This is a genomic window from Haloarcula amylolytica (assembly GCF_049705545.1).
Lineage (GTDB): Archaea > Halobacteriota > Halobacteria > Halobacteriales > Haloarculaceae > Haloarcula > Haloarcula amylolytica_B.
This window is the reverse complement of sequence record NZ_JBNAMU010000001.1, coordinates 3,090,228-3,144,573: the sequence shown is the minus strand read 5'-3', so window position 1 is coordinate 3,144,573 and position 54,346 is coordinate 3,090,228. Positions and strand designations below refer to the sequence as shown.

The 54,346-nt window shown below is 64.6% G+C and carries 59 protein-coding genes (2 of these 59 only partly in view); 35 read left to right on the top strand and 24 right to left on the bottom strand.

What is annotated here, in order from left to right:
* On the top strand, window positions 1-1,009 hold the 3' portion of the coding sequence (locus ACOZ4H_RS16465; RefSeq protein ID WP_424330291.1) for a DUF7094 domain-containing protein. Its footprint begins 224 nt before the window's first position; only the last 1,009 of its 1,233 coding nucleotides appear in the window; the start codon falls outside the window, past its left edge; it ends in the stop codon at window positions 1,007-1,009.
* 32 nt (window positions 1,010-1,041) lie between these two features.
* Here the strand turns inward: ACOZ4H_RS16465 and ACOZ4H_RS16460 are convergent, their stop codons facing one another.
* Window positions 1,042-1,662 carry a methyltransferase domain-containing protein gene (locus ACOZ4H_RS16460; protein WP_424330290.1) on the bottom strand — a complete coding sequence of 207 codons (621 nt, stop codon included), beginning with the start codon at window positions 1,660-1,662 and terminating at the stop codon, window positions 1,042-1,044.
* 115 nt (window positions 1,663-1,777) lie between these two features.
* Here ACOZ4H_RS16460 and ahaH point away from each other — a divergent pair, with 115 nt between their 5' ends.
* The 11 genes from ahaH (at window position 1,778) to ACOZ4H_RS16405 (ending at window position 12,091) form a co-directional block, all read left to right on the top strand.
* Window positions 1,778-2,110 (top strand): ATP synthase archaeal subunit H, encoded by a 333-nt coding sequence (gene ahaH / locus ACOZ4H_RS16455; protein ID WP_424330289.1) that lies wholly within the window; start codon window positions 1,778-1,780, stop codon window positions 2,108-2,110.
* On the top strand, window positions 2,097-4,349 hold the full coding sequence (locus ACOZ4H_RS16450; RefSeq protein ID WP_424330288.1) for a V-type ATP synthase subunit I: 2,253 nt from the start codon (window positions 2,097-2,099) through the stop codon (window positions 4,347-4,349). The genes ahaH and ACOZ4H_RS16450 overlap by 14 nt, the downstream gene beginning before the upstream one ends.
* A 219-nt stretch (window positions 4,350-4,568) precedes the next feature.
* On the top strand, window positions 4,569-4,829 hold the full coding sequence (locus tag ACOZ4H_RS16445) for a F0F1 ATP synthase subunit C (protein WP_004518385.1): 261 nt from the start codon (window positions 4,569-4,571) through the stop codon (window positions 4,827-4,829).
* Between the two features lie 22 nt (window positions 4,830-4,851).
* Complete coding sequence (locus ACOZ4H_RS16440; RefSeq protein WP_424330287.1) at window positions 4,852-5,436, top strand: V-type ATP synthase subunit E; 585 nt, start codon at window positions 4,852-4,854, stop codon at window positions 5,434-5,436.
* Window positions 5,433-6,506, top strand: a complete 1,074-nt coding sequence (locus ACOZ4H_RS16435; protein WP_424330286.1) for a V-type ATP synthase subunit C — start codon at window positions 5,433-5,435, stop codon at window positions 6,504-6,506. Before ACOZ4H_RS16440 ends, ACOZ4H_RS16435 begins: the two co-directional genes overlap by 4 nt.
* Complete coding sequence (locus tag ACOZ4H_RS16430) at window positions 6,503-6,826, top strand: V-type ATP synthase subunit F (protein ID WP_336337582.1); 324 nt, start codon at window positions 6,503-6,505, stop codon at window positions 6,824-6,826. Before ACOZ4H_RS16435 ends, ACOZ4H_RS16430 begins: the two co-directional genes overlap by 4 nt.
* A gap of 2 nt (window positions 6,827-6,828) precedes the next feature.
* Window positions 6,829-8,589: an ATP synthase subunit A gene (locus tag ACOZ4H_RS16425; protein WP_424330285.1), complete on the top strand. Its 1,761-nt coding sequence runs from the start codon at window positions 6,829-6,831 to the stop codon at window positions 8,587-8,589.
* A gap of 2 nt (window positions 8,590-8,591) precedes the next feature.
* Window positions 8,592-10,004 carry an ATP synthase subunit B gene (locus ACOZ4H_RS16420; protein WP_424330284.1) on the top strand — a complete coding sequence of 471 codons (1,413 nt, stop codon included), beginning with the start codon at window positions 8,592-8,594 and terminating at the stop codon, window positions 10,002-10,004.
* A 94-nt stretch (window positions 10,005-10,098) separates the two neighbouring features.
* On the top strand, window positions 10,099-10,851 hold the full coding sequence (locus ACOZ4H_RS16415; protein ID WP_424330283.1) for a bacteriorhodopsin: 753 nt from the start codon (window positions 10,099-10,101) through the stop codon (window positions 10,849-10,851).
* Between the two features lie 98 nt (window positions 10,852-10,949).
* The gene (locus tag ACOZ4H_RS16410) at window positions 10,950-11,642 is read left to right on the top strand and encodes a V-type ATP synthase subunit D (protein ID WP_424330282.1); all 693 of its coding nucleotides are present in this window, start codon (window positions 10,950-10,952) and stop codon (window positions 11,640-11,642) included.
* Between the two features lie 56 nt (window positions 11,643-11,698).
* On the top strand, window positions 11,699-12,091 hold the full coding sequence (locus ACOZ4H_RS16405; protein ID WP_424330281.1) for a DUF6276 family protein: 393 nt from the start codon (window positions 11,699-11,701) through the stop codon (window positions 12,089-12,091).
* 125 nt (window positions 12,092-12,216) lie between these two features.
* Here the strand turns inward: ACOZ4H_RS16405 and prf1 are convergent, their stop codons facing one another.
* Complete coding sequence (prf1, locus tag ACOZ4H_RS16400; RefSeq protein WP_424330280.1) at window positions 12,217-13,473, bottom strand: peptide chain release factor aRF-1; 1,257 nt, start codon at window positions 13,471-13,473, stop codon at window positions 12,217-12,219.
* Between the two features lie 421 nt (window positions 13,474-13,894).
* On the opposite strand from prf1, the gene ACOZ4H_RS16395 reads away from it, so the two are divergent.
* A complete protein-coding gene (locus tag ACOZ4H_RS16395; protein ID WP_424330279.1) occupies window positions 13,895-14,713 on the top strand; it encodes a MinD/ParA family ATP-binding protein in 819 nt (272 codons plus the stop codon).
* Between the two features lie 57 nt (window positions 14,714-14,770).
* On the opposite strand, the gene ACOZ4H_RS16390 is transcribed toward ACOZ4H_RS16395, so the two are convergent.
* Window positions 14,771-15,457, bottom strand: a complete 687-nt coding sequence (locus ACOZ4H_RS16390) for a helix-turn-helix domain-containing protein (RefSeq protein ID WP_424330278.1) — start codon at window positions 15,455-15,457, stop codon at window positions 14,771-14,773.
* Window positions 15,458-15,598: 141 nt separating this feature from the next.
* On the opposite strand from ACOZ4H_RS16390, the gene ACOZ4H_RS16385 reads away from it, so the two are divergent.
* Window positions 15,599-16,390, top strand: coding sequence for an alpha/beta fold hydrolase (locus ACOZ4H_RS16385; protein WP_424330277.1), 792 nt, complete (start codon window positions 15,599-15,601; stop codon window positions 16,388-16,390).
* Between the two features lie 63 nt (window positions 16,391-16,453).
* Here ACOZ4H_RS16385 and argS read toward each other — a convergent pair whose 3' ends face one another.
* Window positions 16,454-18,193 carry an arginine--tRNA ligase gene (gene argS / locus ACOZ4H_RS16380; RefSeq protein WP_424330276.1) on the bottom strand — a complete coding sequence of 580 codons (1,740 nt, stop codon included), beginning with the start codon at window positions 18,191-18,193 and terminating at the stop codon, window positions 16,454-16,456.
* A gap of 134 nt (window positions 18,194-18,327) precedes the next feature.
* Window positions 18,328-20,094, bottom strand: coding sequence for a site-2 protease family protein (locus tag ACOZ4H_RS16375; protein ID WP_424330275.1), 1,767 nt, complete (start codon window positions 20,092-20,094; stop codon window positions 18,328-18,330).
* Between the two features lie 103 nt (window positions 20,095-20,197).
* On the opposite strand from ACOZ4H_RS16375, the gene ACOZ4H_RS16370 reads away from it, so the two are divergent.
* Together ACOZ4H_RS16370 and ACOZ4H_RS16365 are read left to right on the top strand one after the other, a co-directional pair.
* Entirely contained in the window at window positions 20,198-21,088 is an 891-nt protein-coding gene (locus ACOZ4H_RS16370) for a universal stress protein (protein WP_424330274.1), read from the top strand.
* Window positions 21,089-21,155: 67 nt separating this feature from the next.
* Complete coding sequence (locus ACOZ4H_RS16365; protein ID WP_008311078.1) at window positions 21,156-21,332, top strand: hypothetical protein; 177 nt, start codon at window positions 21,156-21,158, stop codon at window positions 21,330-21,332.
* 53 nt (window positions 21,333-21,385) lie between these two features.
* Here ACOZ4H_RS16365 and lysS read toward each other — a convergent pair whose 3' ends face one another.
* The gene (gene lysS, locus ACOZ4H_RS16360) at window positions 21,386-23,023 is read right to left on the bottom strand and encodes a lysine--tRNA ligase (RefSeq protein WP_424330273.1); all 1,638 of its coding nucleotides are present in this window, start codon (window positions 23,021-23,023) and stop codon (window positions 21,386-21,388) included.
* Window positions 23,024-23,710 carry a UMP kinase gene (gene pyrH / locus ACOZ4H_RS16355; RefSeq protein WP_424330272.1) on the bottom strand — a complete coding sequence of 229 codons (687 nt, stop codon included), beginning with the start codon at window positions 23,708-23,710 and terminating at the stop codon, window positions 23,024-23,026.
* 418 nt (window positions 23,711-24,128) lie between these two features.
* Here pyrH and ACOZ4H_RS16350 point away from each other — a divergent pair, with 418 nt between their 5' ends.
* Complete coding sequence (locus tag ACOZ4H_RS16350) at window positions 24,129-24,377, top strand: DUF7123 family protein (protein ID WP_004518404.1); 249 nt, start codon at window positions 24,129-24,131, stop codon at window positions 24,375-24,377.
* Window positions 24,378-24,473: 96 nt separating this feature from the next.
* Complete coding sequence (locus ACOZ4H_RS16345) at window positions 24,474-25,724, top strand: site-2 protease family protein (protein WP_424330271.1); 1,251 nt, start codon at window positions 24,474-24,476, stop codon at window positions 25,722-25,724.
* Between the two features lie 30 nt (window positions 25,725-25,754).
* Here the strand turns inward: ACOZ4H_RS16345 and thiL are convergent, their stop codons facing one another.
* Window positions 25,755-26,621 (bottom strand): thiamine-phosphate kinase, encoded by an 867-nt coding sequence (gene thiL / locus ACOZ4H_RS16340; RefSeq protein ID WP_424330270.1) that lies wholly within the window; start codon window positions 26,619-26,621, stop codon window positions 25,755-25,757.
* A 96-nt stretch (window positions 26,622-26,717) separates the two neighbouring features.
* Between thiL and ACOZ4H_RS16335 the strand changes: the two genes are divergently transcribed.
* The 4 genes from ACOZ4H_RS16335 (at window position 26,718) to ACOZ4H_RS16320 (ending at window position 29,381) form a co-directional block, all read left to right on the top strand.
* On the top strand, window positions 26,718-27,752 hold the full coding sequence (locus ACOZ4H_RS16335) for a lysylphosphatidylglycerol synthase transmembrane domain-containing protein (protein WP_424330269.1): 1,035 nt from the start codon (window positions 26,718-26,720) through the stop codon (window positions 27,750-27,752).
* A 117-nt stretch (window positions 27,753-27,869) separates the two neighbouring features.
* On the top strand, window positions 27,870-28,331 hold the full coding sequence (locus ACOZ4H_RS16330; protein ID WP_424330268.1) for a 30S ribosomal protein S19e: 462 nt from the start codon (window positions 27,870-27,872) through the stop codon (window positions 28,329-28,331).
* Window positions 28,332-28,418: 87 nt separating this feature from the next.
* Complete coding sequence (locus tag ACOZ4H_RS16325) at window positions 28,419-28,763, top strand: DNA-binding protein (protein ID WP_050037501.1); 345 nt, start codon at window positions 28,419-28,421, stop codon at window positions 28,761-28,763.
* Window positions 28,764-29,381 (top strand): DUF7411 family protein, encoded by a 618-nt coding sequence (locus ACOZ4H_RS16320; protein WP_424330267.1) that lies wholly within the window; start codon window positions 28,764-28,766, stop codon window positions 29,379-29,381.
* Window positions 29,382-29,419: 38 nt separating this feature from the next.
* Here ACOZ4H_RS16320 and ACOZ4H_RS16315 read toward each other — a convergent pair whose 3' ends face one another.
* The gene (locus tag ACOZ4H_RS16315; protein ID WP_424330266.1) at window positions 29,420-30,085 is read right to left on the bottom strand and encodes an RAD55 family ATPase; all 666 of its coding nucleotides are present in this window, start codon (window positions 30,083-30,085) and stop codon (window positions 29,420-29,422) included.
* Window positions 30,086-30,341: 256 nt separating this feature from the next.
* Between ACOZ4H_RS16315 and hisS the strand changes: the two genes are divergently transcribed.
* Both hisS and ACOZ4H_RS16305 read left to right on the top strand, forming a co-directional pair.
* A complete protein-coding gene (hisS, locus tag ACOZ4H_RS16310; RefSeq protein ID WP_424330265.1) occupies window positions 30,342-31,649 on the top strand; it encodes a histidine--tRNA ligase in 1,308 nt (435 codons plus the stop codon).
* Between the two features lie 61 nt (window positions 31,650-31,710).
* A complete protein-coding gene (locus tag ACOZ4H_RS16305; RefSeq protein WP_424330264.1) occupies window positions 31,711-32,133 on the top strand; it encodes an SHOCT domain-containing protein in 423 nt (140 codons plus the stop codon).
* A 58-nt stretch (window positions 32,134-32,191) separates the two neighbouring features.
* On the opposite strand, the gene ACOZ4H_RS16300 is transcribed toward ACOZ4H_RS16305, so the two are convergent.
* Both ACOZ4H_RS16300 and ACOZ4H_RS16295 read right to left on the bottom strand, forming a co-directional pair.
* On the bottom strand, window positions 32,192-32,461 hold the full coding sequence (locus ACOZ4H_RS16300; protein ID WP_424330263.1) for a hypothetical protein: 270 nt from the start codon (window positions 32,459-32,461) through the stop codon (window positions 32,192-32,194).
* A gap of 59 nt (window positions 32,462-32,520) precedes the next feature.
* Window positions 32,521-33,027: an N-acetyltransferase family protein gene (locus ACOZ4H_RS16295; protein WP_424330262.1), complete on the bottom strand. Its 507-nt coding sequence runs from the start codon at window positions 33,025-33,027 to the stop codon at window positions 32,521-32,523.
* 95 nt (window positions 33,028-33,122) lie between these two features.
* Here ACOZ4H_RS16295 and truA point away from each other — a divergent pair, with 95 nt between their 5' ends.
* The 5 genes from truA to pan2 all read left to right on the top strand — a co-directional run bounded on the left by truA (window position 33,123) and on the right by pan2 (window position 39,389).
* Window positions 33,123-33,938: a tRNA pseudouridine(38-40) synthase TruA gene (gene truA / locus ACOZ4H_RS16290; protein WP_424330261.1), complete on the top strand. Its 816-nt coding sequence runs from the start codon at window positions 33,123-33,125 to the stop codon at window positions 33,936-33,938.
* 60 nt (window positions 33,939-33,998) lie between these two features.
* Entirely contained in the window at window positions 33,999-34,973 is a 975-nt protein-coding gene (locus tag ACOZ4H_RS16285) for a quinone oxidoreductase family protein (RefSeq protein ID WP_424330260.1), read from the top strand.
* Window positions 34,974-35,045: 72 nt separating this feature from the next.
* Window positions 35,046-36,191, top strand: a complete 1,146-nt coding sequence (locus tag ACOZ4H_RS16280; protein ID WP_424330259.1) for a thiolase C-terminal domain-containing protein — start codon at window positions 35,046-35,048, stop codon at window positions 36,189-36,191.
* Window positions 36,192-36,229: 38 nt separating this feature from the next.
* Entirely contained in the window at window positions 36,230-38,020 is a 1,791-nt protein-coding gene (pepF, locus tag ACOZ4H_RS16275; protein ID WP_424330258.1) for an oligoendopeptidase F, read from the top strand.
* 148 nt (window positions 38,021-38,168) lie between these two features.
* On the top strand, window positions 38,169-39,389 hold the full coding sequence (pan2, locus tag ACOZ4H_RS16270; RefSeq protein WP_424330257.1) for a proteasome-activating nucleotidase Pan2: 1,221 nt from the start codon (window positions 38,169-38,171) through the stop codon (window positions 39,387-39,389).
* Window positions 39,390-39,426: 37 nt separating this feature from the next.
* On the opposite strand, the gene glpR is transcribed toward pan2, so the two are convergent.
* From glpR to ACOZ4H_RS16240, 6 genes are all read right to left on the bottom strand, one after another.
* Complete coding sequence (gene glpR / locus ACOZ4H_RS16265; RefSeq protein WP_424330256.1) at window positions 39,427-40,200, bottom strand: HTH-type transcriptional regulator GlpR; 774 nt, start codon at window positions 40,198-40,200, stop codon at window positions 39,427-39,429.
* A 201-nt stretch (window positions 40,201-40,401) separates the two neighbouring features.
* Window positions 40,402-40,551: a hypothetical protein gene (locus ACOZ4H_RS16260; RefSeq protein WP_424330255.1), complete on the bottom strand. Its 150-nt coding sequence runs from the start codon at window positions 40,549-40,551 to the stop codon at window positions 40,402-40,404.
* Between the two features lie 26 nt (window positions 40,552-40,577).
* Window positions 40,578-41,708, bottom strand: a complete 1,131-nt coding sequence (locus ACOZ4H_RS16255; RefSeq protein ID WP_424330254.1) for an ABC transporter ATP-binding protein — start codon at window positions 41,706-41,708, stop codon at window positions 40,578-40,580.
* A 6-nt stretch (window positions 41,709-41,714) separates the two neighbouring features.
* Entirely contained in the window at window positions 41,715-42,635 is a 921-nt protein-coding gene (locus ACOZ4H_RS16250; RefSeq protein WP_424330253.1) for a carbohydrate ABC transporter permease, read from the bottom strand.
* Window positions 42,632-43,570 (bottom strand): carbohydrate ABC transporter permease, encoded by a 939-nt coding sequence (locus ACOZ4H_RS16245; protein ID WP_424330252.1) that lies wholly within the window; start codon window positions 43,568-43,570, stop codon window positions 42,632-42,634. The genes ACOZ4H_RS16250 and ACOZ4H_RS16245 overlap by 4 nt, the downstream gene beginning before the upstream one ends.
* Before the next feature lie 26 nt (window positions 43,571-43,596).
* Window positions 43,597-44,937: an extracellular solute-binding protein gene (locus ACOZ4H_RS16240; RefSeq protein ID WP_424330251.1), complete on the bottom strand. Its 1,341-nt coding sequence runs from the start codon at window positions 44,935-44,937 to the stop codon at window positions 43,597-43,599.
* Window positions 44,938-45,300: 363 nt separating this feature from the next.
* On the opposite strand from ACOZ4H_RS16240, the gene ACOZ4H_RS16235 reads away from it, so the two are divergent.
* The 3 genes from ACOZ4H_RS16235 to ACOZ4H_RS16225 all read left to right on the top strand — a co-directional run bounded on the left by ACOZ4H_RS16235 (window position 45,301) and on the right by ACOZ4H_RS16225 (window position 47,465).
* Window positions 45,301-46,515 carry a PQQ-binding-like beta-propeller repeat protein gene (locus ACOZ4H_RS16235; protein WP_424330250.1) on the top strand — a complete coding sequence of 405 codons (1,215 nt, stop codon included), beginning with the start codon at window positions 45,301-45,303 and terminating at the stop codon, window positions 46,513-46,515.
* 42 nt (window positions 46,516-46,557) lie between these two features.
* Window positions 46,558-47,028 carry a pyruvoyl-dependent arginine decarboxylase gene (locus tag ACOZ4H_RS16230; protein ID WP_424330249.1) on the top strand — a complete coding sequence of 157 codons (471 nt, stop codon included), beginning with the start codon at window positions 46,558-46,560 and terminating at the stop codon, window positions 47,026-47,028.
* 83 nt (window positions 47,029-47,111) lie between these two features.
* Window positions 47,112-47,465, top strand: a complete 354-nt coding sequence (locus tag ACOZ4H_RS16225; RefSeq protein WP_004518427.1) for a DUF5811 family protein — start codon at window positions 47,112-47,114, stop codon at window positions 47,463-47,465.
* 52 nt (window positions 47,466-47,517) lie between these two features.
* On the opposite strand, the gene ACOZ4H_RS16220 is transcribed toward ACOZ4H_RS16225, so the two are convergent.
* The 4 genes from ACOZ4H_RS16220 to ACOZ4H_RS16205 form a co-directional block, all read right to left on the bottom strand.
* On the bottom strand, window positions 47,518-47,712 hold the full coding sequence (locus tag ACOZ4H_RS16220; RefSeq protein ID WP_424330248.1) for a hypothetical protein: 195 nt from the start codon (window positions 47,710-47,712) through the stop codon (window positions 47,518-47,520).
* Window positions 47,713-47,773: 61 nt separating this feature from the next.
* On the bottom strand, window positions 47,774-47,953 hold the full coding sequence (locus ACOZ4H_RS16215) for a hypothetical protein (protein ID WP_424330247.1): 180 nt from the start codon (window positions 47,951-47,953) through the stop codon (window positions 47,774-47,776).
* Window positions 47,954-48,002: 49 nt separating this feature from the next.
* Complete coding sequence (infB, locus tag ACOZ4H_RS16210) at window positions 48,003-49,808, bottom strand: translation initiation factor IF-2 (RefSeq protein WP_424330246.1); 1,806 nt, start codon at window positions 49,806-49,808, stop codon at window positions 48,003-48,005.
* A gap of 94 nt (window positions 49,809-49,902) precedes the next feature.
* Window positions 49,903-50,454: a plastocyanin/azurin family copper-binding protein gene (locus ACOZ4H_RS16205; RefSeq protein ID WP_424330245.1), complete on the bottom strand. Its 552-nt coding sequence runs from the start codon at window positions 50,452-50,454 to the stop codon at window positions 49,903-49,905.
* A 194-nt stretch (window positions 50,455-50,648) separates the two neighbouring features.
* On the opposite strand from ACOZ4H_RS16205, the gene ACOZ4H_RS16200 reads away from it, so the two are divergent.
* Both ACOZ4H_RS16200 and ACOZ4H_RS16195 read left to right on the top strand, forming a co-directional pair.
* Complete coding sequence (locus ACOZ4H_RS16200; protein WP_424330244.1) at window positions 50,649-50,888, top strand: PRC-barrel domain-containing protein; 240 nt, start codon at window positions 50,649-50,651, stop codon at window positions 50,886-50,888.
* Window positions 50,889-51,347 (top strand): NOB1 family endonuclease, encoded by a 459-nt coding sequence (locus ACOZ4H_RS16195; RefSeq protein WP_014039441.1) that lies wholly within the window; start codon window positions 50,889-50,891, stop codon window positions 51,345-51,347.
* Here ACOZ4H_RS16195 and ACOZ4H_RS16190 read toward each other — a convergent pair.
* Genes ACOZ4H_RS16190 through ACOZ4H_RS16180 form a run of 3 tightly spaced genes read right to left on the bottom strand, consistent with a single transcriptional unit; the run spans window position 51,344 to window position 54,023 of the window.
* Window positions 51,344-51,490 (bottom strand): CopG family transcriptional regulator, encoded by a 147-nt coding sequence (locus ACOZ4H_RS16190; protein WP_050007795.1) that lies wholly within the window; start codon window positions 51,488-51,490, stop codon window positions 51,344-51,346. The two genes, ACOZ4H_RS16195 and ACOZ4H_RS16190, sit on opposite strands and share 4 nt — an antisense overlap.
* A 56-nt stretch (window positions 51,491-51,546) precedes the next feature.
* Entirely contained in the window at window positions 51,547-52,689 is a 1,143-nt protein-coding gene (locus tag ACOZ4H_RS16185) for a lysostaphin resistance A-like protein (RefSeq protein WP_424330243.1), read from the bottom strand.
* Between the two features lie 23 nt (window positions 52,690-52,712).
* On the bottom strand, window positions 52,713-54,023 hold the full coding sequence (locus ACOZ4H_RS16180; protein WP_424330242.1) for a glucose-6-phosphate isomerase: 1,311 nt from the start codon (window positions 54,021-54,023) through the stop codon (window positions 52,713-52,715).
* Window positions 54,024-54,149: 126 nt separating this feature from the next.
* On the opposite strand from ACOZ4H_RS16180, the gene ACOZ4H_RS16175 reads away from it, so the two are divergent.
* Window positions 54,150-54,346, top strand: partial view of a hypothetical protein gene (locus ACOZ4H_RS16175; protein WP_424330241.1) — the start only. The gene runs 352 nt beyond the window's last position; only the first 197 of its 549 coding nucleotides appear in the window; the start codon lies at window positions 54,150-54,152; the stop codon falls past the right edge of the window.

The following is a 54,346-nucleotide window of genomic DNA, read 5'->3' as shown; positions in this document are numbered from 1 at the left end:
CGGGTCCCGCGACCTTCGGAGCGACTACGCGACGACGAACTTCGAACGGCAGTTCTTCCAGCAGGACAGCGAGACCGCCCGCGACCGTCTCGTCGACGAGACGTTGACCGATATCGAAAGCCAGCGAACGAGCCTGGAACAACGGAATCAGATCGCAATCCAGCGGTACGCCAGCGATGCGATACCAGCCACGGAGTTCCTGCGACAGCGGGCGCTGATCGACGCCGAGTCCCGCCAGTTGGCCGACCGACTCGAACGGGTTCGGACGGCTGCCGGCACCGCACCGGGCTACTCGCTGTCACCGGACCAGCGCTTCCGGCTGGAAAACAACCGGGGCGTGCTCAAGACGTACCGCGGTCCGATAAGCCAGCGAATCAGTGCTGAAACCGCCGGTGGAACCGAGCCGAACGCGGTGTACGTTGAGGCGTCATCGGAGGGATACATGCTGTCGACGGTCTCCGATGGCCGGTACTCGCGTGAGACATACCTCGGCCAGGACCGCGACCCGACGGCGACGGACCAGTTCGGCCAGACCGATGACCCCCTCGGTGCGGTCAACACGCGGGCGGAGAACCTCTACCCGTGGCTCTACAGCGAGCAGTACCCGTCCGTCCAGGCGTACGGACGGAGCGCCATCTACCAGATCCAGGCTGACCACCCGAACGGACAGCTGACTGCCTATCTCGACGGCGGCACGACAAACGTCTTCTACGAAACCCAGCACCTCGAACTGACGACGGTCGACCGGTCGGAAGTGGCGACGGGGGTGAACCAGTCAGTTCGCGTTCGCGTCCAGCAGTCCTTCGAGTCCGGACCGCTGCTCGTCACGGCCACTGACAACAGCACGGGCTCCACGGCGGATGCGACCGTCAGGATAAACGGTAAGCGGATCGGGACGACCGGCGGGGACGGCGCCCTCTGGACGGTCGAACCCCGGGGCGAGTACACGGTTACCGCCACCACACAGGACGGCGACCGAGTACGGATTCCCGTCAGTGGATCGGCGTAGCAACGCGAAAAGGGGCGGCTCTGTAGTCCCCGTTACTCGGGGACGGTCGCAACCGTCGTAATCGCGCGCGGACTACCTGGTCGGGACTGCTGAATGTGGTGCTCGAACTCCTCGAACCCGGCCTCAGTGAACATCCGGTCGGCCTCTTCCTCGTCGTAAAACAGCATGATGGCGTCGGCCATCTTCTGGAAGACAGTCGAGTTCGGGTAGTCGGGACCGACGATAAGGACCTTGCCGCCGGGTTTGGTCAGTCGTCGGCATTCAGCAAGGGCGTCGACGGGGTTTGGCCAGTACTCGATGGACCCGGAGGACCACACTGCGTCGAAGGTGTCGTCTTTGAACGGGAGTCGCTCGGCGTCGCCGAGATGGTAGTGCACGTCGCCGAACTTGCCGAACTTCTCGAAGGCTTTCGAGAGCTGGTGGGGGCTCTGGTCGAGCCCGTACACCGTATCGACGTGTTCGAGCAGTCCTTCGGTGGCGAAGCCGGTGCCACAGCCGACATCGAGGACCATGTCGTCGGGCGAGAGGTCGAGCATCGCGATCGCCTCGTCGCGCATCCGTTCGTCCCAGATGAAGGGGTTGATCTGGTCGTACACCTTCGAGAGATACTTGTAGAACGTCCGCGCGCGGGCTTTGTTCTCGAGGACTCCCATTACTGCCAGCTTAGGACTTGGCGGTCATAATTCCCCGGATTTTGCCCTGTCTGTCACACGGGGAAACTTCGCAACTACCAAATAGCCGCTCTGGCAACGCTCACGTGATTAGAGAATGCCACGGCCAGAAGTTCTCGACAGGATACAGGAGGCCGAGCAGGAGGCCGACGAGATCGTCGCAGAGGCCGAACAAGACCGCGAGGACCGCATCGCGGAGGCTCGCGAGGAGGCCGAGGAAATCCGCGAATCTGCGCGGGAAGAGGCCGAGGCGGCCGCCGAGGACCGTCTTGAGACGGCTCGCGAAGAGATCGAGGCCGAGCGCGAGCAGATCATCGAAGAGGGTGAGAGCGCTCGCGACGACCTCGAACAGCAGGCCAGTGAACAGATCGACGGGGTAGTCGAATACGTCACAGACCTGTTTGAGGAGGCGGTGCATGCTCAGACCTGAGAAGATGTGCCGCGTCTCGGTGACGGGGTCGAAACGCGCGATGGAGCAGACTATCGAGGGCGTCCACGACCTCGATATGCTCCACGTCACCGAGTATGACGGCTCCTGGGACGGCTTCGAACCCGGGAACTCACTCGACGGAACCAACGAGGTATCGGACAAGCTCGTCACGGTTCGTTCGCTGCAGTCCATTCTGGACGTCAGCGAGGAAGACGCCGGTCCGACTCGCGTCGTCACTGACGAGGCAATCGAAGAGCAACTCGACGAAGTTCGCAGGGCGGTCAACGAACTCGACGACCGGCGCGACGATGTACGCGATGACCTCCGGGCCGTCGAGGACCGGATCAACACGATGGCGCCGTTCGTCACGCTGGGCATCGATCTCGACCTGCTCCGTGGCTACGACTCGCTGTCCGTCGTCGTCGGCGAGGGTGACAGCGACGAGATCGAATCCGTCCTCGAAGACAGTGGCATCGGGACGTTCGAGCTGTTCACCGAGGACGGCGTCGTCGCCGTGTTCGCACAGGCCGAGGAAGACGCCCTGCAGGACGCGCTCGTCGGGGCGACGTTCTCCCGGCTCGAAGTCCCGGAGGGCGACGGCGACCCGACGGCGTATCTCGAAGAGCTGGAACACGAGAAACAACAGCTCGAATCGAAGCTCTCGACCGTTGAGGACGAACTCAACGAGCTTCGCCTCGACCACGCTGGGTTCCTGCTCGCGGCCGAGGAGAAACTGGCTATCGAGGCCCAGAAGGGCGAAGCGCCGCTCACCTTCGCAACGACGGAGAACGCCTTCATCGCCGAGGGCTGGATTCCGAACGAGCGGTACGAGGAGTTCGAGCGGGCCCTCTCGAGTGCTGTCGGCGATGCTGTCGACATCGACAGGATCGAAATCGCCGAGTACGACAGCGATGGGCACGCGGAGTCTCACGAAGAAGTCGAGCGCGAAGGCGGCAACGGCGGCGAATCGGTCGGCAGTTCCGTCGACGCGCCCGAACCGGAGAGCGAGCGCCAACCGCAGGAGACCGTCGCTGACGGCGGCGTCATCACCATGGGTGACGACGCGCCGCCCGTCATTCAGGACAACCCGAGCGGCGTCCGTCCCTTCGAGGACCTCGTCGAGGTCGTCAACCGGCCGAAGTACGGCGAGTTCGACCCGACGGTCGCCTTTTTCCTGACGTTCCCGGCCTTCTTCGGGTTCATGATCGGTGACCTCGGGTACGGGCTGCTGTACCTGGCGCTGGGCTATGGACTGTACTCGAAAGTCGACAGCGACGTGATCAAAAGCCTCGGCGGCGTCGCCATGTGGGCCGGTGGGTTCACCGCGCTGTTCGGTGTGCTGTACGGCGAAGTCTTTGGACTGCACCAACTCGGGGAAATCGTCTGGGGCGGCCATCCGCCGATGCACAAGGGGCTCCAGCCGGCCTACTCCGACTACGCGCTGGCCTGGCTGACGATAAGCCTGCTCGCCGGAACGGCTCACCTCGCCGCGGGCTGGATATTCGACTTCGTCGAGAACCTGAGCCACAGCCTCTGGGACGCAATCACCGAGAGCGGGTCCTGGCTGCTGATGATGTTCGGTCTGTGGGCGTGGGTGTTCTCCGGTGCGAACGGCGCGGCACCTGACTTCCTCTACACCGCTGAGGCAGGCGTCTTCGCCGGGAACCCGTACGCGTGGGGTTTCGCGGGACTGCCAGCCATCAACCTCTTCACGATTCCGGGACTGGGTGCGCCGTTCTCGGCGTGGCTCGTCCTGTTCTTCGCCGGTCTCGTGTTGTTGGCACTCGCCGACCCAATCGAAGTCGTCGAGTTCCTCAACGTGCTGGTGAACGTCCTGTCGTACACGCGACTGGCCGCCGTGCTGCTGGCCAAGGCAGGAATGGCCTTCGTGGTTAACCTGCTGTTCTTCGGGGCCTACGTCGACAGCAAGGGCGGTTGGCACTTCGGTATCGGTGGCATGCCGACGATACCCGAAGGCACGGACTCGGTGATGTACCACGGCTACGAGGTCACTAGCGTAACGTTCCCCGGCCTCGTCCACTCCGGCATCGCCGCTGCGCTGGTCGGCGTCCTCATCCTGGTCATCGGCCACCTGCTCGTGCTGGTGCTGGGTATCACCAGCGCCGGCCTCCAGGCCGTTCGTCTCGAGTACGTGGAGTTCTTCGGGAAGTTCTTCGAGGGCGGCGGGAAGCAGTACAACCCGTTCGGCTACGAGCGCAACTACACGACCGAAGACTGAGCGCGCGCTTCCGTTCTCCCCGGACTGATACTGGTTCTTTTCCGCCGGTTCCGACCACTTCGACGAGCCTGGCGACTGCTACACGGTCACATCCGACATCATCTGAGCCCCCTAAACCGCCCGAACAGCACGCTGACGAACCGTTTTGGGAAGCTTTATGAACTACGTGGATTCACATACGCCTGTTCGGACACGAGCAATTCCAGAGACTACACATCCATGATCGAAACCATCGCACTCCTTGTCAACGCAGTACTGCAGGAAGGTACCGCCAGTGCTCCAGCTATTCCGGCTTCAGCCGGCGCAGCGCTCGCAGTCGGACTCGCCGCGCTCGGCTCGGGGTATGCGGAACGTGGGATCGGGGCCGCCGCAGTCGGCGCAATCGCAGAGGACGAGAGCATGTTCGGCCGCGGGCTCATCCTGACAGTCCTGCCGGAAACGCTCGTCATTCTCGCGCTTGTCGTCGTCTTCGTCGTCTAACAACACTCCGTCTTTTCCAATAATGAGCCTTCAAACAGTCGTAGAGGATATCCGCGACGAGGCCCGCGCGCGTGCTCAGGAGATTAGCGACGAGGCCGACGAACGTGCCGAGGAGATTATCGCCGACGCCGAGGCCGACGCCGAGCAGATCCACGAGGAACGTGAGGCCGAGGTCGAGCGGACCATCGAGCAGGAGCGGGAGCAGCGACTCTCCTCCGCGAAGCTCGAGGCCAAACAGGCTCGACTCAACGCCCGGCGTGACATCCTCGAAGACGTTCGCGGCGACGTCGAGGACGCGCTTGCGGCCCTCGAAGGGGACAGACGAGAGGAACTGACACGCGCACTGCTTGATGCCGCTGTCGATGAATTCGAAGACAGCGACGAGCTGTCGGTATACGGCCGTGCGTCGGACCAGTCGCTTCTCGAGGATGTACTCGATGACTACGACAGCGCGACGTACGCCGGTGAGCGGGACTGCCTCGGCGGCGTCGTTGTCGAGAGCAGCGAGTCACGAGTCCGTGTGAACAACACGTTCGATTCCATCCTGGAGGACGTCTGGGAGGACAACCTGAAAGCAATCAGCGACCGCCTGTTCGAAGACCAATGAGTTCGCGAACGGGAACGAGCGGCCAGGGAAGCAACTACGAGTACGTCATCGCACGAGTACGGGCCCGTAGCGCGGCGCTGTTCGACGATGACGACTACCGGAAGCTGGTCCGCATGGGGACGGGCGAAATCGCCCGCTTCATGGAGGAAACGGAGTACGAGACCGAAATGAACGCGCTCGGCTCCCGGTACGACGGCGTCGACCTCGTCGAGTACGCGCTGAACCGCAACCTCGCGAAACACTTCGACGACCTGCTTCGCTGGTCCGAGGGGGCGCTGTACGACTACATTGCTCGCTACCTGCGGAAGTTCGACGTGTGGAACGTCAAGACCGTTATCCGCGGGCTTTACTCGGATGCAGAGCGGACCGAGGTCGAGGACGACCTCATCCGCGCCGGCGAGTTCAGCGACCGACGTATCGAGGACCTGCTGAACGCCGGCTCTATCGAGGAGGTCGTCGAGCAGCTCGACGACACTATCTTCGGTGACACGATGGCCGAAGCGTTCGACGTGTACGAGGAAAGCGGCGTCCTCGTGCCACTGGAGAACGCGCTCGACCACGCCTTCTACGATACGCTGCTGTCGGGGCTCCCGGACAATCCGGAGGTCGACAGCCCGACCGGGCTGTACGTCGAGTTCCTGGAGACGGAAGTCGACTTCCGTAACCTCCGGAACGCGCTCCGGCTGGCCCACAGTGGCGCGGACATCGACCCCTCGGAGTACTTCATAGAGGGCGGAAAGCTGTTCGACGCACAGGAAGTCGCACAGCTGTCGACGAACCTCGACCAGCTGGTCAGCGCCGTCCGCGAGAGCAAGTACGGCGACGACCTCGACCAGGCGCTGTCGGCGCTTGAAGAGGCCGACAACCTCATCGACTTCGAGCGGGCGCTGGACGCGGCGCTGCTCGAATACGCCGACCGGCTCTCGAACCGCTATCCGCTGTCGGTCTGTCCGGTGTTGTCCTACGTCCTCGCCAAGGAGCGCGAGGTCGACAACATCCGGGCCATCGCCCGCGGTCGCGAGGCCGGACTCGGCCCCGACGAAATCGAACAGGAGCTGGTGATACTATGAGCCAGGAAATCGCTGTCATCGGGAGTCCGGAGTTCACGACGGGCTTTCGGCTGGCGGGCGTCCGCAAGTTCGCGGACGTACCTGCCGAGGAGAAAGACGAGCAGCTCGACGACGCCGTCGAGGAGATGCTCAACGACGACGACGTCGGCATCGTCGTGATGCACGACGACGACCTGTCGCATCTCTCACGCGGTGTCAGGCAGGACGCGGAGACCAGTGTCGAACCGGTGATGGTCACGCTCGGCGGTGGCACTGGGAGTGGCGGACTGCGTGAACAGATCAAGCGAGCCATCGGTATCGACCTGATGGACGAGGACTAACCATGAGTCAAGCAACAGACACAGACGTCCGCGAGGACGGCATTATCGAAAGCGTCTCGGGACCGGTCGTAACGGCTCGGGACCTCGACGCCCGGATGAACGACGTCGTCTACGTCGGTTCGGAAGGGCTGATGGGCGAGGTCATCGAGATCGAAGGAAACATCACCACGATTCAGGTGTACGAGGAGACCTCCGGTGTCTCCCCCGGCGAACCCGTCGAAGGGACGGGTTCGCCCCTCTCCGTGGACCTCGGGCCGGGTATGCTCGACGCCATCTACGACGGTGTCCAGCGCCCGCTCGACGTGCTCGAAGAGAAGATGGGGTCGGCGTTCCTCGACCGCGGTGTCGACGCGCCGGGTATCGACCTGGAGAAGACCTGGGAGTTCACTCCTGAAGTCGAGGAAGGCGACGAGGTCGAGGCCGGCGACATCGTCGGCACCGTCCCCGAGACGCCGAGTATCGACCACAAGGTGATGGTCCCGCCCGACTCCGAGGGTGGCGAGGTCGTCGCCATCGAATCGGGCAACTTCAACGTCGAAGAGACGGTCGTCGAACTGGACAGCGGCGAGGAGATCCAGATGCACCAGGAGTGGCCGGTGCGCCAGCAGCGACCGACCGTCGACAAGGAGACCCCGACGGAACCGCTCATCTCCGGCCAGCGCGTGCTCGACGGCCTGTTCCCGATTGCGAAGGGCGGAACGGCCGCCATTCCCGGTCCGTTCGGGTCCGGGAAGACGGTCACCCAGCATCAGCTCGCCAAGTGGGCCGACGCGGATATCGTCGTCTACGTCGGCTGTGGCGAGCGTGGCAACGAGATGACCGAGGTCATCGAGGACTTCCCGGAGCTGGAGGACCCGACCACCGGCAACGCGCTGATGGACCGGACCTGCCTCATCGCCAACACGTCGAACATGCCCGTCGCGGCACGCGAATCCTGCGTGTACACGGGGATCACCATCGCGGAGTACTTCCGCGACATGGGGTACGACGTGGCGCTGATGGCCGATTCCACCTCCCGGTGGGCCGAGGCCATGCGCGAAATCTCCTCCCGACTAGAGGAGATGCCGGGCGAGGAGGGGTACCCCGCGTACCTCTCCGCCCGCCTGAGCGAGTTCTACGAGCGTGCCGGGTACTTCGAGAACATCAACGGCACCGAGGGCTCCGTCTCAGTTATCGGGGCCGTCTCGCCACCTGGCGGGGACTTCTCCGAGCCGGTCACCCAGAACACGCTGCGTATCGTCAAGACGTTCTGGGCGCTGGACGCGGACCTGGCCGAACGCCGGCACTTCCCGTCGATCAACTGGAACGAGTCGTACTCGCTGTATCGCGACCAGCTCGACCCGTGGTTCGAGGAGAACGTCCGGGCCGACTGGCCGGAGACGCGCCAGTGGGCTATCGACACGCTGGACGAAGAAGCGGAACTGCAGGAGATTGTCCAGCTCGTCGGCAAGGACGCACTGCCCGAGGACCAGCAGCTGACGCTCGAGATCGCCCGCTATCTGCGCGAGGCGTGGCTCCAGCAGAACGCGTTCCACGACGTCGACACGTTCTGTGAACCCGAGAAGACCTACCGCATCATGGACGCCGCCAAGACGTACAACGATGCGGCCTTCGAGGCGCTCGATGCCGGTGTCCCCGTCGAGGAGATCACCGACATCGACGCCGCACCGCGGCTCAACCGCATCGGCGTGCAGGAAGATTGGGACGAGTACATCGACGAACTCGAAGACGACATCGAGTCACAGCTCAGGGAGCTGTACTAACAATGAAAGAGTATCAGACAATCACGGAGATCAGCGGACCGCTGGTGTTCGTCGAGACCGACGAACCGGTCGGCTACGACGACATCGTCGAAATCGAGCTCAGCGACGGCGAGACCCGCCGTGGCCAGGTGCTCGAATCCGCGAGCGACTACGTCGCCATCCAGGTGTTCGAGGGGACCGAGGGTATCGACCGCGACGCCTCGGTTCGCTTCCTCGGCGAGACGATGAAGATGCCCGTTACCGAGGACCTCCTCGGGCGGGTCATGGACGGGACCGGCCAGCCCATCGACGGCGGGCCCGAGATCGTTCCCGACGAGCGTCGCGACATCGTCGGCGAGGCGATCAACCCCTACTCCCGGGAGTACCCCGAGGAGTTCATCCAGACTGGCGTCTCGGCCATCGACGGCATGAACACGCTCGTCCGCGGCCAGAAGCTGCCGATCTTCTCCGCCTCCGGGCTGCCACACAACGACCTGGCGCTCCAGATCGCGCGACAGGCGACAGTGCCGGAAGAGGAGGAAGGCGAGGACGACGAGGGGTCCGAGTTCGCCGTCATCTTCGGCGCGATGGGTATCACGGCCGAAGAGGCGAACGAGTTCATGGACGACTTCGAGCGCACCGGCGCGCTGGAGCGCTCCGTCGTCTTCATGAACCTCGCGGACGACCCGGCCGTCGAGCGGACGATTACGCCGCGGCTGGCGCTGACCACTGCCGAGTACCTCGCCTTCGAGAAGGACTACCACGTCCTGGTCATCCTGACGGACATGACCAACTACTGCGAGGCGCTGCGCGAAATCGGTGCCGCGCGTGAGGAGGTCCCGGGCCGACGTGGCTACCCCGGATACATGTACACCGACCTGGCGCAACTGTACGAACGCGCCGGTCGAATTCAGGGCCGCGACGGCTCCGTGACTCAGATCCCGATCCTGACGATGCCGGGCGACGACGACACACACCCGATTCCTGACCTGACCGGGTACATTACCGAAGGCCAGATCTACATCGACCGCGACCTCAACAGCCAGGGCATCACGCCGCCGATCAACGTCCTGCCCAGCCTGTCACGGCTGATGGACGACGGTATCGGCGAGGGGCTGACCCGCGCTGACCACGCTGACGTGAAAGACCAGATCTTCGCCGCCTACGCGGAAGGTGAGGACCTGCGCGACCTCGTCAACATCGTCGGTCGCGAGGCGCTGTCGGAACTGGACAACAAGTACCTGGACTTCGCCGACCGCTTCGAGGAGGAGTTCGTCGATCAGGGGACCGACACGTCCCGCAGTATCGACGAGACGCTCGAACTCGGCTGGGACCTGCTCTCGATGCTCCCGAAGGATGCGCTGAACCGCATCGACGAGGACCTCATCGAGGAGCACTACCGCGAGGACGAGACCGCCGAAGCCGTCGAAGCCTGACGACACGGCTTACATTCTCCGGCGACCCGCTGTCTATACCATATATTTTGGGTACGCGACTGTTTAGCGTTGACCACCTACACTAGAATGCACTATGCCAGCACCAGGGAGCGAAGGAATATGGTTGTGGTTAGGTACAGCGGGCATGTTCCTCGGCATGCTATACTTCATCGCGCGCGGCTGGGGTGAAACCGACAGCCGGCGTCAGAAGTTCTACATCGCGACAATACTGATCACGGCAATCGCGTTCGTGAATTACCTCGCGATGGCGCTTGGATTCGGGTTGACAATCGTCGAGTTCGGCGGGTCGGAACACCCGATCTACTGGGCGCGATACACTGACTGGCTGTTCACGACGCCGTTGCTGTTGTACGACCTCGGACTGCTTGCCGGGGCAGACCGCAACACCATCGCCTCGCTCGTCAGCCTCGACGTGCTGATGATCGGTACCGGTGTGGTCGCGACGCTGAGCGCAGGGAGCGGCGTGCTGTCGGCCGGCGCGGAACGGCTGGTCTGGTGGGGTATCAGTACCGCCTTCCTGCTGGTCCTGCTGTACTTCCTGTTCAGTTCGCTGTCCGGTCGGGTCGCAGACCTGCCCAGTGACACGCGTAGCACCTTCAAGACGTTGCGGAACCTCGTGACCGTCGTGTGGTTGGTGTACCCGGTGTGGTGGCTCATCGGGACTGAGGGTCTCGGCCTCGTCGGTATCGGGATCGAGACGGCCGGCTTCATGGTCATCGACCTGACCGCCAAGGTCGGCTTCGGTATCATCCTGCTCCGGAGCCACGGCGTGCTCGACGGCGCGGCCGAGACGACCGGAACTGGCGCAACGCCTGCAGACGACTAACCGCTGCCGTTCGCCGACTTCGTTTTTTGGGTGTCAGTCCAGAAGCGGACCGAAATAACTGGAAACCGTTAACTGCCTACGTCGAAAAAGGACCCGTAATGGCTAAGGACGTCAAACCCACGCGCAAGAATCTGATGCAGATCGAGGACCGCATCGAGCTGTCCGAGCGTGGGCACGACACGCTGGAGAAGAAGCGTGACGGCCTCATCATGGAGTTCATGGACATTCTGGACCAGGCCCAGGACGTCCGTGAAGACCTCGACGATTCCTACGAGCGGGCCCAGCGCGCGATCAACATGGCCCGGGCGATGGAGGGCGACGTGGCCGTCCGTGGAGCCGCCGCAGCACTGAAAGAACACCCGGAACTGACGACCCAATCCAAGAACATCATGGGCGTCGTCGTCCCGCAGATCGAGTCCAGCAAGGTCCGGAAGTCCCTGGACGAACGCGGCTACGGCGTCATGGGGACCTCGGCCCGCATCGACGAGGCCGCCGAGGCATACGAGGAACTGCTCGAGAACATCATCCTCGCCGCTGAGGTCGAGACGGCGATGAAGAAGATGCTCGAAGAGATCGAGACGACGAAACGTCGTGTCAACGCCCTCGAATTCAAACTCCTGCCCGACCTCTACGACAACCAGGAGTACATCGAGCAGAAGCTCGAAGAGCAGGAGCGCGAGGAGATCTTCCGCATGAAGAAGATCAAAGCCAAGAAGGAAGAGGAAGAGGAGGCGCTCGCGGCCGAAGAAGAATCGGAAGAAGAGCCCGAAGCGGTCACTGCTGACGACTGAACAGGGAGCCCGTCCTGACCGGTATCGTTTTTGCGCTTTCCCGTTCGTGGTTGAGTATGTCCTGTCCCGACTGCGGCGGTGACCTCGTTTCGTTCCCAGTCCCAGACGATCTCCAGCAGCTTCTCCCCGGGAACGCACCGGGGGCCAGCGTCTGTCAGTCCTGTTTAGCTCTCCAACCGGAACCGGAGCCTCCCTCGGCTATTCCGGACTTCAAGGATCTCGACGACGCGATTCCGGATGACAAGGGAGCAGCGGTCCCACTGGTGTTGCTCGTCGGGCTGCTCGATTCGCTCGCGATGCACCGGGCGGAGATCACCGCGCTGCTGGAGCGAATCGAGCGCGAGGGCGTCGACCCGCTACTGGTGTTGGACCGCCTGGACGCCAGCTACGGGGAGGCGGCCCACATCGACCTCGGTCGTCGCCGTCGGCAACTCGAACAGCTGTTGTGAGTGGGCAGCCCGACCGTTCCCCGAGCCGTGACAGACGGGTCTACCGTAGCTCGTTTCGGTGGAACTGGTCGTTACGCTGTTTTCGTCAGAGAAGTACATAGAGACAAGAGAACGACCGACGCCCGTTAGACACCAGTCGAGTAGCGCAGCAGGCCGGCGACGCCGCCGAAAGCGGTCAGCAGCTGTTCGCCCTTCTCGAAGTCTGTCGAAATGAACACCGTCTCGGTGCCGCGCTGGTCGGCCAGTTCCATCAGATGGTCGATAGCGTCTTCGCGCTCGCCGTCCTCGGCGTCGACGGTGGCCCCACAGCGGGAGCACTCGTGGTCGTCAGTCCCGGCGTTGCTGTTGATGAGTTCGTACTCGTCGTGGCCGTTCTCGCAGGTGTAGGCGACCACGTCTTTCCGGAGGTCCTCGGAGATAAGCAGCTGTTCGACCGCACCCATGTTGAGGTTCTGACGTGTCTGGTCGAACCCGTAGGTGGCCTTGTCCCCGTTGTGGAGCTGCTTGAAGAAGTCCTCCATGAGCTCCTTGTCCCGGAGCATCTCGTGTTCGGCCAGCACCTCGTCGGCCGCGTCCACGAGGTCGTACAGCCCTGACTCGTCAGTGTACGCCACGTCGAACTTCCCGAGCACCATGTCCTGCAGTTCGTGGTGGAGGTAGTCGCCGTCGAGGAACTCGTCTTTCGTCGGTGAGGGGCCGCCGACGAGAATCCCGTCTATCTCGTGTCTGTCGGCGACGAACAGGTCGTTGGCCATGCCGGCGACCTCCTGATAGAAGTTGTCGATGGCTTCCAACCGAAGGCGGGCGAAACGCTGGGCGGACTGACCACCTTTGCGCTGCTTGCCCGGCACCAGCGAGGAGGCGGACTTGACGGGTTCGACTCGTTTACCCTTCAGCCAGCCGACGTTGGCCTCGCGCCGGTCGAGCACGATGAGGCCGAACAGCCCTTTGTCGGCCAGCATGTGCTCCAGCGGCTCGGTGAGGAACTCCGAGTCACAGTGGTAGCGGAACGACTCGATGGGGTCCGGCGGGGATTCGAGTACTTTGGTCACCATATCGGTCCGGCCGCCCCCAGTGTCGAACGCTCCTGAGAACACGACAAGTCCGTTTTCCGGCGGTCGCACGTCGTAGTATCGGAGTCGGTCCTTGATCGAAGTGAGCGCGTCCTGCACCGCCGTCCGGGTGTCCTTCGATTTGATGTTCGAAGCTTCGGAGTGCTCCTGGGTGACGTGGGCGACGACGTCGCTGATCAGCTTGTCCTCGGGGACGTAGATAGAGACGAGTTGGGTTCCCGAGCCCTGGTACCCCTTGAGTTCCTCTATGACCTTCCGGAACTCGTATTTCTGCTTGTCAGATTGTTCCTGTTCCTGCTGCTCGCTCATTACTCTATGTTGGCCGAGGTGGCGTAAGAACCTGTTGACAGCCGTGCGATTCGAGCGAAGCGAGAATCGCAGGAGGAGTGAGCGGCGAATGAAATGAGCCGCGAGCAGCGAAAGCCTGAGTGAAACGAAGGGTTTCGGATCAATCGAGCGGCGAAGCCGCGAGAAGCGAAGGGCGCGCGAAGCGCGACCTTCGGATGAGCGAGCGGGGAGGGACGACCCGCGAACAGCGAGGGGCGCGAACGAAGTGAGCGGTCCTCGTGCCGGAACTGCGAAAGCGTGACATCGATCCGGCTGGTGTGACAAGCGCTCGATTTGATTGGCCGTGGAACTGACTATTCTGGGCGTAGCCTGGCCCTTCGCGGTCTGACAAATGACAGTCGGGTTTATATGACTGCCTGCATTGTACCCAAGCAATCAGACTATGGCGGGGTATGTGTGTACGATTGCGGGCGGCAAAGGCGGCGTCGGAAAGACGACGACCGCGGTAAACCTCGGGGCCGTCCTTCAGGAGATGGACTACGACGTCGCCGTCGTCGACGCAGATCTGGGCATGGCGAACCTCGGTTCGATGCTCTCTGTGGAGCCGGAAAAGAGCCTCCACGAGATTCTGGCTGGCGAGGCTGCCGTGAGTGAGGCCCTGACTGACGCGCCGGGCGGCCTCACGGTGATCCCGGGCGAACAGTCGCTGGAGGCGTTCGCCGACGCTGACCCCGCAAAGCTCAGGAAAGTCATCAAGACGCTCCGAAACGCCTACGACGTGGTGCTGATCGACACCGGGGCTGGACTGAGCCACGAGGTCGCCGTGCCGCTGGGGCTGGCCGACGGTATCGTCCTCGTCACGACCCCCGATGACGTTGCGGTGGGCGATACAGTCAAAACAGCCCAGCTAGCGGACCGAATCGACGGGGCCGTTCTCGGCGCGATCATCAACCGTGCGACCCGCCACACTGATGTCGCGTCCATCGCCGAGCAGATGGAGTTCCCGCTGCTTGCGGTCATCCCGGACGACCCGCAGGCGACGACCGAGGAGCCGCTCGTGCTCAACGCCCCCCAGAGTACGGCTGCTGACGCCTATCAGCGACTGTCCGAGGCGCTGGAAGGCGTGTTCTTCCACGGCGAAAGCCCCGAAGCGGATATCGAGACGATACTCGACGACGAGTGGTTCCTCGACGAGACCGAGGGCACCTCCGATGTCGACGACGACGAGGACTCCGGCGGTGTCTTCGGTCTGTTTAACTGATTTTCACTCCCGTCGCCGGTTCGCTCGGTCACACTGTCTCGGTCTCATCGTGCCAACTCATTCCGGGAGCGGTGGCCACAGGGTCGCGACCGTTTCCTGAATGAGCTGGGTCTGTGCCCGGCGCAGTCGCTCGGAGAGCGACGACGCAGAGATGTCCAGTTCTTGCGCCACGGCGTCCAGCGATGTGCGCCGCGGAATCTCGAAATACCCCAACTCGTACGCCGTCCGCAGCGCTTCCAGTTGCCTGTCAGTGAGTCCGTTACCGGGCGACTTCGGCTCCGCATCCCGAGTCAGCCGCTCCAGTCTGAACTCCGCGTTCCGCTGCCAGAACGAGGAAAACTCGGTGAACGCCGCTCGGTCGGCGAACCAGCCCATTTGCTCCCACCCGTCTGTGGTCACGGTTATCCGTTCGATGATGGCGTCTGCCGCGGCGAGTGCTTCGAGCCCGTCGAGGTCGTCGATTTGGCCACCGAGTTGCTCCTCGAAGCTCAGCGCCGGCACTGCCTGATACCGTTGGGAGTCGCCGGCCGTCCCGATTCGCGTCCACTCCTGTATGTCGTAGGCATCAGTGAATGCCCGCTCGATGGCCTGCTCGGACCCGCCCGTCACGGTAGCGAGGAACCGCGGGCGGCGGCCATGGTTGTACTGCAGGGAGAGGGTAATCGACGCTTCGGGGACCGCATCCGCGACCGACACGAGCGGCAGCGCTTCACAGCCGATCTGAAATTCTGCGACGAGCCCCATACGGCATCGCTCTCTGCCGACGCTGAAGCGCCTGTCGAAACAGAGCGTCGGCGTGGCTGCCGTCCTCGTTTCGCCCCTTACTTAAACGGCCCAACCACTGAGAGAACGGCTTAGCCCGACTGCGCTCGACCGTACTGTTGTATGCAGCCGACACAGTCCGTAGATGAGATTGAATTCGAGTTCGAGCGCTACGGCGACGGCCAGCCACTTCTCCTCCTACACGGCGGGATGGCTCCCACGGAGTACTGGAACCCAGTCATCGCACAGTTCGAGGAATACGGCGCTGTCGTCCCGCAGCGCCCGGGGTTCGGGACCTGTCTCGACTCCCCGGCGGAAACAAACGCCGACGAGGTGCTGGATCGTGAGGTCCGATATGTCCGGGCGCTTGCCGACGCTGTCGACGGCGACCCGATCCTGTTCGGGCACTCGTACGGCGCGCTAACCGCCATCGAGGCTGCGACGGATACACCGGTCGAGGCGGTCATCGCGTACGAACCGGCGGTGCTTCCCGCCGAGTATCGGGCGGACGCTGACCTCGCCGACCGCATGGCGTCGCTCATACGGGACGGGGAGCGCGAGGAAGCGGTGAAACGCTACGTCGAACAGGTCCTCCACCCCGACGGTATCGACGACCTCGACGCCTGGCTGGCGGAGTGGCCCGTCTGGCCCGACTGCGTGGACCTCGCCGAGGAGGTCGTCCGGATGAACCGATCCGTCGAACAGTACCGGCTCCCCGACCGGCTCGATGTCGACGCACCGACTCTCGTTCTGTCCGGCACCGGCGGGCCGGACTTCCTCCGACAGAGTGCCCGGGACGTTCACGACGCACTCCCCCACAGCCGATTCGTCGAGTTTGATGGCGTCAGCCACAGCGGCCCCGCCGAGGCACCTCGCCTGGTCGCAGCGGAAGTCGACGCGTTCCTGCAGAAATAGGCCGGCTCGACGGATTTTTCCCAGCAATCGCCCCTCTAACCGGATTCCCGACGCGGACCGCGTCTACATCGAGGTCGGCGCTTCGATGCCCAGCGCGTCGAGGGCGTTCGCAATCGTGGTCCGGGTCCCGTCGACGAGGGCCAGCCGTGCGGCGCGGGTCTCGTCGTCGGCGTCGAGAACCGGACACTCCCGGTAGAAAGCGTTGAACGTTTCGGCGAGGTCGCGGGTGTAGGTGGCGACGGTGTGAGGCGTCAGGTCGTCCGCGGCCGCCTCGATGACGGCGGGGAACCGGGCCAGTTCGCGGAGCAGGTCCCGCTCTTCCGGTTCCGACAGCGGGTCGAGGTCGGGTTCGGCTGGGATGTCGGCCTCCACGTCGCCGAGGATGCCACAGCAGCGCGCGTGGACGTACTGGACGTAGGGGGCGGACTGTGCCTCGAAGTCCAGCGCGCGGTCCCACTCGAAGGTGATGCCCTTCGTCGGCTGCTTCGAGACGATGTCGTAGCGCACCGCGCCGATACCGACCTGTCGGGCGATGCGGTCGATGTCGTCCTCGTCGAGGTCGCCGCGGGTCCGGTCGTCCAGTCGGGACTCGACCTCTTCGCGCGCGCGGTCGAGAGCCTCATCCAGCAGGTCGTCCAGGTCGATGCCGGTCCCTTCGCGCGTGCTCATCCCGCCTTCGGGGAGGTTCACCCAGGAGTAAAACACCTGCCGGAGCTGGTCGGTGTCGTTGTCGAGCAGTTCCAGCGCCGCCGAGAGCTGGTCGGCCTGCAGCTTGTGGTCTTCGCCCAGCACCGTGACGGCGCGGTCGTAGGTGTCGAACTTCCACTCGTGGTGGGCCAGATCCCGTGTGGTGTACAGCGAGGTGCCGTCGGAGCGCAGGAACACGAGGTTCTTTTCGAAGTCGGGCAGGTCGAGCTGCCAGGCGTCCTCCTCGTAGACGGCGCAGTCGAGGTCCTTCAGCCGGTCGACCAGGTCGTCCGTGTCGCCGTTGCGCATGAACCGCGTCTCCTTGACGAACTCGTCGAACTCGGCCGGAAGGCGGCCGAGCGTGCTCTGCATCCCGCCCAGCACGGTGTCGACGACTTCGGCGACGCGCTCGTAGGTCTCCTCGTCGCCGTCTTCGAGGCCCTGCAGAATCGACTGGACCTCGGCCTCCGCCGCTTCGACCTCCTCCGGGTCGCCCTCTTCGAGGACGGTATTGCCTTTGCGGTAGTACCGGACCATCTCGTACTCCGGGGACTCCCGTTCGGGTTCGGGGAGGTCATCCTCGTCGAAGGTCTCGTAGGCCCAGGTGAACACGGCGATCTGGCGGCCCGCGTCGTTGACGTAGTAGTGGCGGTCGACGTCGTAGCCGGCGTAATCGAGCACGCGGGCGACGGCGTCGCCGATGATAGGGTTGCGCGCTCGTCCGACGTGGACCGGGCCGGTCGGGTTCGCGGAGGTGTGCTCGACAACGACGCTGGTGTCGCGGTCGGGGAGCCGCCCGAACGAGCCGTCTGTGACGGATTCGAGCGTCTCGGCGAAGTACGCCTCGCTCGGGAGGAAGTTGACGTACGGCCCCTGTGTCGTCACGTCGCTGACGTAGGTGAGGTCGTCGGCGTGGATCGCCCCGGCGATGTCACCGGCGACGTTCGGCGGCGCGGTACCGACCTCGCCGGCCAGCCGGAAGGCGACGCTCGACGCTAACACGGCGTCGACGTCCTCCGGCGGCTCCTCGATACCGAGGTCCTCGGCCGGCAGGTCGAGGGCTGTGAGTGCGTCGGCGAGGGCGTCCTCGACCTCCGCACGGAGCTGCAGGAACATACGCTCGGCTTTCGCGGCGGGGAGTAAATGGGTAACGAAACCCCGACCATGTTAGACGGACTCCTGTACGTCAGATTCACATCGACCGCCGCTAGTCGGGCGGTCGCCGAGAGAAACAGGGACAGCAGTCCGTATCAGGTCAGCAGCCGCGGCCCGAACACCATCAACAGGAGGCCGCTGATCATTGACACCGTAATCGCGATTGAGACGGCCGTCGTCACCCGCCGCCCGTCCGAGACGGGGAGCCGCGAAACGAACGACTCGGTCGCGGCCCGGAGGATGTGGCCGCCGTCGAGCGGGAACGTCGGGATGAGGTTGAACTGGCCAATGACGAGGTTGATCCAGCCGGCCCAGAACAGGACGTTCGCGAGCAGGAACACCGGCGTCGTTCCGAGCGCCCCGAGCGGGCCCTGGACGGTGTAGAAGTTCGTCGCGATGCCGGTGAAGCCGGCGAAGTTGTAGCCGAACCCGCCGGCGACGCCGATGAAGGGGAGCAAGAGGGTGCTAAAAATCCGCTGGGCGAACGAGAACTCGGAGACTGACGTGGGTTCGTCCGGGGACCCGCCGATGAATTCGAGGAACGCAGCCGCGGGGTAGGCGTCGATACCGAAGTCGCTGACCTGGATGCCGCTGATACCCTGCTGGATGCTGACGCCGATGATTCCGTTGTCGACCTGCTCGCTCTCGGCCATCGTCACCTCGTAGGTTTCGCGTGCACCGTCGACATAGCCGGTGATCGACACCCGGTCACCGGGTTCGCCGCCCTCAAGCGCCTGCATCAGCGCCGTCCCGCTGTGCGTTCGCTCCCCGTTGACCTCGGTGATTATCATGCCTTCGCCGCTCGGTGCCCCTTCCCCGGCGAGCGGGCCGTCCTCGGCGACCAGGACGTATGCGCCGAGCGGGGTCGTGACCGTCTCCCCGGACTCAGTTTCGACTGTCGCAACGGGATGGTTTCGAGCCGCCTGTTCGAACTCACTGCTGGTAGCCACGGCAGTCCCGTTGACAGAGACAATCGTCTCACCGGTTCCAAGCGGCGCGCTCTGGAGGGCCGCCGAGACGACGACGGACCGCTCGACGGTGACTGTTTCGGCATCCTTACGGGCCACTTCGACAGTCTGTGCGTCGCTTTCGGCGAGCACCGATTCGAGTTCCTGCTGGTTCTCGACCGACTGGCCGTTGACCGCCGTAATAACATCGCCTGACTCGATACCCGCATCAGCGGCGGGGGTTCCGTTGATCGGGCTCCCGACTGGCACGCCGTCGACGACGGCGATAGCGCCGGCGACCGGCCCGAACAGCAACAGGAGCGTGATGATCGCGAGCGCGAAGTTGTTGGTCACGCCGGCCGTGTACATTCGGGCCTGTGCGCCGCGATCAGAGCGCAGGAGTTCGTTTTCGTCGGGTTCGACGAACGCGCCGATGGGGATGATCGCCAGCAAGGCCAGCCCCATCGACTCGATGTCGATGTCCTCGACGCGACAGAAGAGCCCGTGGCCGCCCTCGTGGACGACGAGGCCGAGCAACAACCCGAGCACGATCTCGGGTGCGACCGACAGCGGGAGGAAGTCGTTAACGCCGGGGATCGCCAGCGCGTTCCGCGGTTCGTTCAGTGCGGAGGGCTGTGGGTTGACGAGTGCCTGGTAGGCCCCGAGCGCGACGAGGAGGAAGGAGCCGACCATCACCACGAGTCCGAACCCGACGCCGAGGTTCCCCCAGGCCCGCCAGAACCGCTTTGGCCGTGCGAGCCAGTCGAGCACGGCCTTGCCCTTCTGCGTGTGGATCGTCGTAATCGGGCCGCTAAAACGGATATAATCGGGGACAACGCCGCGGGTCCGTAGCGCCATCGCGAGGAGGGTGTAAGCGACAAGGCCCGCAAGGACCCACGTCAGCGTACTCACCATTTACCCGAAACTAGGTTTAGCCAAGCAAGAGGGTTTGGTTTGGGACACACCGTCGCCGCCCAGCGGCCAACGGTGAAGTGACCGCGCCGCAAACGACCACACAATGTACGACCACATTCTCATTCCCGTCGACGGGAGCGACGAATCCACGGCAGCCGCGCGGCGCGGCCTCGCACTGGCCAGGGACTTTGATGCAACGGCCGAGGCGGTTCACGTCGTCGACCAGCGAGCACGTAGGCTCACGCGAACGGACCGCGAAAGCGGACATCTCCGCGAACACGGCGAGTCCGTCCTCGCGGACATCGAATCGCTCGCCGCCGATATCGGCCATCCTGTCACGACGGAACTTCTGGAGGGGAAACCGAGCGTGCAGATCGACGAGTACGCCCGCGAAACCGACGCAGGACTCATCGTCCTCGGTCGACAGGGAATGACCGGCCTCGGGAAGCGCCTCCTCGGCGGGGTTACTGAACAGGTCCTGCACCGAACTGCGTTGCCTGTGCTCGTCGTTTCGGGGGCGGAGGAGACGGGAACTACCGGATTCGATTACTCGCGGATACTCGTCACGACTGACGGCAGCGCGAACGCCGAAACGGCGACACGACACGGTGCGGCGGTTGCAGACTGTTACGACGCGACAGTACACGTCCTCAACGTCGTCGATATCCAGGCCGCCGGCGGGGCGTTCAACGCCGGCGGGCTAAACGAGACGTTCATCGAACGACTGGAAGAGAACGGGCGTGACGCCGTCGCAGCAACCGCTGACGAACTCAAAAGAACGGCCCCGGACGTATCGGTTGAAACCGCCGTCGAACGGACGACCTCGCTCGACGGTGTCGCCACCGGTATCCGTGAGTACGTTTCCGACCGGGACATCGACCTCGTCGTTATCGCGTCTCACGGCCGTTCGAACCTGAAGCGCCAGCTGCTCGGTAGCGTCACGTCGCAACTTCTCCGAACCGCTGACGTCCCCGTACTGGTGACGCCCCGTTGACTTGAGAGAGTGTACGAACCACCCGTTCTATGTATCGTGCGAACGTATCCCAAGCAGGTGCCGGACAATGCCAGAAACTTGCGGTATCTGTGGCGAGACGGTCCCGTTCGACGCTACCGTCCACGCGATGATTCACACTCACAGCGAGACTGGCGTCATCGACGCGTACGTCTGTCAGGACTGCTACGACGAGCGTCTCGGACCGATGTTCGAACGGGTAGACACGCAGGAACAGTCGCCCTGAAGTCGCCGTTTCAATAGGCTGTTACGGGTGGGTAGGACCCGCCTACCCCAGGACTACTCGTTCCGGCGGAGCCGCTCCACAACGAACTCCTGATCCAGTTTCGCGATGAACGTCCCGAGCTGCGGGCCTTCGGTGTCGTCGAACAGGAGCTGGTAGCCGGCTGAAAAGAACTCGCCGATATCGATGTCGTTTCGCTTCGCCGTCTCGTAGATCTCGGATTGAATCGCCTCGCCGTCGTGGCCCTCGGCGATGAAATCGGCCAGTTCGTCCAGCGCGGCCGCCGTCTCGTCGTCGAAGGACACGTCCGGAATCTCGGTTCGCTTGAGTTCGTAGTTGAACTCGTTGTCAGTGCGGCTGGCCCACTCCTGGGCGCGCTCGACGCGGGCGAGCGCCTGTTCGACGGCCCACTCTGGTGCGTCATCCGGGATGTGGCCCTCCTTCCGGGCGATCTGTTCCCGAAGCGCCGGGTCGTCGGTCATCCCGAGCACGGCGGCGAACGTGTAGGGGATTCGAACCCGCTGTTCACGCGGTTCGTCCACAACCATCGGATAGGCTCGCTCGGCGAGTTCCGCGTCGTCCTCGCTGGCCTCGGCCTCTCCGAAGTACCGCCGCTCGAACCGGTCGAACTCGTCGACGAGCTGGTCGACGTTCTCGACGGAGAAGTCCCGCTGTTTCCGGGGGTCCTTCACGAAGAAGTACTTGAACACCTCCGGTTCGAGGATATCGAGCACCTCGTCGACGGTGATGACGTTGCCCGAGGAGGAGGAGAGCGGTTCGCCGTCGAGCGTGAACCACTCGTACACCATCGGGACCGGCGGCTGGATGTCCAGCACGTTCTCGGCGACGTCTTCGCCGGAGGGCCAGGAGCCCTCGGCGTGGTCCTTGCCGAAGGGCTCGAAGTCGACGCCCAGAATCTCCCACTGGGCGGGCCACTCGAAGCGCCACGGGAGCTTTCCGTCCCGGAGCGTCGCCGTCCCCTCGTGGCCACAGCCCTCGATGGTCTGATCGCCGGCCTCGACGTCCTCACAGACGTATTCGACTTCTCCGGCGTCGAGGTCGACCGCCGTGACGCCCTCGGTTATCTTCCCGCAGTCGGCACACTGGGGCAGGAACGGGACGTAGTCGTCGTCGACCTTGTTCTGGTACTCTGCGAGCACGTCGCGGGCCCGATCGGCGCGTTCCAGCACGCGCCGCGTCACGGGCTCGAACTCGCCGTCGGCGTACAGCTCGGTGTTCGAGACGAACTCCACGTCCACCCCGACCAGCTCGGCGCTTTTTCGCAGGAGCGTCGTGAAGTGGGCACCGTAGGAGTCACAGCAGCCGAAGGGGTCCGGGATATCGGTGTACGGCTTTCCGAGGTTCCGCCCGAGCGCGCCGGCGTCGACCTCGCCGAGGCCGACGACGTTCCAGTCGAGGTCGGCGAGCTGGCGGGGCACCGCCCGGAGTCGGTCCTTGTCGTCTGCGGTGAACACCTGCCGGACCTCGCGGCCGCGGTCCCGCAGGGCCTCGGCGACGTAGTAGCCCCGCATAATCTCGTTGAAGTGGCCGATGTGGGGGACGCCCGAGGGGGAGACGCCGCCTTTGATGACTATCGGCTCGTCGGGGTCGCGCGCCTCGATAGCGTCGGCGACGGAGTCGGCCCAGAAGGCACGGCTACCGCCGCGGCCGACCTCGTAGGGGTCTTCCGCCATCTATGCCTCCGGGAGGATCTCGGATCCTTCGAACTCGCCGTCCTCCACCGCGCGCACGACGCGTTCGGGGTCGGTACCGTCGAGCACTATTGTCCGGATGCCGGACCGCTGGATGATCTTCGCGGCGAGCAGATCTACGGGAGCGCTGCTGCCGGCGTCCATCTCGATGTCGGCGATCACGTCGACGAGTTCGTCCGCGCCGAGTTCGTCGAACTGCGTCGCGTCGTCGTCCTCGTTCGGGTCGGCGTCGTAGACGCCTGGGACCGACGTCGCGTACACGAGCAGGTCCGCGCCCACGTACTCCGCGAAGGCGGCCGCCACGGCGTCGGTGGTCTGTGCCGCGACGATGCCGCCGAGGACGGGGATGTCCCCGCGACGGATGGCTTCCCGGCCCTCGTCGTAGCTCTCAGCAGGCGTCGGTGCCGCGCGGTCGTCCAGGGCGGCGATGAGCAGCCGGCCGTTCAACCGCGTGACGGCGATGCCGAGCTGGTCGAGTTCGATCTCGTTCGCGCCGAGGTCACGAGCGCTGCCGATGTAGTCGCGGGCGGTCGGTCCGCCGCCGACGACGGTTCCGAGCGTGTGCCCCTGTGCATCGAGCGACTGGATGGCGTCGGCGTAGGCGGCGACCCGGTCCGCGTCGAGGTCCGGGGCCAGTACGCTTCCGCCAATGGAGACGACGACTTTCATTAGCCCGCCGTAACCGCGATGCACTCTTAAGGGTTGTCAAGGCCACTGGTCGCCGTCTCTCTAGGTCGTCCTTTCTGGTCCCCACAGCGACTGCTGTCGACTGGGCTCGGAGCAGACAACCGTGTGACGCGTGCCTGACGCGCTGACACGCGTCTGACGGTTCTGCCACTCTATCAGCGAAATATGCCGTTTACTGGTGCCCCAGAAGGTGATATTCCTCTTTTACAGACCGTTCAAAACACGCCGACACGAGAAGCAATCTATGGGCTGAGAAAGCTTTGTAAAACGTCTAAAAGAATCTGAAAGCGTCGTAAAAAATGCGTTTTAGCTCGATTTGTCCTGAAAGTGACCGAAGTGACCTGAAGGTTCCTTCCTTTATATACTCCCGGCGGGGTTACGGAGAAGTGAGGTGACAAAGATGAGCGCTACTGCAACGCCCTCCGGCGAGGAAGAGCCCTCCAAAGAAGAGCGACTGAAGTCGTTCCTCGCAGAGAAGGCAAGTGACGGCGAGATGTATTTCAAGAGCAAGTTCATCGCTGACGAAGTCGGTCTCTCTCCCAAGGAGATCGGTGCCCTGATGGTCAAGCTCAAGGACAGCGCATCCGAGATCAATGTCGAGAAGTGGTCGTACACGAGCGCGACCACCTGGCGTATCGAGCCGGCGTAGGCGACTGGTCCCCGCGTACATTTCTCGGACGGTTTCACCTGCCAGCCGTGTGATCGTTCGCGGAGTATTTGTGCCCGCACCATTTACGCATAGTCGATGAGTGGTTCCGCCGCCGATCCGCCGTCGCCTGACCGACTGGCCGGCGTGTTCTCCGTCTCGTCAGTGCGGCGGACGGGCGGAACTGTCAAGTACATCGGCGACCCGCTGGTGCCTCCGGACGCAGTCGCTGAGCAACTCGGGCCGGTGTTCCGACAGCGGGGCTACGACGTTCGACTCGAAGAACTCGACCCCGAATCGACCGATGCGACTACCGCGACGAGCAACGGTGGAACTACTGTTGTCGGTGGTCCAGCGGTCGATGATTCGATTACTGCCTCCGGTGATGCGTTGAAGCCGCGCCCGAACCAGTACGCGCTGGTGGCGGAGCCCGCCGACACGGGCGCCGGCGGCATCCCGTGGCTCAACATCGGGCTCCTGCTCGCGACCATCGCTTCTACCCTCTACGTCGGGGCGAGCGCCTGGTACTACATTCCGGTCGCTGAGGCACCGCTTCGGATTTTCGAGGCCTGGCCGTTCGTGGTCGCGATGCTCGGCGTACTCGGTATCCACGAACTGGGCCACTACGCCGCGGCCCGCTACCACGGCGTCGACGTGACGCTCCCCTATTTCATCCCGTTCCCCTCGTACCTCGGGACGATGGGGGCGGTCATTAACATCCGCGGGCGCATCCCCGACCGAACGGCGCTGTTCGACATCGGCGTCGCCGGCCCGCTCGCCGGCCTCGTCGCGACGACCGTCGTCACCGTCATCGGCCTCTCGATAGACCCGATTACGGTTCCGGAACGCGTGGCAAACAGCGACACCGGCGTCATCATCACGTTCAATTATCCGCTGCTGTTCCAGGCGCTGGAGGCCCTGGTGAACACGCTGGGACTCGGGACCGAGGTCGGTCCCGGCGAGTCGGTCCACCCGATCGTGTTCGCCGGCTGGGCCGGGATGTTCTTCACGTTCCTGAATCTGCTCCCGGTCGGGCAACTCGACGGCGGCCACATCGTGCGGTCCATCGTCGGACAGCGCCAGGAAACCGTCGCCGCCGCCGTTCCCGGCGCGCTGTTCGCACTCGCCGGCTACCTGTATTTCACCCGCGACCCGCCGCCGGTCGGCTTCGGCGTCTGGGGGCTGTGGGTGTTCTGGGGCCTGTTCGCTACTGGGCTCGCGTATGCTGGTCCCGCCAGACCGACCGTGGACGCGACGCTGGACCGACGGCGGATGCTCCTGGGCCTGTTTACCTTCATACTGGGACTGGCCTGTTTCACGCCGGTTCCGTTCGAGATAAGTGCGATTTGACCGTTAGCTCGCGTCGCGGTCTGGCCGTTCTCAGTGTGAGTACCCGCGGTCCGGAAGCGCCTCCCCGTCGAGCGTGACGCCGCGCTCGGTGACCGTTCCGATCCGGTGGAGCGGGCACGGCACGGCCTGTTTGGCCTCGGGAACATCTGACTCGGGCAGCGTACAGACCAGCTCGAAGTCCTCGCCGAAGAACACGCCCAGCTCCCGTCGTTCCTGTGGCGTCTCGGTGAGCGCGTCGACTTGCGCGTCTATCGGGAGCGGTTCCTCGATAGCGAACCCACAACCGCTGGCCTCGGCCAACTGGTAGAGCGAGCGGGCCAGGCCGTCGCTCGAATCCATCATCGCCGTCGCGTGCGCTCGGAGTGCGACGCCTGCACGCACGCGGGGTTCGAACTGAAACAGCTCGTTCGCCCGGCCAGTGTCGCCCCGGTCGAACAGTTCGAGGGCGGCGGCTGACCGGCCCAGCGTTCCGGTGACACAGACCGCGTCGCCGGGTGTCGCGCCCGAACGCCGGACCGGGTCCGCGGTGGCCCCGATAGCTGTCGTCGCGACGGTGAACTCGTCGTGGCTGTCCAGGTCACCGCCGACGTACTCCGCGCCGACCGCGTGACACACGTCCTGTGCGCCGTCGACGAACGCCGCGAGTTCGTCCGCTTCGAACGACGGTGCGCCGTACGCAGCCACCGCGGCGCTCGCGTCGGCTCCCATGGCGGCCACGTCCGACAGCGAGGCGGCGACGGCCCGCCAGCCGGCTGTGTAGCGGGTCGTCCCCGTCGGGAAGTCCGTCCGCTCGTGGAGCATGTCGGTCGTGATGACCTGCCCGTCCACGACGGCGCAGTCGTCGCCCGCGTCGGGAAGCCGGTCGGCGAGGTCGGCGAGTGCAGCCCGCTCGTCCATACCCGGTCGTCGGTGTCCCGGGGCAAAACCCCCGCGGATATCGGTTGGCGGGACAGGGTCGGTGGGTTGAAACCGGAGACTGACAATCCCATCCACATGGATGGGAACCGGTTGGCGACGGTCGCCGGGTTCGCGGCGGCGCTCGCCGTCCTCGCGGGGCTGGTGTGGCTCGTCGGCATCGGCGAGACGCTGGACGCGCTCACGACGGCAGATCCGGGGGCGCTTCTCGCCGTCGCGGGCATCGCCATGCTCTGGCTCGTCTCGTGGGGGCTGGCGCTGTGGACGGTGCTGCAAGCGCTCGGAGCGCCGGTGGCGCCACACACTGCCGTTCTCGTGTTCGTCGCCGCCGTGTTCTCGAACAACGTCACGCCCTTCGGTCAGGCCGGTGGCGAGCCACTGAGCGCGCTGCTGATATCGACGGCCGCCGACACCGAGTACGAGACCGGGCTGGCGGCTATCGCCACCGTCGACACGGTCCATTTTCTGCCGTCGGTCGGTTACGCCATCGTCGGCTTCACGTTTGTCGCCGCCGGTGCGGTCCAGTTGACCCGGAACCTGGCGTTTGCCGCCGGTGCTGTCGCGGTACTCGCGGTCGGTATCCCCATTGCCGCTGTCCTGGGCTGGCGACACCGGTACCGTGTTCAGGCGGCGATCACTCGCGGTGTCGCACCGGCCCTCGCTACGCTGTCGGATATCGTGCCCCGGTGGTCACCGCCGTCCGCGGCCAACATCGAGGGGCGAATCGAGGGGTTCTTCTCAGCCATCGAACGCATCGCGACGGACCGGCGGACAGTCCTCCAGACCTTTGGGCTTTCGGCGTTCGGCTGGGCCTGTCTATCGGCCTCGCTGTGGACATCGCTGTACGCCGTGGGGACGCCGGTGCCGGTCGAGGTCGTCCTGCTCGTCGTCCCCGTCGCGAGCATCGCCAGCGTCGTGCCGCTCCCCGGTGGGTCCGGCGCTATCGAAACGGTTCTCGTGACGCTACTGGTCTCGACAGCCACGGTTTCGGCCGCCCTCGCCACCTCGGCGGTGTTGATCCACCGCGTCGGGAGCTACCTGTTGCCGACGGTAATCGGTGGCGGCGTCGCTACCGCGCTCGGCGTCGACCGGGCCGCATCGCCCGAAGAGTGACGACCGTTCACAACTGGAGGTGGGTGGCATCATCGCTGCCCTACGGGCGAGTGAACGGTTCACGCCCGCCGACTGCGAACGACGCGTTTAAATGACGGCGACGGAAAGAAATCTGCAATGGCTACACTCTACGACGTTCCCCCCGAGGAACTCATCGAGGCACTCACGGAGACGCTCGCAGACGAAGACGACATCGAAGCGCCGGACTGGGCCGAGTACACCAAGACCGGCGTCGACCGCGAACTCCCTCCTGAGCAGGAAGACTTCTGGGCGCGACGCGCGGCCAGTCTCCTCCGGAAGGTCGCCGTCGACGGCCCCGTCGGCGTCAACGCCCTCCGCTCCGAGTACGGCACCTCGAAGCAGGGGACGACCCGCTACCGCGTCCGCCCCCACCAGAAGACCAAGGGCTCGGGCAACATCATCCGGACGGCGCTCCAGCAGCTCGAAGACGCTGGCTACGTCGAGACCAGCGAGAACGACGGCCGCCGCATCACCGGCGAGGGCCGCAGTCTCCTCGACGACACCGCAGGCGACCTCCTGACGGAACTCGACCGTCCGGAGCTCGAACGCTACGCGTAACTGACGCCTTTCTCGCTGTTTTTCAGTCGGTCCGTAGCCCCTGCTCCGAAATCGTTTTCCGACCGACTCCAGTACTTTCATACAACTATGAGTGGCGACCCCAGCGAGGAGGAACTCGAAGAACTCCGGAAAAAGAAGATGGAGCAGCTCAAGGAACAGCAGGGAGACGAGGGCGAGGCGCAGGAGGCGGCCAAGCAGCAGGCCGACGCCCAGAAGCAGGCAGTCCTCAAGCAGAACCTCACCGACGGCGCACGCAAGCGGCTCAACACGGTCAAGATGTCGAAACCGCAGGTCGGGGAGCAGATCGAACAGCAGGTCGTCGCGCTGGCCCAGAGCGGCCGCGTGCAGGGCCGGATCGACGAGGACCAGATGAAGGAGCTCCTCTCGGAGCTGACGCCCGACTCCAAGAGCTTCGACATCAAGCGCCGGTAGATGGAGTGTGCCCTGTTGTACAGCGGGGGCAAGGACTCGACGCTGGCGGCGCTCTTGCTCGACCCCTTTTACGACGTGACGCTCGTCAGCGGCTCCTTTCGCGTCTGTGACACCGACCCCGCTCGGGAGAGCGCGTCGGCCGTCGGCTTCGACCACGCGACGGTCGATCTGGACCCGAACGTGGCCCACGATGCCGTCGAACAGATGTACGACGACGGCTATCCGCGGAACGGCATCCAGCAGGTCCACGAGCACGCCGTCGAAACCGTCGCCAGCGCTGACTGGGTCGCAGGCGCCGACGGTATCGACACACTCGACGCCGTCGCTGACGGCACCCGGCGTGACGACCGGGTGCCGACGGTGGGCCGCCCGCTCGCACAAAGCGTCGAGGATCGCTTCGGCGTGGACTACCTCGCGCCGCTTGCTGGCATCGGCCGCGGCGCTATCGACGCGATGGCCGCCGACCGACTCATCGTCGAGAGCGGTCCCAGCGCCGAGATTCCGAAGGCCGACTACGAGGTCGAACTCCGCGCGCTCTTGCGGGAGCGCTACGGCGAGGGTGCCGTGGCCGACGTATTCCCCGAGCACACGCAGTCCCGCGTGCAGGGCCTGCGGTAGCCGTCGGCGGTTCGAGTCCTGCGCGTGCGTTCGTCAGATTAGGCGATGTCCCGGCTGGTGTCCACGCTGATGCGATCTGTGAGGTCGAGGCATATCGGTTCGGTGAGCGCCCGGCCCCCGCGGAACTTCGGGACGAAGAGCCTGTTTTCGATAGCGTCGTCGTTTCGCTTCGTTTCGAGGTCGAACACGACGTCGCTCGTGTACTCTGTCCGGTGGCGCTGTGACGGCGTGGCGCTGTGTTTGAGCGCGTACAGGACCGCGACGCTGTCAGTCTGTGCGAGTCTGGCCTGCAGCGTTTCGAGGAAGGCCCGAAACTCTCCCGTGTCCGCGCGCTCAAGCGGTTCGACCGGGTCGACGACGAGGAGCGAATCTTCGGTGAGCCCCTCGACGTGGGCGAGCGCATCGCTGACCGGGGCCTCCCGATCTAGTTGGCTGACTGCGAGATCGTCGTAGGTCCCCCGCTGGGACCGCAGTGCCGACGTGACCGTCGTCGGTGCCTGTTCGCCGGAGAGATACACCGTCTCCTGCCGGGCGACGAACTCGGAGAGAAACAGCTCCGCCTGGCTCGCCGGTTCGGCGAGCAGCGTGACGAGGCTTCCAGTCGGAATGCCGCCGTTTAATTTCCGGTCGAGTGCTCGAACCCCCGTCTCGAATCGCTGCGTCACTGTCTCACCCCGCGCGGCGTCCACCGATTCACTGCCCATCCCATACAGACACGCCCGTCAGAGTCTCCCTTTGTTGTCGGCTCTCTAACGCGTACCATCTACCGTATAGCCGGTCTCTATCGCTATCGCCGCCAGCGCGTGGTAGTCGATATCGCTGTTACGGACAGACTGTCGGCGAAACCAGCAGTGTTTCGGCGTCTTAGTGGGTCTCTACCGGTAGGTATTGGCGCGTGTTCGAGGGTCACGGCCGGCGTGAACGAACAGGTTCAAGCGCGCCCTCGCTGTAGACGCGGACATGTACGACTCCGTCAAGGGCTTTCGTGATTTCTACCCCGAGGAGATGCAGGCTCGGCGGTGGGCCATGGACACGCTGGAAGACGTCGCACAGCGCTACGGCTTCCGGGAGATCGGCACGCCGGCTCTCGAGCCGACCGAGATGTACGTCGACAAGAGCGGCGAGGAGATCGTCGAGGAACTGTACAGCTTCGAGGACAAGGGCGGGCGCGAAGTCGCGCTCACGCCGGAGCTGACGCCGACCGTCGCACGGATGTTCGTCGCCAAGCAACAGGAGCTCTCGAAGCCAATCAAGTGGGTGTCGACGCGGCCGTTCTGGCGCTACGAGGAGCCCCAGCAGGGCCGGTTCCGGGAGTTCTACCAGACTAACGTCGACATCTTCGGGTCGGCGGAGCCGACGGCCGACGCCGAGATTCTGGCCGTCGCCGTGGACATGCTCACCGACCTCGGGCTAACGGGCGAGGACTTCGAGATCCGCGTCTCCCACCGGGACATCCTCGCTGGCGTGCTGGAGTCCTTTGGGGCCGACGTGGACGTGCCCGAGGCGATACGCGCGGTCGACAAGCGGGCGAAGGTCGACCACGACGACTACCTCGATGCGCTCGTCGAAGCGGGGCTCAACTACGGGCAGGCCGACAAGTTCGACGAGATGCTGCAGATCGACGCCGAGGAAATCGACGCGCTCGCGGACCTCACCGGCTCCGAGGACGTCCGCGCGGCGACCGACAATCTTCAGGCAGTGCTCGACGCGGCCGAGGACTTTGGCGTCCGCGAGCACCTCACCGTCTCGTTGACGACCGCACGCGGGCTGGACTACTACACCGGCGTCGTCTTCGAGTGCTTCGATTCGACGGGCGAGGTCTCTCGCTCGGTGTTCGGCGGCGGCCGCTACGACGACCTCATCGAGGGCTTCGGCGGCCAGTCGACGCCGGCCGTTGGCTTCGCGCCCGGCCACGCCACCCTTCAGTTGCTCTGCCAGCGGGCCGGCGTCTGGCCCGCCGAGGAGCTGTCGACGGACTACTACGTCCTGCAGGTCGGCGACACGCGGCCGACGGCGGCCCGCATCGCCCGGGACCTGCGCGAGCGCGGCCACGTCGTCGAGAGCGACGTCGCCGACCGCTCCTTCGGCGCGCAGATGGGCTACGCCGACGGCATCAACGCCGAGATGGTCGTCATCGTCGGCGAGCAGGACCTGGAAAACGACGAGGTGACGCTCAAGGAGATGGACGACGGCGAGCAGGTCAGCGTCCCGCTCTCGGAGTTCCCCGGCGACCACGAACGGCCGACGTTCGAGGACTTCACGGAATAGCGCGGCCGAGCGGCCGACCGACGACAGTAGCTTTTTGCGACCGCCGTGTTGATTGTCCGACATGCAGCTCCCCTCCATCGCCCTCCCGAGGTGGAAGCTCGTCGCCGCCATCGTGATACTGTCGACGGGCGTCGCCATGCTCGGCGGGGCGGCCGGCCTCGGCAACGTCATCGCACCGGTGTCGATAATCCTCGGCTGGTTCATCCTGGCCCCGCTCGTCGCCCTGTTGGGTTCGGAACTGCCGATGATTGAGTCCCCGGAGGACGAGTCAGAGACGGACGAAACCGCCGTAACTGCCCCAGCGGAGTCGCCGGTGGACCCGGTCGACCACCTCCGCGAGCGCTACGCCCGCGGCGAACTGACCGACAGCGAGTTCGAGCGGCGACTTGACCGCCTGCTGGAGACCGAATCGCTCTCGGCGAACAGCGGGACCGAGAAGGGGGTCCGTGAGACCGACAGAGAAGTCAGTCTCGAAACCGAGTGACGGCCATCGTATTCGGGCCGTACCGCAGGCGGGCGGTCAGTGCGAGACACTCGACATTTCACTCCTTCGCGCTGACGACCTCGATGCCACTGTCAGTCAGGCGAACGTACAGAAGCGTATCGTCCGGTCCTGGATCAACCACGTCGTCGAGTTCGGGCGCACAGCCAGCCATTCCGATGTCGTTGAAGCCACAGGCGTCACAGACCGCCGCGTCGACCAGCGGGTGGTACGTCCCGTTCCGCTCGGTCGCCGGGAGGTAGCCAGCGTCCTCGATTACCGTGCCACACGCCTTGCAAGTCAGTGTCTCCGGGTGCGAGGCGAGGTCCATACACCACTTTCGCGTGGCCGCTATTTATCGCTGTGTGGGCCGTCCGCAAGGGTGGCCGATCAGAGTGCCCGCTCCATCTCCATCTCCACGCGCTCTTTGGCGATTGTTTCGAAGCCAACCGATTCGTACAGTGCTCGGGCGACGTGGTTCGTGTTCGAGACGGAGAGCCAGACGCGGTCGAGCCCGTTCTCCTGCCCGTATCCAAGGAGCACGCGGATGAGTTGTGAGCCGATGCCGGCGTGCTGGTAGTCCGGATGGACGAAAATCGCCAGTTCCGAGGTGTCTTGGTACGGGACGAGGACGGCGTGGCCGACGGCTTGCCCCTCGTGCCAGACGACGACGTTCAGGCCGTCTTCGACAAGATTTGGCAGCCAGTCGCGAATGTCTGCTTCAGTCCGTGGTGGCACGCCCTGTGACCGGGAGTCGGTCCCGAAGTCAGCATACATCTCCACCAGTGGGTCGATGTCGCCGTCATAGGCCTCGATTGTCACCGTCCGCCCGTCGTGGTCGGTGAACGTTTCGGGCGGGCGGGGGAACTCGTGATCCGCCGCGGCGGCGTTGGACATACTCACTCCTTTGTTCTCAGCATGCCTAAGTTCGTCTATCCTTCCCAGCCACTGAGATTCGGGCGAGACAAGTGGCTCGCAGTCGTTACATCGGTATGCGCGCCTATCGCGTGGCCTACGACGGCCGACCGTATCACGGGTTCCAGCGCCAGCCCGATGTCGACACCGTCGAGGGGCGACTTCGCTCAGCGCTCGTCCGCCTCGGCGTTTGCGAGCGCGGCGACGGCTTGCCCGAGCGCTACGCCGCTGCCGGTCGGACTGATGCCGGCGTGTCCGCGCGGGCACAGACCGTCGCCTTCGACGCGCCGGCGTGGCTCTCGCCGACGGCGTTCAACGGCGAGCTCCCCGACGACGTTCGCGTGTGGGCCAGCACCGACGTCCCCGACGGCTTCCACGCGACCCACGACGCCGCCGAACGCACGTACGCCTACTACCTGTACGCGCCGACGGACGCAGACCGACCCGTCGACGACGAGCGGTGGGCCGATGCCGTCGACGCGCTCGCTGGGACCCACGACTTCCACAACCTCACGTCGGACGACACCGGAACCGAGCGGACGGTGGACATCGACTGGACGCGGGACGGCCAGTTCCTCGTCGCTCGGTTCACGGCCGGCGGGTTCTGCCGCCAGTTGGTCCGGCGGCTCGTCGCGCTCGCGGCGGCTGTCGCGGACGGCTCCGCCCCGCTGTCGAAGATTGACCGTGTCCTCTCGCCGGAACCCGTCAGCGGCCCCGACGGCGTCCCGCCGGCCCCGCCCGAACCGCTCGTGCTGAGCGACGTTCGTTACCCGGCCGTTGCGTTCAGTCGGGACGAGGATGCCGCCGCAGACGCGCGGACGGTCTTCGATCACCGACGCGCGAACGCCCGCACGACTGCGCGGGTCGCCGGTCACATCACTGACGGGCTGTAGTTCTCTGGCGCGCAGCGCCGTTCCACAGTGGTTTTCCCGGGTCCGGTGTATCGGTGCCCTATGCGAGCCGTCCACGTCGCGGAGCACGGTGACCCGTCCGTCCTCGCCACCACGACACAGTCGCGGCCCGACCCGGGATCCGGCGAGATTCGGATCCGCGTGGCCGTGGCCGGCGTCAACTTTGCCGACATCGCCAAGCGCCGCGGCACGTACCCTGGCGGGCCGTCACCGCCGTACATCCCTGGTATCGAGGTCGCTGGCCGCGTCGACGCCACCGGCGACGGGGTCGCTCTCGAACGAGGGGACCGAGTAATGGCGTACGTCCTGCGGGGCGGGTACGCGGAGTCGGTCGTCGCCAGCGAGGAACGCGTTCGGCGCGTCCCCGACGAACTCTCGCTTCGCGAGGCCGCCGGCGTCCCGATACAGTGGCTGACCGCGCACAACACGCTGTTCGAGTGGGGCGGACTCGGCGGCGATGAGATCGTCCTCGTGCTCGCGGCGGCCGGCGGCGTCGGCTCCGCCGCGGTCCAGTTGGCCGGGACACAAACGGACGCGACCGTTCTCGGGGCGGCGAGCACCGCCGAGAAACGGGCGTTCGTCAGCGAACTGGGCGCTGACGAGACGATCGATTACGTCGACCGGGACCTGACGGCCGCCGTGGACGCCGCCACGGACGGCGCGGGCGTCGATCTGGTACTGGATGGCGTTGGCGGCGACGCTTTCGAGGCGAGTCTTGACGCCCTCGCACCCGGTGGCCGCGTCGTCACGTACGGCCTCGCCAGCGGCGAGGTCCCGTGTGTCTCGACGCCAAGACTCATATTCGGGAACCACAGCGTCGTCGGCTATCACCTCGGCCATGCCGCCGACCACGACCGCCAGCGGGTGTTCGGCGCGTTCGACCCGGTCCTGTCGGCGCTATCGGCCGGCGACGCGTCTGTTCAGGTCGACCGGGTGTTCGATCTGGACGACGCGGCCGCCGCCCACGAACACGTCGAGAACCGCCGGACGCGGGGGAAGGTCCTGCTGGAACCGTAACACAGTGGGCTATCGAGCGCGGGTCGTCAACCGATAGAAAAAGATAGGTTGACGGGGTGGTACCACCCGGGTATGACTGTCGCCGTCGTGGGCGCGTCGATGACGGAGTTCGGCGTCCGAAAGCCGCGTCTCCGAGAATTGCTCGCCACAGCGGGCGCGCACTGCCTCGACGATGCGGGTGTCGCGCCGCGGGCCGTCGACCACCTTTACCTCTCTGAGTCCGGCGGGGCCTACGAGTCCAAATGCGGGCTGGTGAACGCGCTGAAAGACGACCTCGGACTCGGACGGGCTTACGCGACGGGTATCGAGCAGACTTCGGCGGCCGGCGGGGCAGGCATCGCCGCCGCCTGGCGCTCGGTCGCGTCGGGCGAGAGCGACCTGTCGCTACTGGTCGGCGGCGAGAAGATGACCCACCTCTCGACGCCGGTTGCGTCCGACGTAGTATCCGCGATTACCCATCCAGCGGAGTACAAACACGGCGTGACAATCCCTTCTTTCGCGGGTCTGACCGCCAGGCACTACATTGAGCGGTTCGACGCGCCCCGCGAGTCGCTGGCGCGCGTCGCCGTGAAGAACCACCGGAACGGCCTTGACAACCCTAACGCGCATTTCCAGTCGGAGATAACCGTCGACCAGGCCCTCTCGTCGCCGGTCATTGCCGACCCGCTCCGGTTGTATGATTTCTGTCCCATCTCCGACGGGAGCGCGGCGCTGCTGTTCGCGACTGAGGAGCGCGCCCGGGCACTGACCGACGACTACGCTCTCGTCGCCGGTGTCGCGGGCGCAACCGGGAGCCAGGTGATCCACGAGCGGTCGGACCTAACAGCGATGGCCGCTGTCGAAACGGCAGCCGAGCGAGCCTACGACGCCGCCGACTGCGGTCCGGCAGACCTCGACGTGGTCGAACTCCACGACATGTTCACCATTCTGGAGTTCCTGCAACTGGAGGCGCTGGGGATCGCCGAGCAGGGAACGGCCTGGCAACTCACCAGGGACGGAGCGACCGCCCGCGACGGCTGCTTGCCGGTCAACACCTCGGGCGGGCTGAAGTCGAAGGGCCATCCAATCGGGGCCTCCGGTGTCGCTCAGGCCGTCGAACTGTACGAGCAACTGACTGATTCCGCCGGCCCGCGCCAGATTGACGCCGACGTGGGCCTGGCCTGCAACGTCGGCGGGTTCGGGAACGCTGCCGTGGCAACGATACTCGAACGCCGGTGAAACGAAGGCTTACTTCGCCCCCGTCCCAAGAGCGGGCTATGAGTTCGGTACCCGCACGGAGCGACATCGACGAGGCGTACAAGTGGGATCTCGACTCCCTCTACGCCAGCGACGAGGAGTGGGAAGCCGCCTACGAGGAGGCGGAGGAACTGATCGAGGACCTGGCCGCCTACGAGGGGCGGGCAACCGAGGACGCCGCCACCCTGCTAGAGACGCTAGAGACCTACGAGGAACTGATGCGGACGGTGTCGAACGTCGCCGCCTACGCCCGGATGCGAAAGGACGAGGACACCACCGACGACACGTACCAGGCGCTGACTGCTCGCTCGCAGTCCCTCTCGTCTGAGGCCAGTTCGGCCGCCTCGTTCCTCGACCCGGAACTGCAGGATCTGGACTACGACGACATCGAAGCGATAATCGACGAGGAGCCGGGGCTGGAACCGTACGAGCACTACTTCGACGACGTGCTCCGGATGAAAGACCACACCCGCTCGGCCGAGGTCGAGAACCTCCTCGCCGAACTCGGCGAGGTCACCGGCGCGCCCGGCGAGGTGTACAATATGCTGGCCAACGCCGATATGACGTTCCCGACCGTCGAGGACCCCGATGGCGACCAGCAGCCGATCACGCTCAACAACTTCACGACGCTCCAGAAACACCCTGACCGCGACTTCCGCCAGCGCGTCTACGAGGCGTTCTACGACGAGTGGGAGACCGTCCGCAACGCCGTCGGCACGGCCTACAAGAACGCCGTCAAAACCGACGTGAAGATGGCGAACGCCCGCGACTACGACACCGCCCGCGAGGCAGCGCTGGACGGCCCGAACGTCCCCGTCGAGGTGTACGACACGCTCGTCGACACCGTCCACGACAACCTCGATACGCTTCACCGCCATGCCGACCTCAAACGCCAGTCAATCGGGGCCGACGAACTCCGGATGTGGGACCTCTACGTCCCGCTCGTGCAGGAGGAATCCCCCGAAATCGAGTACGAACAGGCCTGCGAGTACGTCACCGAGGCCGTCGCGCCGCTGGGCGATGACTACCAGTCCCGGCTCGCCGAGGGCCTGGACTCGCGGTGGGTCGACGTGTACGAGACCGAGCACAAGCAGTCCGGCGCCTACTCCGGCGGCACCTACGACTCCCAGCCGTTCATCCTGATGAACTACCAGGACGACGTGGAGTCGATGTACACGCTGGCCCACGAACTCGGCCACTCGATGCACTCTGAGTACACCAGCGAGGAGCAGCCCTTCGTCTACTCCGGCTACGAGATATTCGTCGCCGAGGTCGCGAGCACCGTCAACGAGACGCTGCTGACCCACCACCTGCTGGACGCCGTCGAGGACGAGCGCCTGCGCCGACACATCCTCAACGAGTACCTCGAACGGTTCCGGTCGACGCTGTACCGGCAGACGATGTTCGCCGAGTTCGAGCACCGCACTCACGAGATGTCCGAGGCCGGCGAGCCGCTGACCCCCGACCGACTGGACGACCTCTATCGGGACCTGAAAGGCGACTACTACGAGCCGGCGGTACTCGACGACCGCATCGCCCGCGAGTGGATGCGCATCCCGCACTTCTACCGGGCGTTCTACGTCTACCAGTACGCGACCGGGATTTCGGCGGCCGTCGCACTCGTCGACGGCATCCTCGATGAGGGCGAACCCGCCGCCCAGCGGTACATCGACTTCCTCCGGAGCGGGTCGCGGCAGTACCCGCTAGAACTGCTTCGCGACGCCGGCGTCGACATGGCCAGTCCTGACCCCGTCGAGTCCGCCCTCTCGACGTACGGCGAGTACCTCGACGAGTTCGCCGAGCTGCTGTAGGGCGGCCAGTAGCTATCCGGTGCCTGTCTGGCTGTTCGAGCCACCGGTCTAACCGAACGCTACAGCCCCGTCTCGACACGGATAACTGTTTCACCCCCTGTGACCCGAAGGCACTTTGTGTCTCAACCGTATAGTACCGACCATCCAAATGTCGCGCAGTCCCTCGCTTCCGGAACGACCACGGTTGGAACTTGATCCCGATATGACGCCTGACGAGCGTCTGGAGGCACTCCGGGAACATTTCAAAGAGATAGTACAGGTCAACGAACAGCTGACTGAGCAACTGGACGCCGCCCGTGACCGGCAGAACGATCTCACGGACGAGGTCGACCAGCTTGAACGGGAAAACGAGACGCTCAAGACGTCTTCGCTGTACATCGCCACAGCAGAGGAGCTGACTGACGACGGCGTCGTCGTCAAACAGCACGGCAACAACCAGGAAGTGCTGACGGAAGTCTCGCCGTCCATCCGTGATGGCCTGGAGGCCGGCGACCGCGTCGCAATCAACGACTCCTTCGGTGTCAAGCAGATTCTCGACCCCGAGACCGACGCCCGTGCGCAGGCGATGCAGGTCGACGGTTCGCCGGACGTCTCCTACGACGATATCGGTGGTCTCGAAGAGCAGATCCGCGAGGTCCGGGAAGCCGTCGAGGAGCCGCTCGTCAACGCCGACCAGTTCCGCGAGGTCGGTATCGAACCGCCGAGCGGCGTCCTGCTGCACGGCCCGCCCGGCACCGGCAAGACGATGCTCGCCAAGGCCGTCGCCAACGAGACCGACGCGACGTTCATCAAGATGGCCGGCTCCGAACTGGTTCGGAAGTTCATCGGCGAGGGGGCGCGACTGGTCCGGGATCTGTTCGAGCTCGCTGCCGAGCGCGAACCGGCTATTATCTTCATCGACGAGATCGACGCTATCGCGGCCAAGCGAACGGAGTCGAAGACCTCCGGCGACGCCGAGGTCCAGCGGACGATGATGCAACTGCTCTCGGAGATGGACGGGTTCGACGAGCGCGGGGAAATCCGTATCATCGCCGCGACGAACCGCTTCGACATGCTCGACCGCGCCATCCTCCGCCCCGGCCGCTTCGACCGCCTCATCGAAGTCCCCAACCCCGATGTTGAGGGCCGCGAGCGCATCCTCGAAATCCACACGCAGGAGATGAACCTCGACGACGGCGTGGACCTGGGCGCGTTTGCCACCGAGACCGACGGCCTCTCCGGCGCGGAACTGGCATCGCTGGCGACCGAGGCCGGGATGTTCGCCATCCGTGACGGCCGGACGACGGTCCAGCAGTCCGACCTCCACGACGCCCTGGAGAAGATCGAAGCCGACGACGACGCCAGCAGCGTCCCGGTCGCGTTCGCGTAATACCGGCGCAAAAACAGGTTTTCAGTGTCTTGCGGGCTTACGGAACTGCCAGCAGATTATCGACCACGGTGACGTTCGCCTGTTCGAACACCGTCCGCATCTCGTCGCTCAGCGAGACGTCCGTGATGAACATGTCAATGTCGTCGATAGTCGCGAACTCGCGGAAGCTCCTGCTGTCCAGTTTGCTCCCGTCGGCGACCAGGATGACGTGCCGGCCGCCTTCACAGAGCAGTGTCTTGATGCGCGCTTCGTCTTCGTTCGAGACGGAGAGGCCACCATCGCTCTGGACCGCGTCGGTTTCGAGAAACACGATATCGAAGTTCGTCTTCCGGAGGTACGACTCGGCGCTGGGTCCCACAAGCGCGTCCGAGGTCTGGCGCAGCGAGTCGCCGACGACCTTGACTTCGCCACAGGTCTCACGGAGTTCGAACGCGCTTTCCGGTGAGTTTGTCGCGGCGAGCAGTGACAACTGCTCCGGAATGGCTTTCGCCACTTCGCGGGCCGTCGGCCCCGTGTCGAAGAAGACGGCGTCGCCGTCGCTCAGCTCATCCACGGCCCGCTCGGCAATCGCCCGCTTGCCGCTCGGGTTGTCGATGCTATCTGCCGGGCTGGACCCGTTAGTCTCTTCCTTCGACGCTGGGAGCGCACCGCCGTGAAACCGTTCGATGAGCCCGTCCTCTGCGAGTGACGAGAGGTCTCGTCGGATCGTCGCCTCGGAGACACCGAACTCTTCGGTGAGTTCTTCGACCGTGACCCGATCCGATTTGTTTACTTGTCGAACGATTTCCTTCCGTCGTTCATCAGGTATCATGTTCTGTTACAGCGGGCCCGAACCCTGCGGGTGTGTGTGCCCTCCGACTGATGTATGTGTTAGTTTGTATCATCTCTCTCGATAGAATCGGCCCCGCTCTCAGGGCCGGCGACGCAGTCTAGTGATTTGCGAGATTGCTCGATGGCGCTCGGTGGTATATCATGCAGTATGTAGACGTTCATGAAAAACTCTCTCCCGGTACTAATGGCTGAGGACACCGAACAGTGTAGCGATGACTGTCCCGATACTGCTGACGATTGCGCCGCCGTAGACGCCGGTCGCGTAATTGAAGACCGCGAGGCCTGCCAGCCCGAATGCAGTCCCGAACGTGAGCAGCGTGGCGGGTGTCATTCTGTCGGTGAGCTCCGTGACCATTGTCAGATCGTCGCCTGCTGCTCGATCTTCGAATCGTACGTCAGCGACTCGCCCGTGGCCGGGTCGAAATACTGGAGCGAGTCCCTATCGAACCGGAGGTTCACCGCATCTCCCATCTCGACCGTCGTGTCCGGGTCGACCGCGGCTTTGATGCTCTGGCCGGTGTCGAGTTCGAGTTCGAGTACGGTCTTCTCGCCCTGCGGTTCGACGACCTCTACCGTCGCCGGGTGGACGTTCGCCGGGACGCCGTCCTGGTTGAGCGCGATGTTCTCCGGGCGGATACCAAGCGTCACCCGGTCGCCGAGATACGGCTCAAGCGCGTCGGTGAACTCGTCCGGGACGTTGTGGATCGCGCCGCCGAGGTCCAGTTCGAACTTGCCGGCGGAGGACTCTTCGAGCGTCCCTTCGAGGAAGTTCATGCTCGGCGAGCCGAGGAAGCCGGCGACGAACATGTTTCGCGGGTTCGAGTAGACGTGGGTCGGTTCGCCGACCTGCTGAATCTGGCCGTTGTCCATGACCGCGATCTGGTCGGCCAGCGTCATCGCCTCCACCTGGTCGTGGGTGACGTAGACGGTCGTCGTCGACAGCTCCTCGTGGAGTTTGTTCAGTTCGGCACGCATCTGGACGCGGAGCTTCGCGTCTAAGTTCGACAGCGGCTCGTCCATCAGGAACACCGCGGGGTCGCGAACGATTGCGCGGCCCAGGGCCACCCGCTGTTGCTGGCCGCCGGACAGTTCCGACGGTCGGCGGTCCAGTAGCTCTTCGATCTGTAGCAGTTCCGCGGTCTCGTTGACCCGCTCGGTGATGATTTCCTCGGCCGTGTCGTGTTGCTCCAGCCCGAACCGCATGTTGTCACGCACCGTCTTGTGCGGGTACAGCGCGTAGTTCTGGAACACCATCGCGATGTCGCGCTCGTACGCGCGAGCGTCGTTGACGATGTTCTCTCCGATCCGGATTTCACCGTCGGTCGCCCGCTCGAGCCCCGCGATGAGGCGCAGGGTCGTGGTCTTGCCACACCCTGACGGGCCGACGAGGACGGTGAAGCTTTCGTCGGGGATGTCCAGCGAGATGCCGTCGACTGCGGTAACGTCGTCGAATTCCTTTACGAGGTCGGTGAGTTCTACGTGTGCCATAGTTAGTTACTCCTTGACTGCTCCTTGTGTGAGTCCGCTCACGATATACTGCTGGAAGAACAGGCCGAACAGGATGCCGGGTAACGCGGCGATCATCCCGCCGGCTGCGAGGTGCGCCCAGTCCACGAAGTCGTCAGCCACGAACAGCGAGACTGCGATCGGCAGCGTCTGGGCCTGTTCCGAGGACGTGAGAACGAGCGCGAAGACGAACTCGTTCCACGAGAAGATGAACGCGAGGATGGCGGTGGCCGCGATGCCCGGCTTCGCCATCGGCAGAATGATTTTGACGAACGCCTCCCAGCGGGAACAGCCGTCGATCTGGGCCTGTTCGTCCAACGATTCGGGGATTCCGTCGAAGTAATTCTTCATGATCCAGACGGCGAACGGGAGGTTGAAGAACGTGTACGTGAGGATGAGCGCGAGTCGCGTGTCGTACAGGCTCCCGGTGAGTCCGCCGATGAGCGGCGGGTTCGACATGATCTGGAAGAACGGGACGATGAGCGCGATGGGGGGGATCATCCGCGCGCCGACGATCGACAGCAGCAGCGACTTGTTCCCCAGGAAGTCATACCGGGAGAAACTGTAGCCGGTGACCGTTCCAAGGGTAATACAGATGAGCGTCGTCGTCGTCGCGACGATCATGCTGTTGAACGTGTAGTTGTCGAACGGTCGGTTCGTGAAGATATCCACGTAGTTCTGTGCCGTCGGGTTCTGTGGGAGGAACGTGATCGGCAGCGACAGCACTTCGCTCGACGGTTTGATGCTCGTGATGAAGATGTAGTAGATCGGGAACCAGATGATAAGGACGTACACGGCGAGCAGTCCGTAGGCCAGCAGTCGCTCGCGGGCGACGGACGGCCACTCGTTCTGTGTATCCAGTCCCAGCGACCGACGCAGTCGGTTGAGTGGTGATTTCTTCGTGCTCATGCTTCGTAGGGTGACTCGCCGAATATCTTGTACAGACTGGCCACGATGGCGAAGGTCACGGCCAGCAGGACGACTCCGAGTGCAGCGCCGGTCCCGGGTTCGTTGAACACCTGTGCGGTCCGGTACAGCCAGGAGGCCCACACCTCAGTCGACTTCCCGGGGCCGCCCTGGGTCATCACCCAGACCAGGTCCAGCGCCCGGATGTCGAAGATGATACGGATGGTCAGCGCGACCAGTATGGACGGTTTCAGGAACGGGTACGTGACGTTCCAGAACCGCGACCACCGACTCGCGCCGTCGACTTCGGCCGCGTCGTACAGCTGCTCGGGGACGTTCTGCAGGCCCGCGAGCAGGATGATGATGATGAACGGCGTGAACACCCAGACGTCGGCGATGATGAGTGCCATCATGGCGAGCGCGCCGTCCGACAGGAACGGGATGTTCCCCGAGATGATGCCGAGTCGCTGGAGCGCGCCGTTGATCGCGCCGAAATCGGACTGGAACATCCAGCGCCACATCAGCCCGCTCATCACGTACGGGAGAATCCACGGGACGATGACCGCCGTCCGGAACCAGCCCCGCCCTTTCAGGTCCTTATCGAGCAACAGCGCGATGCCCAGTCCCAGCAGGAACGAGATGGAGACGCTGAAACCGACGTAGATGACTGTATTGGTGGTAATCGAAACGAAACTGGGACTGAACACGCCGAGGGCGGCTTCGCCCCCTTCCCGCGCGAAAATCAGCCGCCGGAAGTTCCGGAGGCCGACGAACTCCATCTCGTTCGTTATCGGGTTCCGGAACTGGAAGCTGCTGAGAAACAGTTTCGCGGTCGGATAAACGATTATTGCGGCGATCCACAGCAGCGTCGGCCCAACGGTTAACGGGACGAACAGCTTGTCGAGTTTGCGACGCAGTGGGCTCTTTTCGATTGACATAATATATAAACCTTGGACCGTGCCGATCAGAGAAGGCCGATGTCCTGGTAGAGACGCTCGATGTTACTGTAGGCGTCGTTGAGTGCCGCTTCGGGGTCTTTGTTACCGAGCAGCGCCGGCGTTAGCTGTTCGTTCAGGTAGTCGTCGACCTGTGGCTGTGCCATGTACGTCTCGCTCTGTGCGTTTTCGAGGTTGAACCGCATGTCTTCGAGCAGCCAGGACGGGTACTCGCTCTGAACCTCGTCGTCCTCGTACACCTCTGGGACGACGGCCGGGTTCCCCTCGACGAGCATGTTGTTCTTGGACGACGCCCGGGTCGTCATGAAGCGGGCGAACTCCTTGGCCGCGCCCTTCCGCTCGGAGAACGCCGAGACGCTGATTCCGTTCGTGTCCTGGAAGGTAGCGCGGCTCTCCGGCCCTTTCGGCGGTCTGGCGCTGCCGATTCGGCCTTCCTCCCACTCGTCGATTGCGCGGGACCCGAGCGGCGTCCAGGACTCGACGGTCGCGTACTGGCCGGCGATGAAGTTGTCACCGATGCCACCTTCGCCGAGGCTGGACATTCCGTCGGGGGTGATGCCACGCTCGCGGAGCTCGTTGAAGAATTCGAGGACTTCCATCCCTTCCTCGACGAACACCGGCTCGTAGCTGTCGTTGAACAGCTGGCCGCCGGCCTGGTAGAGGAACTGCTTGAAGCTGAACACGGACTTGCCGGCCCACGTGAACGCGAACCCGGACTTGTCGCCCTGTGAGAGCTGCTCGCCCTGGTTCAGCACTTCGTCCCACGTGTCCGGTGGCGCGTCGAAGCCCTGGTCGTTCAGGTACTGCTGGTCGTAGAGGTAGCTGCCCCACTTGCCGAACTCAGGAGCCATGTACGTCTGCCCGTCGAACTGGACGAGGTCGTTCAGCGAATCGGGGAACTTGCTCATGTGGTCGCTCCCGAGACCGAGCGGCTCGAGCCAGTCGGAGCTGACGAAATCGGCCAGCCACCAGGTCGGCCCGTTGAACGCGTCGACGGTGCTGTCCTGGTTCCGCCAGATCGTCGTCAGGCTGGTCTTGAGGTTGCTCCACGGAACCTCGTTGACTTCCACGGAGATGCCGGTCTCCTCCTCGAACCGATTGATGTTGTCTTCCGTCCCGGGATCGAACTCCAGTGACCCGGCGTTGTAGAACACGATTTCGTCTGCCATCGTCTCCGAACCGGTGCCGGTCGTGGCACCGTCTGAACTCTCACCGTCGGAGCTTTCGCCGCCGGAGCCGTCCTCCGTGCTCGAGTCGGAGCCGCCGCTGCAGCCAGCGAGTGCCGCTGTCCCGATGACACCGGCGCTTTTGATGAACGTTCGACGAGTGCGTTTTGAATTCTTCTGCATGCAATCGCTCACGAGACAGCCATGGATTATAAATCATGGGGGTAATTAGAAATGAACACTAATCTCATAAATAATTAAATAACGGTGTGAAAGTGAACTTTGAGGCCTGAAAACGCTTTTGAAGGCACAATCACTATAGTATATTATAGGTTATATATTAAATCGTATATCTTTGCGTGATTGATTTCACTCACAAATCTGAATTCGAGCACGTTTTGAACGCTCCGTTCACCGAAGCGTGCAGACCCGGCAACCGACTGAATCGGACTCCCGTCATTCGGTTCGGTATCGAGACGCCCGAAAGCCGCCTGTGGCCCGCAGGACCCCGCGCGATTTATGCCACACCGCCCAGTATCGGTGCCCGTGACAGAGCGCGGACGGACGCGGCGGGCGTTTCTGGGAACGCTCGCGGCGACGACGGTCGGGTCGGTCGCGGGGTGTCAATCACAGTTCAATCCGCTCGCATCGACGGCTCTGGACGAACACGCCGCCACGCAGTTCCGGCAGGGGCTCCTGAACACGGGGTACCAGGACGCCTCGGTTCCGGACGCCGTCGAGCGGGCCTGGGAACTGCCGACCAATCGCGGGGACCACACCGCGGCGAAAGGCAGCCCTGCACTGGCACCGACTGATGACCTGATTCTGGCCGATGACACCGGTCGCGTGCGGGCCATCGCACCGGGCGGCGAGGTCCAGTGGGCGACGACGATCACGCAGGCGACGCGCGGGAGCCACGGCACGCCGGCCATCGCCAACGACACCGTCTACATCGGGGCCTACGACGGCGCGCTGTCGGCACTGGATCTCGAAACCGGCCAGCGGCGATGGCGGACGGAACTGGGCGACGCCATCGGCGCGAGTCCGACCTACTACAACGGATCGCTGTACGTCGCTGTCGAACACGCCGCCCCGAGCGGGAGCGTCGTCGCCGTCAACGCCGCGACCGGCGACGTGCAGTGGCGCGACAGCCGGCCGACCGACCACCCCCACTCGACGGTAGCGCTGGACCGCGAGCACGGCCGCCTGCTGTTTGGCTCCAATGACGGCTACTGCTACGCGTGGTCGTTCCCGGGCTTAGAGCGGGCTTGGCGATACGACACCGGTGGCGACGTGAAAGCCCCTATCGCCGTCGCTGACGGCACGGCTATCGTCCCGTCGTGGGCCGAGACGGTCACCGCCGTCGACGTGACCGACGGCACGGAACAGTGGACCTTCGAGGCAGACGCCGACGTGATGTGTGCGCCAGCGGTCCACGACGGCTCCGTCTACGTCGGCAGCCACGACGACCGGGTGTACGCACTCGACCTCGAAAGCGGCGAGGAGCAGTGGCGGTACGACACCGGCGGGTGGATCATCGGGAGCGTCGTCGCCACCCGGGACCACGTGCTCGTCGGGTCCTACGACGGGCGACTGTACGCGCTGGAGCGGGACTCCGGTGCGGTGGTCTGGACCACCGATAACCGCGGCCACGTGACGAGTGCCCCGCTGGTGACCGCCGACGGCATCTACTACGCGGAGCGTGCGGCCGAGGGCGACCCGAACCGACCAGGGATGTGTTACAGGCTCGTTCCGGCATAACGAAGCGAAACCCCTTACCCCGCGGACCGTCGACAATGGCCTATGAGTACCATCCGGGTCGTGTGGGGGACTGCGACCGGCCCGACCGCGCTGGCCGCCTACGACGCGGCACTCGCCGAGGCGGGCGTCCACAACTACAACCTCATCTCGCTCTCGTCGGTCATTCCGTCCGAGCCGGCTATCGAGGTAACGGAGACGGCACCGGACCTGGGGCCGCCCGGCGAAGCGCTAGAGGTCGTCCAGTCCTCGGCGACCGTCCCGCCGGGCGAGCGCGGCGCGGCGGGCGTCGGCTGGGCCCGCAGCGAGGGCGGTCCGGGCATCTTCTACGAGGTCGACGGCACCAGCGAGGACGCGGTCCGGATGGAGATCCGCGAGGGACTGGCCGCCGGCCGGGACCTCCGGGACTGGGAGTTCGTCGAGGAGAACGTGTACGTCGAGTCGGCGTCCGACGACGCCGAGTACGCCAGCGCCGTCGTTCTCGCCACTTACGGCGAGAGCCATCCCGTCGTGTAAGTCGCGTGCTCCGACGGTTCCGGCCAGAACTGTGTTCGACCCTGGGTTTTTAGTCCTCCCCCCCATAGAGACAGAGAACGTTCATGTACGGTAATACGTCGTTTGGTGGGGAGACGGAAGAAGTGACCCTGACCGCGGAACAGCGTGAGGAGCTCCGACGGGACCTCTCGAGCGTCGCCGCCCGGACCCGCGAACTCCTGCCCGGCGAGTTCGTCGTCGGTTCGGAAATCAGCAACAGCACGACTGGACCGCGGGCCACAATCGCAGTCCAGCCCCCGGTCGGCTCGGTCGTGAGCGCGGATTACACACCCGAGGACCCGGAAAGCGCGAGCATCTCCGATGCCGAACGCGACGACCTCGCGCAGGGCATCGCCGCTTCCGCCGCGCTGCAGGTCAAGCAGGTGATGGGCGACGACACGTCGCCGACAGCGCAGTAAGGCCGTCGTTTTCAGTTTTCGTCGGTACAGTCGCGGAGCGTAGACGCCGACATCAGGCGCGGCCACCGCTGGCGACTGGCGGATTATAGAACAGCGCGTAGCCGATGGAGCCGCCGGCCGGGAGACTGCCGGCACTCAGCGCAGTCACGAGGCTGATGGAGGTGACGACTGCGCCGAGCGACGCCAGCAGCATCGAGAGGGCGATGCTGGCCAGCACGAGATCGGGCATCGACGGCGGGCCGGACATTCGTGTCTCTACAGAGACACGCATCCTAATTAAATATTATTACTCGGTGCTGTACCACTCGTCAAATGGCCCCCGTTCTATCGAGGTAGTTGGTCACGAGCATCGGCGCGATGACGCCGACAGCAAGGAGTATTGCGAGTGTTACCGTCGACGTGACATCCGCCAGCACCGTGCTCGCGTATCCGAGGACGAGGGCTGCGATGACGAAACCGCCGACGATCTTGTTCTCGAGGGAGACCATACGCTCCGTTACACTCGGTCAGCACAAAATCATATCGGGAAAATAACTGTTACTTCCCCCAGAAGGGGTCCCGGTTCCGGTGTTTCTCCAGATACATCGACAGCGCCTCGCGCTCGTCGACGGAGATGTCTTCCTTGAGTTCCTGTTCCAGAATCTTCGCGTGTTTTTCGGGAATTTCGACCCAGAGGTCGTCGCCTTCCTCGATCTGGCGGCCGACGGTCGGCCCCTGGATCGAGACGGCCATGCGCTCGCCGGCGCGGGCCGAGTCGACGTCCTCGCCCTCGTCCTGGATTGTTTTGAGGGTCCCGACGCGCTTTGCCTCGCCATTTTCCCATTTGACGACGTTGACGTTCCGGCGGAGTTCACCGGAGAGGATTTCGACGCCCACGACGGCGGGGTCGGACTGGCGGAACGTGTGGTCCTGCAGAATCCGGAACTTCGCGGGCCGGGTGATGTTCTCCAGAATCTGCTCCTGCTGGGCCTCCTCGATGGCGGTGACGTGGTCGTCGTAGGACTCGACGAGCTGGTAGATGACGTCGTCCTCGAACAGCTCCACGTCCTCCTGTTCGGCGAGGTCCCGAGCGTCGTCGAGCACCTCGACGCTGAACGCCAGAATCGCCTGGTTGGTCGGCTCGCCGGCCGTTTCGGCGACTCGCACGTCCCGTGGTGCGACCGCACCGACCTCGGCCCGCATGACCGGGATCTCTTCCTCTTCGAGCGTGCTGGAAAGGGCCTCGAGCGAGCCCAGCGTGTCGGCCTTGATGACGACGCCCTCCTCCTGTGTCGTGACCTCGATTTCGGCGAGTTCCTCCTCGACCTCGGCGATGACCTCGCTACGGTCGCGGTCGCGGACGACGCGAATCGGCGCGCCGGCCATCGCGTCGCCGAGGTCCGGCGCGGCGATTTTGACGCCGTCGGCGGCGGCGACCTGCTCGACCTGTTCGAACTCCTGTTCGGTCCGAATCTCTTCGAGCGGGCGCGGACGGAGCAGTGCGCGCACGTCAGTGACGATTGACCCCTGCAGGCCGCCGACGACGATGGTGTCGTCGTTGCGGATGGTCCCGTCGTAGATGATGGCATCTAGCGTCGTTCCAAAGCCCTGGGTGTCCTTCACTTCGAGAACTGTCCCGACACCAGGACCGGTGGTGTCGATCTCCATCTCCTCTTTCATGTATCGCTGGGACAGCCCCATCATCACCGTCAGCAGGTCGGGGATGCCCTCGCTGGTTTCGGCTGAGACCGGCACGACGCCGATGTTGGCCTGGAAGTTCTGGACGCGCCAGTACATGTCCGCCGAGAAGCCGTTATCGGAGAGTTCGCCGATGATCTCGTACAGCTTCTCGTTGAGGTCGGATTGGACGCGGTCGGACTGGGCGTCCATCGTCTGCTGGACCGGCTGCCCCTCGTTGGGGTTCCAGCCCGGAACCGTGTCGATCTTGTTCGCGGCGACGATAAACGGCGTCTGCGTTCGCTTGAGGATGTCGATGGCCTCCAGCGTTTGTGGCTGGAAACCGTCGTTGACGTCGACGACGAGGATGGCGATGTCGGCGAGCGCGCCACCCCGGGAGCGAAGCGTCGAGAAGGAGTGGTGTCCCGGTGTGTCGATGAACAGGAGACCCGGCAGGTCGAAGTCCGTCGGGTCGACCAGGTCACCGGCGATTTCGGAAATCACGTCCAGCGGGACGGCTGTCGCGCCGATGTGCTGGGTAATCGCGCCCGATTCGCCGGCGGTGACGGCCGAACCGCGGATCTTGTCGAGCAGGCTCGTCTTCCCGTGGTCGACGTGGCCCAGAACGGCGACGATGGGCGTCCGCAGGGTGTCGTCGGTGGCTGTGGTGGGGTCCGTGTCAGACATAAATGGCTCCAGAAGTTGTCAGAACCGAGTCGTCGGTGGCAGTTAAGTTCGTCGTCATCAGTCGCGCGCGACCGAGCGTGGGGCTAAGCGGGCGTCACTCGGTCACAGTGAACGACCCAGTCATGCCGATGCTCTGGTGGGGAACACAGTGGTACTCGTACTCGCCGGGAACCGTGAACGTGTAGGCGTACTCGTACCCCGAACTGTACGTCGTCCCATCGTCTCCGGGCGTCCCCGACCAGTCGCTGTCGGCCGGCGTCGCGGCCGGCTTGACGTTGTGGCCGCCGGCTTCCCAGACCCACAGCACGGTGCTTCCAGCCGGGATCTCGAAGGTCTCCGGGTCGAATCTGAAGCTACCCGGCGCGACGGCGATTTCCTGATCAGCGTCGACCGGCGTTCCGGTCGGCGTCGGTGTTTCAGTGGGCGTGGTCGTCGGCGTCTCGGTCGGGGTGGCCGTGGCAGTCGGTGTCGGCGACTCAGTCGGAGTCGGCGTCGCTGTCTCAGTTGCCGTTTCGGTTCGAGCCGGCGCTTCTGTGGCGGTGGCTGTCGGTGACGGTGTTCCGTCGCCGTCGCCACTGCATCCAGCGACGGCTCCGACGACGGCGGCCGTGAGGCCCCCGAGAAACCGACGCCTGTTCCTGTCCATACGTATCCGTGGGCCGCCTCTCGCATAGGGTTGTGGCTCGTTATGGACGTTCCGGGCGCGTCGGAGGGGCCACGGACGCCATCATCGGCCACTGGCGGGGTGGTATCCATCCGTCCCCGTCATCGCTCGGAACCACCGCTCACCCGTCAGACGTCCCCGTGGCGTTTATGTAACCTCGTTCGGAACAAGGGGGTATGGCTGCAATACTCGCAGAAAACCTGTCGGGGAAAGACGTGATGGGGACTGATGGCGCGGAGATCGGCAGTCTCTACAACATCACGATGGACTTCTCCTCGGGCGCGCTGCACAACCTCGTTATCGACCCCGCGGACTCGCTCCGCAACACGGACTTCGAGTACAGTGACCAGGGCCGCCTGCTTGTCCCGGTTGGACGGGTCAAGGCGGTGAAAGACCACATGATCGTCAAACGCTAGATGTACGTTCTTGACTCCTCGGCATTTATCAACGAGTATCACACCGACGAGCAGATAGCAACGATTCCGCTCGTCAGAGAGGAACTGGAAGACGAGGCCGCCTATCGCTTCGACGCCCTCGAAGGCTCGGGCATGCACCTCCACATTCCCGAGGACAACACCGTCGAGCGCATCGAGCGCGCTGCCAGCGAAACCGGTGACCTCGCGGAACTCTCGGAAACCGACATCCGGCTGATCGCGGCCGCGTTCGAACTCGACAGTCGACTCGTCACAGACGACTACGCGATGCAGAACGTCGCGGAGAAACTCGACGTGAGCGTCGAGGTAATCGCCCGCGACGGTATCACCGAACAGCGGGACTGGCTGTTCCAGTGTGCCGGCTGCGGCCGTGAGTTCGACGAGAACCGCGACCGCTGTCCCATCTGTGGCAGTTCGCTCTCGCGGAAAAACCCGGCTTAGACGGTCTGTTCGTCCCGGGCTTCGAGCCCGAGCTCGACTAGCTGCGAAAGCACTTCTTCCTCTGTGATGCCGTAGCGCCGCGCGAGCGTTTCGATGATCCGCGCTTGGTCGTCATCACAGACGATGGTGAACCGCCGAGCCATGCCATCGCCTACAACGGTAGTTCGCATAAACACCCGTCAGACAGCGGTCAGACGGCTCAGACTACCGGGTTTCCTGTAATTTCAATGTACAATGTGAGGAACTGGATAGCGTTGAACGCCCCGTGGATGAAGATCGGGACGAGCAGGTTCTCGGTCCTGAGATAGCTCAGGCCCAGCAGCGTCGACAGGACGAACACCAAGAGCAGCGAGAGCACGGTCTGTGTCGGCGTGCCGGTGCTGTACTGTCCGAAGTGAACGACGCCGAAGACGGCGCTGGTGAGTATAATCGCCTGGAGGTCACCGAAATCGTCGTACAGGTACTTCTGGATGAGGTTTCGGTAGATGAACTCCTCGCTCGGCGCGATGGTCAGAAACGCGAGCGGGACCATCACGAGCAGGAACGACGGGTCCTCGCGGGCCAGTTCCTCGACGCTGCTCCGGGCCGCCTCGAGGCCGAGTGCCTGGATGAGGTAACTGAAGCCAAACAGCGCGACCATGAGGACGACGACGCCGCCGACGCCATAGCCAACGTCGCGGAGTCCGGGCCGACGCAGGTCGAGGTCGGCCCAGGTCCGGTCTAACCGCCTGGCGACGGCCGCCCCGAAACCGATGAAGCCGACGCCGATACCGATAGTGAGCGTGATGTACGTCGGTCCGGTGACGGTCCCGCCGTTGAGCGCTGCGGCGCTGACAAGCCCTGCGGCCGCGGCCCCGAGAACGACGAATTGGGCGAACAGCGTGCCCACGAGGAAGCCGGCCAGCCCGATTCCCGTCGCGACCGAGAGCGCTCTGGCGACCGTGTACAGCCGGTCGTTCGAGACGCCGGTCGACAGCGCCCAGCCCAGCGCAACCGTCACGCCCCCGGCCAGCACTGTGAGATACACGGCGATTCCGACGGTCGCCTCGACGCCAGTCCGGAACTCCGGCCCGAAGAAGGCGACGAGGGTCGCGACCGTTGCGATGGCGCTCGCGCCTGTCGCGCCCAGGCCCGCCTGTCGGCGGTCGAGTGCGCCGTGACGGCCGAGCGAGAAGGCGAGCGCGGCGATGACGAACCCGGTGGCGGCGACCTGACGGGCGGTGACCGGGCCGACAGTCGTCGCCGGTGTCATCCAGCCGACGACGCCGGTTTCCGTGGCGACGAGTACGATGAGACCGAGGCCAGCGGCGAGGACACCCCAGTTCGCGGCAGTGTCGTCCATTATCGGCAGTCGGTCGTGCCGGCCTAAAGGGACTCCGTTTCGCCGATCCGCAGGCGTTCGCGCTCGTCGATAACCGCCGTCTCGTCCGTCTCCTCGCCGCGGATGAGCGCTCGCGTGGCGTTTTTGCCCCACTCGACGGCCGGCTGGGTGAACGTCTCCACGTCGGCGAGCTCGCCGGCGAGGATGCAGGCCGCCTCCATCGCGTACAGCAGTTCTCCGACGCTCTCGGCATCGAGGCGGTCGATCTCTACTTCCAGCGCCGGCCGGTCAGCCGCCGGCAGGCTCGCCACCGTCGCCTCGTACTCGGCGTCGATGAGGTCGCCGAGGTCGGTCCCCGAGAGGTACGCGAGGTCCTCGTGGTCCGGGTCGGGAATCGCCACGTTGGCGCGCTCCCGGGGGCGGACGAACGTGACGACTTTGTCGCGGTGGCCGGCGCGGTACAGCTGGAGCTGGGAGTGCTGGTCTGTCGCGCCCAGCGCCCGCGCCGGCGTCTGGCCCCGCCCGTCCTTGCCCAGGCTCTCGGCCCAGAGCTGTGCGAACCACTCGCCGAAGGACTCCAGCCGCTCGGCGTAGGGCATGAATGCGTTGACTTTCGCCCCTTCCTCTTCGAGTGCGTAGGCCATCGCGCCGTAGGCGTAGGCCGGCGAATCGTACAGCGACGGCGCGAGGTCGTCAGCCGCCGTCCGACCACCGGCAAGCAGCCCCTCGATGTCTATGCCGAGGATGGCTGGCGGGACGAGCCCGACCGCCGAGAGCGCGCTGAAGCGGCCGGGGACGCCCTCGGGCACCGGCAGCGTCGGCAGGTCGTGCTGGTCGGCGAGCGCCCGGAGCGGACCGGACTCGCCCGTGGTCACGACGATGCGCTCGGTCCAGTCGACGCCCCGGTCCTCGTAGGCCTCGCGGACGACGAGGAAGTTCGCCAGCGTCTCCGCCGTCGTCCCCGAACGAGAGACGACGTTGATGGCTGTGTCGGCGAGCGAGAGTCCGTCGAGCGTCCGCCGGACGTGCTCCGGGTCGACGTTGTCCAGAACGACGTGACCGCCCGGGTCGTCGGCCAGCGCCTCTGTGATGGTTTTGGCCCCCAGCGCGGAGCCACCGATGCCGACAGTGATGACCGATTCGGCGTCGGCGACCGGCGCGACGGCGTCGCGGATGGTCTCGGCGTCAGTTGCCTCGGGAAGGTTCAGCGACGCGTAGCCAAACTCGCCCCCGTCCCGCCCCTGCTCGATACGGTCGTGAGCCGCGGCCACCCGCTCGTCCAGGTCGTCCAGCGTCGCCCGCTCGACGCCCGGGTCGGCGGCACTGGCCAGTGCGGCTCCGATATCCACGTGCATACTGGAGGTGTCGACGGGCGGGTACAAACAACTCCCGGAGAGCACGGCGGGCAGCAGACGTGGCTCCGCTCTCACCGCTGGTCGGACAACACCGCGCTTAACCACGCGCTCGCCTAACCCACAGGTATGACAGACGCGACGGCAGAGCAGTCCGTCACAGCCGACGCCGACGACGACCGGCCCGAACCGTACAACGGGCTCCCCGGTGCGTTCCCGTACGCGTTCCGGGCCAGCGATTCGCTGCTGTTCAAAGCATACGTCCCGGTCGCGCTGTTGCTGTCTGTGGCGATTACGCTCGTGTTCTCCTTCGGCCTGATTACGCA

Coding starts and splice junctions, on each gene's coding strand:
- ACOZ4H_RS16240 (WP_424330251.1), bottom strand. CDS start 44,937: ATGCAGAAGAATTCAAAACGCACTCGTCGAACGTTCATCAAAAGCGCC.
- ACOZ4H_RS16330 (WP_424330268.1), top strand. CDS start 27,870: ATGGCTACACTCTACGACGTTCCCCCCGAGGAACTCATCGAGGCACTC.
- pyrH (WP_424330272.1), bottom strand. CDS start 23,710: ATGAAAGTCGTCGTCTCCATTGGCGGAAGCGTACTGGCCCCGGACCTC.
- ACOZ4H_RS16440 (WP_424330287.1), top strand. CDS start 4,852: ATGAGCCTTCAAACAGTCGTAGAGGATATCCGCGACGAGGCCCGCGCG.
- ACOZ4H_RS16420 (WP_424330284.1), top strand. CDS start 8,592: ATGAAAGAGTATCAGACAATCACGGAGATCAGCGGACCGCTGGTGTTC.
- ACOZ4H_RS16430 (WP_336337582.1), top strand. CDS start 6,503: ATGAGCCAGGAAATCGCTGTCATCGGGAGTCCGGAGTTCACGACGGGC.
- ACOZ4H_RS16425 (WP_424330285.1), top strand. CDS start 6,829: ATGAGTCAAGCAACAGACACAGACGTCCGCGAGGACGGCATTATCGAA.
- ACOZ4H_RS16295 (WP_424330262.1), bottom strand. CDS start 33,027: ATGTCCAACGCCGCCGCGGCGGATCACGAGTTCCCCCGCCCGCCCGAA.
- ACOZ4H_RS16180 (WP_424330242.1), bottom strand. CDS start 54,023: ATGCACGTGGATATCGGAGCCGCACTGGCCAGTGCCGCCGACCCGGGC.
- ACOZ4H_RS16225 (WP_004518427.1), top strand. CDS start 47,112: ATGTACGGTAATACGTCGTTTGGTGGGGAGACGGAAGAAGTGACCCTG.
- ACOZ4H_RS16195 (WP_014039441.1), top strand. CDS start 50,889: ATGTACGTTCTTGACTCCTCGGCATTTATCAACGAGTATCACACCGAC.
- ACOZ4H_RS16445 (WP_004518385.1), top strand. CDS start 4,569: ATGATCGAAACCATCGCACTCCTTGTCAACGCAGTACTGCAGGAAGGT.
- ACOZ4H_RS16215 (WP_424330247.1), bottom strand. CDS start 47,953: ATGGTCTCCCTCGAGAACAAGATCGTCGGCGGTTTCGTCATCGCAGCC.
- ACOZ4H_RS16280 (WP_424330259.1), top strand. CDS start 35,046: ATGACTGTCGCCGTCGTGGGCGCGTCGATGACGGAGTTCGGCGTCCGA.
- ACOZ4H_RS16335 (WP_424330269.1), top strand. CDS start 26,718: ATGGATGGGAACCGGTTGGCGACGGTCGCCGGGTTCGCGGCGGCGCTC.
- thiL (WP_424330270.1), bottom strand. CDS start 26,621: ATGGACGAGCGGGCTGCACTCGCCGACCTCGCCGACCGGCTTCCCGAC.
- ACOZ4H_RS16405 (WP_424330281.1), top strand. CDS start 11,699: ATGTCCTGTCCCGACTGCGGCGGTGACCTCGTTTCGTTCCCAGTCCCA.
- ACOZ4H_RS16385 (WP_424330277.1), top strand. CDS start 15,599: ATGCAGCCGACACAGTCCGTAGATGAGATTGAATTCGAGTTCGAGCGC.
- ACOZ4H_RS16365 (WP_008311078.1), top strand. CDS start 21,156: ATGCCAGAAACTTGCGGTATCTGTGGCGAGACGGTCCCGTTCGACGCT.
- ACOZ4H_RS16450 (WP_424330288.1), top strand. CDS start 2,097: ATGCTCAGACCTGAGAAGATGTGCCGCGTCTCGGTGACGGGGTCGAAA.
- ACOZ4H_RS16220 (WP_424330248.1), bottom strand. CDS start 47,712: ATGTCCGGCCCGCCGTCGATGCCCGATCTCGTGCTGGCCAGCATCGCC.
- argS (WP_424330276.1), bottom strand. CDS start 18,193: ATGTTCCTGCAGCTCCGTGCGGAGGTCGAGGACGCCCTCGCCGACGCA.
- ACOZ4H_RS16395 (WP_424330279.1), top strand. CDS start 13,895: ATGGCGGGGTATGTGTGTACGATTGCGGGCGGCAAAGGCGGCGTCGGA.
- truA (WP_424330261.1), top strand. CDS start 33,123: ATGCGCGCCTATCGCGTGGCCTACGACGGCCGACCGTATCACGGGTTC.
- ACOZ4H_RS16345 (WP_424330271.1), top strand. CDS start 24,474: ATGAGTGGTTCCGCCGCCGATCCGCCGTCGCCTGACCGACTGGCCGGC.
- ACOZ4H_RS16325 (WP_050037501.1), top strand. CDS start 28,419: ATGAGTGGCGACCCCAGCGAGGAGGAACTCGAAGAACTCCGGAAAAAG.
- ACOZ4H_RS16185 (WP_424330243.1), bottom strand. CDS start 52,689: ATGGACGACACTGCCGCGAACTGGGGTGTCCTCGCCGCTGGCCTCGGT.
- ACOZ4H_RS16230 (WP_424330249.1), top strand. CDS start 46,558: ATGAGTACCATCCGGGTCGTGTGGGGGACTGCGACCGGCCCGACCGCG.
- ahaH (WP_424330289.1), top strand. CDS start 1,778: ATGCCACGGCCAGAAGTTCTCGACAGGATACAGGAGGCCGAGCAGGAG.
- ACOZ4H_RS16190 (WP_050007795.1), bottom strand. CDS start 51,490: ATGGCTCGGCGGTTCACCATCGTCTGTGATGACGACCAAGCGCGGATC.
- ACOZ4H_RS16315 (WP_424330266.1), bottom strand. CDS start 30,085: ATGGGCAGTGAATCGGTGGACGCCGCGCGGGGTGAGACAGTGACGCAG.
- ACOZ4H_RS16460 (WP_424330290.1), bottom strand. CDS start 1,662: ATGGGAGTCCTCGAGAACAAAGCCCGCGCGCGGACGTTCTACAAGTAT.
- ACOZ4H_RS16410 (WP_424330282.1), top strand. CDS start 10,950: ATGGCTAAGGACGTCAAACCCACGCGCAAGAATCTGATGCAGATCGAG.
- infB (WP_424330246.1), bottom strand. CDS start 49,808: ATGTCTGACACGGACCCCACCACAGCCACCGACGACACCCTGCGGACG.
- pan2 (WP_424330257.1), top strand. CDS start 38,169: ATGTCGCGCAGTCCCTCGCTTCCGGAACGACCACGGTTGGAACTTGAT.
- prf1 (WP_424330280.1), bottom strand. CDS start 13,473: ATGAGCGAGCAGCAGGAACAGGAACAATCTGACAAGCAGAAATACGAG.
- ACOZ4H_RS16200 (WP_424330244.1), top strand. CDS start 50,649: ATGGCTGCAATACTCGCAGAAAACCTGTCGGGGAAAGACGTGATGGGG.
- lysS (WP_424330273.1), bottom strand. CDS start 23,023: ATGGCGGAAGACCCCTACGAGGTCGGCCGCGGCGGTAGCCGTGCCTTC.
- hisS (WP_424330265.1), top strand. CDS start 30,342: ATGTACGACTCCGTCAAGGGCTTTCGTGATTTCTACCCCGAGGAGATG.
- pepF (WP_424330258.1), top strand. CDS start 36,230: ATGAGTTCGGTACCCGCACGGAGCGACATCGACGAGGCGTACAAGTGG.
- ACOZ4H_RS16300 (WP_424330263.1), bottom strand. CDS start 32,461: ATGGACCTCGCCTCGCACCCGGAGACACTGACTTGCAAGGCGTGTGGC.
- ACOZ4H_RS16255 (WP_424330254.1), bottom strand. CDS start 41,708: ATGGCACACGTAGAACTCACCGACCTCGTAAAGGAATTCGACGACGTT.
- ACOZ4H_RS16415 (WP_424330283.1), top strand. CDS start 10,099: ATGCCAGCACCAGGGAGCGAAGGAATATGGTTGTGGTTAGGTACAGCG.
- ACOZ4H_RS16320 (WP_424330267.1), top strand. CDS start 28,764: ATGGAGTGTGCCCTGTTGTACAGCGGGGGCAAGGACTCGACGCTGGCG.
- ACOZ4H_RS16205 (WP_424330245.1), bottom strand. CDS start 50,454: ATGGACAGGAACAGGCGTCGGTTTCTCGGGGGCCTCACGGCCGCCGTC.
- glpR (WP_424330256.1), bottom strand. CDS start 40,200: ATGATACCTGATGAACGACGGAAGGAAATCGTTCGACAAGTAAACAAA.
- ACOZ4H_RS16305 (WP_424330264.1), top strand. CDS start 31,711: ATGCAGCTCCCCTCCATCGCCCTCCCGAGGTGGAAGCTCGTCGCCGCC.
- ACOZ4H_RS16375 (WP_424330275.1), bottom strand. CDS start 20,094: ATGGTGAGTACGCTGACGTGGGTCCTTGCGGGCCTTGTCGCTTACACC.
- ACOZ4H_RS16245 (WP_424330252.1), bottom strand. CDS start 43,570: ATGTCAATCGAAAAGAGCCCACTGCGTCGCAAACTCGACAAGCTGTTC.
- ACOZ4H_RS16370 (WP_424330274.1), top strand. CDS start 20,198: ATGTACGACCACATTCTCATTCCCGTCGACGGGAGCGACGAATCCACG.
- ACOZ4H_RS16285 (WP_424330260.1), top strand. CDS start 33,999: ATGCGAGCCGTCCACGTCGCGGAGCACGGTGACCCGTCCGTCCTCGCC.
- ACOZ4H_RS16260 (WP_424330255.1), bottom strand. CDS start 40,551: ATGACACCCGCCACGCTGCTCACGTTCGGGACTGCATTCGGGCTGGCA.
- ACOZ4H_RS16435 (WP_424330286.1), top strand. CDS start 5,433: ATGAGTTCGCGAACGGGAACGAGCGGCCAGGGAAGCAACTACGAGTAC.
- ACOZ4H_RS16350 (WP_004518404.1), top strand. CDS start 24,129: ATGAGCGCTACTGCAACGCCCTCCGGCGAGGAAGAGCCCTCCAAAGAA.
- ACOZ4H_RS16390 (WP_424330278.1), bottom strand. CDS start 15,457: ATGGGGCTCGTCGCAGAATTTCAGATCGGCTGTGAAGCGCTGCCGCTC.
- ACOZ4H_RS16250 (WP_424330253.1), bottom strand. CDS start 42,635: ATGAGCACGAAGAAATCACCACTCAACCGACTGCGTCGGTCGCTGGGA.